We start from the raw sequence: 55,484 nt of genomic DNA on the forward strand, positions 1-55,484 counted from the left end.
GCGTGAAGCCCAGATACGACATCCTCTGCCGACGATCCTTGGTACCAAGCTTGGGGCTGAACGTAAAATAGCCGGCTACTGTAATTAGCAAGATGGGGACAATTGACTCGAGGAGCGCTTTATCGAGCATGCTGATCGACAACGCGCCTGTAACGCCCCCCGCGAACGACAAAGCGGCCATCGGCCAGCCAGTCCGCCACTGGATCATTCTCTTTCGGGCGAACGCCCACACTGCTGAAACACTTGCTGAAGAGGCCTGAAATTTATTGGTAGCCATTGCAGCCAATGGGTCGACACCTGCAATGAAAAAAGCTGGTAACGTGAGTAATCCTCCGCCTCCTGCTATCGCATCAAAAAAACCGGCGAGCAAGGCGACAGAGGCCAGCGCCAAGAGTATTGAAACTTCAATCTCCACTTTTCTTTTCCCCGCCTTAGCCGCGTACGATCAATGGGTCTTGTTGTAAAATCACAGGCCGGGCATCAGGTGAGTACCCAAATAGTCGAACCAGCATTCTGCGGTTGTCCTTGATGACGTCGCGGGCGTGAAGTGCCTGGCAATTATTGATCAATAGTGCAGAGTCGGGGCTTGGCAGGAAATCGTAGGGTTGCTCTTTGTCCAGCAAGTCTCGCAATGTTTGATAAGCCTGTCGTGTCGAATGGTTAGCTTCATCATGCAGTGAGTGCCTATAGCTGCTATATCGGAGGGTGAAATCGCCTCTAACATCGAACTGAAGAATCGAATTTGCGATCGTCGCCTGACTCTCATCCTTCACGAAGCAGTCGCTGAGGGTAAAGCAGAATGACTTGGAAGATAGCGCCAGTGCCTCAAGGCCGTTGAGATTTGAGATCGCATTGCGCACGGGTATGAGTTTGGTCGGTTCCTGTAATGGATTCCATCTTGCACTCAGGATCAATGCGCTTGGAGCAGGGGAATGCTCACCCTCGAACTGAACTGAGCAGTTGTAAGGAGGTTCAGTGTGTGGGCCCAGTTGAACGCCTGCATGGGAGCTCAGTTCGGCTTGATGCAGGTTGAGTTCATTCGGTAGCAATCGCACTCCGCCACCTTTGAAATTTCCAACAAGCCGTACTTGCATACCGCCATTGTCGATATCAAAAGCGAATGAGCGGTAGTCGACAAGGCTCAAAAGAATCTGGTTTCGTGAGGCCATATAGACGGTAACCGGATCGATCTTCAAAATATCAATGTCTGCCAGCTCGCTCGGTACAGGGCCCACGTTAGGAACTTTCATTGCAGCGAATTCAAGTGCTGCTGCTTTTCCGGAGGAAAATATTTCTAGCAAAGCAAGCTGTGCGTCATCCAGTGAATTCTTCAAGATTTTTGCCTGACAGGCAGATAGGGCAGCAGCTCCCGCGACATCTGGGCCGCCGACAGCGGCAGTTTGTCGTGAGCCGTGATCAAGTATGCTGGCTTGCATTTTACTAAATGTGAGATGAAGGATCTCGGTTCCGGCCTTAGCGTTTACCCCTTCCATTTTTATTCTCCTTGTATGTAGGTAAAGGTGACTCTTCTTGTTAGGGCGGAGACTATTTAGCCAGAGACCTTTTACCGATGATGTAAGGTGGAGCCCTTGCGAGCTGTAGGGAATGTCTATGGGTGTGGTAGGAATCGTCTTGGGTGGGTAGTGCTGTCAGCCTCAGGGTTGGACTTCCCCGCCCGGAAACCGCAAAATGACCCCTTTCCTTCATCAACCTCTCGGATCTGCTGACTCTATGCGTATGCGCCTAATGCTGTTGGGTGGTGGCAATGCCCTCGGGCAAGCGCTGATTCGTCTTGGGGCCGAGGAGGACATTGCTTTCCTGGCGCCGCGCCCTCCCGAGAATGGCTGGACGCCGGCCAACCTCACTCAGTTGCTCGACGATCACCGCCCCGACGCCTTGGTCAACCTGGCCTATTACTTCGACTGGTTCCAGGCCGAGTCGGTCAGCGAGCAACGCCTGGCTCAACAGGAGCGGGCAGTGGAGCGGCTGGCAGAGCTGTGCCAGCACCACCAGATCACCCTGGTGCAACCTTCCAGCTACCGGGTATTCGATGGTTCGCGGGCAACGGCCTACAGCGAAAAGGACGAGCCCGTGCCGCTGGGCCTGCGTGGCCAGGCCTTGTGGCGCATCGAGCAGAGTGTGCGCGCGACTTGTCCGCAGCACGTACTGCTGCGCTTCGGCTGGTTGCTCGACGAGAGCATCGACGGCTCGCTGGGCCGCTTCCTGACCCGTGCCGAGCAACCGCAGGAGCTGCTGCTGGCCGATGACCGGCGTGGCAACCCGACACCGGTCGACGATGCCGCACGGGTGATTCTGTCGGTGCTCAAGCAACTCGATTGCAGTGCGCCGCTGTGGGGCACTTACCATTACGCCGGCAACGAGGCGACCACGCCGCTGGCGCTGGGCCAGGCGATTCTTACCGAAGCAGGCCAACACCGCCAGCTGGCGGTGCAGGCGCCGACACCGCAGGCCCATGCCGCACGGCCGGATGCCAGCGAAGAGCCGCAGAACGCTGTACTGGCCTGCAAGAAAATCCTTCATACCTTCGGCATCAAGCCGCGCGCCTGGCGCGCCGGCCTGCCGCCTCTACTGGACCGGTTCTACCGCCATGGCTGACGCCCCCATCCTGATCACCGGCGGTGCCGGCTTCATTGGCTCCCACCTGTGCGATGCGTTGTTGGACAAAGGCTACGCCGTACGCATTCTCGACGACTTCTCCACCGGCCGGCGCAGCAACCTGCAGGTTGGCCACCCGCGTCTGGAACTGATCGAAGGCGATGTCGCCGACGCCGGGCTGGTCATGCAGGCCGCGGCAGGCTGCAGTGCCGTGGTGCACCTGGCGGCGGTGGCCTCGGTACAGGCCTCGGTCGAAGACCCGGTGCGTACCCACCAGAGCAACTTCATTGGCACCCTGAACGTGTGCGAAGCCATGCGCGTGCAGGGTCTGCGCCGGGTGTTGTTCGCCTCCAGTGCGGCGGTGTACGGCAACAATGGCGAAGGCGAGTCGATTGCCGAAGACACGCCCAAGGCGCCGCTGACCCCCTATGCCGTGGACAAGCTGGCCAGTGAGCAGTACCTGGACTTCTACCGCCGTCAGCATGGGCTGGAGCCGGTGGTGTTCCGCTTCTTCAACATTTTCGGGCCACGCCAGGACCCGTCCTCACCGTATTCCGGGGTAATCAGCATCTTCTGCGAGCGCGCAGTGCAGGGCTTGCCGATCACCCTCTTCGGCGATGGCGAGCAGACCCGCGACTTCCTCTACGTGGGCGACCTGGTGCAGGTGATGGTGCAGGCGCTGGAGCAGCCGCAGGTCGAGGAGGGGGCGGTGAACATCGGCCTCAACCAGGCTACCTCGCTGAACCAGTTGCTGGTGGCGCTTGAGAAGGTGGTGGGCAGCTTGCCGGCGATTACGCATGTGGCGGCGCGTGCCGGTGACATTCGCCATTCGCGGGCGGATAACCAGCGGTTGCTGGCGCGGTTCGAGTTTCCGCAGGCGACGTCGATGGTCGAGGGCCTGGCCAAGCTTCTCGGTAAACACTGAGCCCCTGGGGGCGCTTTGCGCCCCTTTCGCGACGCAAGGCCGCTCCCACAGGGACAGCGTGCAGCCAATTGACTTGCGCTCAGTGTGGGAGCGGCCTTGTGTCGCGATGGGCTGCGCAGCAGCCCCAAAAATCACCCATGCCGCACAACCCTGCGCAGGCAATCCTCGGCCCCGAGTACTCGCCCATCCAAAGCCCGCACCTGCAAAGTCTCAAGCGCCCGCCCCGTAACACCCTCCACCAATTCAGAACGCGCCTCCCCCGCTTCAAACAGGTATCGCTCCCCCCACTGCCTCAAGCCAACCACCACCGGAAACACCGACCGCCCTTTCTCGGTCAGCACATATTCCTTGTAGGCAGAGCCATCCGATGCCGGCTGCAGCGCCAGTAATCCGCTCTCCACCAGCAGCTTGAGCCGCGAGGCGAGGATGTTCTTCGCCAGCCCCAGGTTCTTCTGAAATTCGCTGAACCGCCGCAGGCCGTCAAAGGCATCGCGCAGGATCATCAGTGCCCAGCGATCACCCAGCACCTCCAGAGCACGGGCTACGGGGCACTGCGCATTGTTTTCATCGAGCATGGGTCAAACCTGTGTTGATTATCTGGTTGCAGATTAAAACCACATTTGCTAAATAGCCAGTATGTGGTTTCAAATCGAAACCAGATGGACGAGGCCGGCCTTATGACACCTTCGCTGACACGCTGGATATTCCTGTTGCTTGCCACCACCAGCGCCATGGCGGTGGCGACGGTTTACTTCGCCCAGCCTCTGCTCGAGTCGATGGCTGCCGACCTGGGGGTGGCGCAGCAGCAGATTGGCTGGGCGGTCGGCGCCACCCAGGCAGGCTACGCCCTCGGGCTACTGCTGATCGTGCCTCTGGGGGACTTGGTCGATCGCAAGCGCCTGTTGCTCGGGCAGTTGTTGTTCTCGGCGCTGGCGCTGGTCGGCGTGGGCATGGCGCCGAACTGGGCGATGTTACTGCTGGCCTTGGCCATTACCGGGCTGATGGCCGTCATGGTCCAGGTAATGGTGGCGCATGCGGCCAGCCTCGCCTCGCCTGGCGAGCAAGGGCAGGCCGTGGGCACCGTCACCAGTGGCATTGTGCTGGGGATTCTGTTGGCGCGGCTGGTGGCGGGCGGGCTAGCCGACCTGGCCGGTTGGCGAAGTGTTTATCTGGTTGCCGCAGGGCTGCTGATGTTACTGGCCGTGGTGCTGTGGCGCAGCCTGCCCAGCAGGCAGCCGTTGATGCACCGGCCTGCCTACCGGGCGTTGATCGTGTCCCCGTTCCGTTTGTATCGGGAAGACACGCTGCTGCGCCAGCGCGGGGTGTTTGGGGTATTGATCTTTGCCGCGTTCAGCGTGCTGTGGAGCGCCATGGTCATGCCCCTCAGTGCTGCGCCATTGGCTATGAGCCATACCGAAATTGGCCTGTTCGGCCTGGCAGGTGTTGCAGGTACTCTGGCGGCAGCGCGCGCCGGTCGCTTGGCCGACAGGGGGCTGGGAGAGCGCACCACCGGGTTGGCGCTGGCGCTGCTGACGCTGTCGTGGTTGCCCACCGCTTTTGTCGGGCAGTCCCTGATAGCCTTTGTGCTAGGCGTGCTGATGCTGGACTTTGCCGTGCAGGCGGTGCATGTCACCAACCAGAGCCTGTTACTGGCAGGGCGCGGCGCGATGGCCAGCCGCTTGATCGGTGCCTACATGTGCTGCTATTCGCTTGGCAGCGGGCTGGGGGCGGTGCTTGCGAGTTGGGTGCATGCCCATTGGGGGTGGGCTGCGGTGTGTGGGCTTGGCATGGCCTTCAGTGCGGCAGCGCTGGGCTACTGGCTCTGGCTGCAACGCGCGAGGGCGGCCGAAGCCGCCCTGCAGTGTTCAGGTCAGAACTTGTAGCCAAGGCCGACCATGTACACCCACGGGTCGACGTCGACGTCGACCTTGGTCTTGCTGTAACCCAGCGCGGTCGGGCCGTTGACGCTGGCCTTGGTGTCGATGTCGACATACCAGACCGAGGCGTTGACCAGCAGGTTGTCGGTCAGCATGTAATCCATACCCAGTTGGCCGGCGATACCTACCGAATCCTGCAGCTTGAGGTTGCTGAAGCCTTGTTGCTTGCGTGCGCTGCTCAGGTCTTCGTCAAAGAACAGGGTGTAGTTGATACCCACGCCGGCGTATGGCTGGAAGCGCGAATTCGGCTCCATCGGGTAGTACTGCAGCGACAGGGTCGGTGGCAGTTGCTTGATGTCGGCCAGTTTGCCGTCCAGCCCGCCGCCCAGGCCTTTTACGCCGACGGTGTGCTTGAACGGGGTGGCTGCCAGCAGTTCCAGGCCGATGTGGTCGGTGAGCATGTAGGCAAAGGTCAGGCCCAGCTGGGTGTCGCTGTCCAGGGTCGCTTTGGTGCCCGACACTTTGTTGCCGTCGAACTTCAGGTCGCCGCTGCTCTCGTTCGGGGCAGTGGTGATTGCGCCTGCGCGCAAGATCATGTCCCCCGCCTGATAGGCGTGGGCGGCAGGGGCGGCGAGCGCAAGGGCCACAAGCGAGGCGCCGAGCAAGGACTTGTTCATGGAAGCTCCCAAAGGACGTTATTAATCGAGTAGTCCAATGGTACGGAGGTGGTTAAACAGAAAGTTTGACCCAGCTCAAAGAAGCGTCTTCACGAATTCGAAACAGTTCTCATCTCAGCTCATAAACATAGATTTTCTCGGCTTCCATCTGATAGCCGGCGTCGGCCAGTTCGCTGCTGGAGGCTCTAACCTGCAGCTTTCCCTCGATCCAGTAGGGCTGGTAGAGGTCTTCGACACGCACGCCCATCTCGCTGAAAATGTGCACGATCTGATTCGACGGTGGCGGCGGCACATGGATGCACGCACCGTAATAAGGGACCAGCAGGAATTCGGTGGTGCGGCCTTCTTCGCTGACCTCCAGTGGCACGATGTAGCCAGGCAGCTTGACCTGTTGGCCGTCGAGCTCTTTTACAACCGGGGCGTCGGGGGCTTGCTGACGCGCGGGCGGGGCAGATTCGGCAGCCAGGGCGTTGCTGAGCTGTGACATGTCGTGCAGCGGCGCCAGTTGTGGCGGGATGACCGGGGCGCCTTCGGGGATCAGGGCGGGCCAGTCCAGCTCCTTGGGTTCGGCGGCCCAAAGAGGCATCGCCACCAGCAACAGCAGGGCCAGCAGCATGCGCATGGCCGGCCTCTTCGCGGGCATGCCTGCTCCCACAGGTCCTCTACAAGGCCTGAGGCTAGTGGAGAACCCTGTGGGAGCGGGCGTGCCCGCGAAGCAGGCGGTGAGGTGTCTGATCATTACGCGCACTCAGAGGTGTATGGACAGGCCATCGGCCAGCGACTGCCGATAAGCCCGCCACGCCGGCACGCTGCCCATCAGCAACGCAGCCCCCAGGATGATAGCCAGCAAGGTCCATTCATGTGCGCTCGGCAGAGCCAGTGGCAAATACAAACCATAGTTGGCCTGCACGTACCCCTGCGCCAGGACAATCCCCGCATACAGCAAGCCAAGCCCGGCCACGATCCCGACCGCTGCCAGTGACAGCGCTTCCAGTACCAGCAGCCCCGCGATATGCCACGGCCTGGCCCCGACCGACCGCAAGATCGCCATCTCCCGGCGGCGCTCGTTGAGGCTGGTGAGAATTGCCGTGAGCATGCCGATCAAGCCGGTCAGCACCACGAACAGCGAGACCACGAACAACGCTTGTTCCGCCGTGCCCATCAGGCTCCATAGCTCCTGTAGGGCCACGCCCGGGAGGATTGCCAGCAACGGCTCGCTGCGGTACTCGTTGATCTCGCGCTGCAGGCTGAAAGTCGCGATCTTGTTGTTAAGGCCCAGCATGAACGCGGTAATGGCTGCGGGTTGCAGGTCCATCGTGCGTGCCTGCTCGGCGCTGATGCGCCCAGCGCCACGGGCGGGTACGCCGTTGTGCCAGTCGATATGGATGGCCTGCATACCGCCCAGGCTGATATGCAGGGTGCGGTCGACCGGTGTGCCGGTGCGCTTGAGCACACCGACCACGGTGAATGGCTTGTCATCATGCTTGACCAGGCTGATGGCGGCCACGCCGTGGGCCAGCACCAGCTTGTCACCCTGCTTGTAGTGCAACGCCTCGGCCACTTCAGCGCCGAGCACCACCTCGAACGGGTCGCTGGCGAACTCACGCCCCTGGCTCAGTTCCAGATGCTGGCGGCGGCCGTACTGGTAATGGCTGAAGTAATCCGTCGTGGTGCCCATCACTCGGTAGCCGCGGTGCGAATCGCCCAGCGAGATCGGGATCGCCCATTTCACTCGCGGGTCCTGCGCATAGTGCTGGAAGCTTTCCCAACGGATGTTGTTGGTCGCGTTGCCAATGCGAAACACCGAATACAGCAGCAGGTTCACCGAACCGGAACGGGCGCCGACGATCAGGTCGGTGCCGCTGATGGTGCTGGCGAAGCTGTCGCGAGCTTCGGTGCGAACGCGCTCCACGGCCAACAGCAGGCACACCGAAAGGGCGATGGCAAAGGCGGTGAGAAAGGCGGTGAAGCGGCGGTTGGCCAGGCTGGCCAGGGCAAGGCGGAGCAGGTACATCAGGCCTCCCGGGTCTTGGCGGCGCGGTTGAGGTCGGCCAGGGAAAGGTGACGGTCGAACAGGGGCGCCAGGCTCTGGTCGTGGCTGACGAACAGCAAGCTGGTGCCGGCAGCGCGACACTCATCGAACAGCAGGCGGATGAACGCTTCGCGTGTGTCAGCATCCAGCGCCGAGGTCGGTTCGTCGGCAATCACCAGCTCCGGCTGACCGATCAGGGCGCGGGCAGCGGCGACGCGCTGCTGCTGGCCGATCGACAGGCTGTCGGCGCGGCGGGCGAGCAGGGCCGGGTCGTCCAGGCCCAGGTGGGCGAGCAGCGTGCTTGCGGCCTGGTCGACACTGCCGTGGCGCTGCTCGGCGCGTGCCTTGCGGCTGCGCGAGAAGCGGCAGGGCAGCTCGACGTTCTCACGTACCGAGAGGAATGGCAGCAGGTTGAACTGCTGGAAAATGTAGCCCGTGTGATCGACCCGAAAGCGATCACGGGCACCCTGGCCCAGCTTGCCGAGGTCCTGCCCGAGCAACTGGATGCTGCCCTGCGCCGGCACGTTCACCCCGCCCAACAGGCCCAGCAAAGTGGTTTTGCCACTGCCGCTGGGGCCCTTGAGAAACAGGGCTTCACCCGCGTTCAGGTGGAATGCCGGAATAGCCAGCAGCGGCGGCTGACCTGGCCAGGCGAACACCAGGTCATGCAGTTCGATCAGCGGCTGGTTCATTCAGAAGGCGACCACTGCCTTGGCAGGCGTGGTTTCCACGCCTTTCTGGCCGTTGGGGCCGATCAGTTGCACGTTGATTTTCTGGGTGGCCGGGAAGGCCTTGAACAGGGGCGTCAGGTCGAACTGTGTGAGTTTTTCGGGGTTGGCGCAGGTCAGTTGGTAATGGGCGCCGATGTCGCTGTGCGGGTGGCCATGCGCGTGTTCATCGTCATCGTCGTCAGCTTTCGCGGCGTCACCGAACAACGGGCTTTCCAGTTCCTGCTGTTCTTCCTTGCAGTGTGCTGCTGCAGAAAGGCCGAACAGCTTGAGGGGTTGTTCGAGTTGCTGGTGCACGGCAGCGACCTTGGCCTTGTCGGCATCACTGCTTGCGGCATGCTCGAAGCCCACCAGGTTCATCGCCGGGCTGTCCAGCTCCAGCTCAAGGGTGTTGCCATCGAGCACGACGTTGAGCTTGGCCACGCCATGCTCGTGGGCGCCGAGCGTACCATGGGCGTGATCATGATCATGGTCATCGTGGGCATGGGCCACGGCCAGTGGCAGCAAGGCGAAGGGCAGGGCGAGCAGCAGGCGACGCATGGACGACTCCGGAGCGGGCTGGAAGATTGAGTTATGTTATAACAACTTTTCTGCGCGCCGCCAGCCTGCGTGGCTAAGGTTTCATGTTGCGGTAGCATGGCTGCATTGACTTGGGCTCAAGGAACGCATCATGAGAATTCGTGGACAGATTGGTGACTGGCCGGTGGACCTGACCATCGAGCTGGCGCCTGAAGAGTGGGCGCAACTGGGTAAGCAAATCGAGGTGCCTGCAGTGGTTCAAGGTGCTGCGACGCTTACAGTGGCGGCACCGCGCCAGGATGACGGGCAATGGACCGCCGCGCGTGATGTGTTGCGCCTTGCCGGGCAGATGAGCGGGCCGGAGTTGCTGGACCGGCTGGAAGGGCTGGCGGGAAGCACGGCGGCAGGCAAACGGCTGCTGGTGCGCTTGCGGCACAGCAGTGAGGTGAAGGTGGAAAGTGGCGTGGATGCGCCGGTCTATCACTGGGTTGGGTGAATTGGTATTGCCTGTTCTGGCCTCTTCGCGAGCATGCCCGCCCCCACAGGATTTCACCGCACTTGGGAGCTGTGCACACCTGTGGGAGCGGGCATGCCCGCGAACGAGGGCGAAGCCCTCGCAAATGCCACCAGGTCAGAACATCGCCGCCGACAGCTTGCGGCGATAAACGCCAACCAGCGGATGATCCCCCCCCAGCAGCTCGAACACCTGCAGCAACGCCTTCTGCGGCAGCCCGTTCTCGTAGCCACGGTTACGCTGGAACAGCTTCAGCAGCCCATCCAGCGCCGCTTCGTACTGCTGGCGCGCCAGCTGCTGAATGCTCAGCTGATAGGCCGCCTCGTCATCCTGCGGATTCTGCGCCAGGCGGCTTTTCAGGTCTGCCACTTCTGGCAGGCTGGCGGCCTGGCGCAGGAAGGTCAGCTGGGCCTTGGCCCCGGCCAGTGCAGCCTTGTGCTCGTCGGTCTTGACCGCATCCAGCACCACCTGGGCCTCGCCCAGCTCGCCACGTTCGGCCAGGCAGCGGGCGTACAGGATCAGCGCCTCGGCGTTGCTGTTGTCCTCACCCAGCAGTGCCTGCAGCAACGCTTCGGCTTCGGCAAAGCGGCTTTCGGCAAACAGCGCCTTGGCCTGCTCCAGCGGCGAAGCGACGGGTGCAGCGGGCATCTGCACGTGCGGCTCGAGCATGGCGCGAATCGCCGATTCCGGCTGAGCCCCGGCAAAACCGTCCACCGGCTGGCCGTCCTTGAACAGCACGACGGTCGGCAGGCTGCGAATGCCGAACTGGGCAACCACCTGTTGCTCCACGTCGCAGTTGATCTTGGCCAGCAGCAGCTCGCCCTGGTAACCCTCGGCGATCTTGGCCAGCAACGGCATCAGTGCCTTGCAGGGCGCGCACCACTCGGCCCAGAAGTCCACCAGCACCGGCTTGTGGAAGGAGTTCTCGATTACCAGTTGCTGGAAGGTGGCATCGGTAGCGTCGAAAATGTAAGGCGTGTCTTGGGTCATCGCGACTCTCGCAAACTCGTGAATGGCACCACTATAAGGCGTCGCGGCTGGCGTGGTACAGGCTGACCCTGCGGAATTCGTGTGGCTCGGCCAGGTCCGGCAGGGTCAGCGCTTCGAGCACGCCCAGCTGTTGGTACAGCGGGTGGCAGAAGTTGCGTACGCGCGAGTCGGCCACCAGCGCTTGGCGGCCGCGGCCGAGGAAGGCGTCCAGCAGCGGCAGGTTGGCGCGGTCGTACAGCACATCGGCGACCAGGATCAGGTCGAAGCGGTCGTCCTCGGCAAAAAAGTCACTGCTGTAATTAAGCTCGACCCCATTCAGCGCGGCATTGGCGCGGCAGGCATCGAGGGCCAGCGGGTCGAGGTCGCAGGCCACCACTTCCAATGCACCGGCGCGCGCGGCGGCAATACCGGCGATACCTGAGCCGGCGCCAAAGTCCAGCACGCGCTTGCCGGCCACCCACTCCGGGCGCTCGGCCAGGTAGCGGGCCATGGCCAGGCCACTGGCCCAGCAAAAACTCCAGTAGGGCGGCTCTTCAAGGATGCGCCGGGTTTCTTCGCTGCTGAAGGCGCGGTCCATGTTCTGGTCGTCGATCAACCACAGCTTCAGGTCACAGCCGGGCAGCTCGCTGACGATCAGGCGCGCTTCGCCGATCAGGCCGCTGAGGGCCTGTTGCAGGGCCACGGGTACCACTTACGGCGCCTTCTCGAAACGCAGCGGGCCGGTGGCTTGGGTTTGGGCCTGGCTGATACGCACCGGTGGCAGGTGCATGATCAACTGGCCGGAGCTGCTGGCGCGGCCACGCAGCTCGACCCGCGCGCCGGCCGGGAACGCTTCGGGGTTGAAGCGCAGGTGGTAGGGCAGGGCCTGGCCGGTGCCGGTCAGGTTGCTGCTGGCCAGCAGGCGTTGCGGGCGGTCGCGTTCGTCGATGACCAGCAAGGCCAGTTCCACGTCGGCACCTGCCGGGATTTCCAGCAAGGTGCCGCTCAGTTCGCGCTGGTAGGCCGGCAGCGGGCCCAGTACTTCGGCCGGTTTGGCCGAGCGGGTTGGCGTGGGCGCCGGGGGCGTATCGGTTTTCGGCCTGTCGCTGCCGCAGGCAGCGAGCAGGGCGGCGCAGCACAGCACAACGAGCGCTCGGTAGTGCATGGGGTCGTCCTTCACGGGCAGATTTCCCATGGATGTTAACCCCTTTGGCTTGTCTTGCCAGTGCAATGCGCTACCATGGCCCTCCCTTTTTTTGTTGCCTGCCACCATGCACTGTCCCTTTTGCGGTGCCAACGACACCAAGGTCATTGACTCTCGCCTCGTTGCCGAGGGCGAGCAGGTGCGCCGCCGCCGCGAATGCGTGGCCTGTGGCGAGCGCTTCACCACCTTCGAAACCGCCGAACTGGTGCTGCCCCGGCTGATCAAGCAGGACGGCACGCGCCAGCCTTTCGACGAAGAAAAGCTGCGCGCCGGCATGCAGCGGGCGCTGGAAAAGCGCCCGGTCAGCGTCGAGCGCCTGGAAGCGGCGCTGGCGCACATCAAAAGCCGCTTGCGTGCCACTGGCGAGCGCGAAGTCAAATCGCTGGTGGTGGGAGAAATGGTCATGGCCGAGCTGCGCAAGCTCGACGAGGTGGCCTATATCCGCTTTGCCTCGGTGTACCGACGCTTCCAGGACCTCGACGAGTTCCGCGAAGAAATCGACCGCCTGGCCCGTGAGCCGGCTAAAGAGTGAACATGCCCAGCCAAGCCGCCATCCTTGACGCCCACTACATGGCCCGCGCGCTGCAGCTGGCGCGTAAGGGCGTGTACACCACCCACCCCAACCCGCGCGTAGGTTGCGTGATCGTACGCGATGGCGAAGTGGTGGGCGAAGGCTGGCATGTGCGTGCTGGCGAGCCACATGCCGAGGTGCATGCCCTGCGCCAGGCCGGTGAGCGTGCCCGTGGCGCCTGTGCATACGTTACCCTCGAGCCGTGCAGCCACCATGGCCGCACGCCGCCGTGCGCCGAAGCACTGGTGAAGGCTGGCGTAGCGCGGGTGGTGGCAGCCATGCAGGACCCTAACCCGCAAGTGGCAGGGCAGGGCCTGCGGCGCCTGGCCGAGGCTGGCATCGAAGTGGCCAGTGGCGTGCTCGAAGCCGAGGCCCGCGCGCTCAACCCAGGCTTTCTCAAGCGTATGGAACACGGCCTGCCGTTCGTGCGCGCCAAGCTGGCCATGAGCCTGGATGGCCGCACCGCGATGGCCAGCTGCGAAAGCCAGTGGATCACCGGCCCCGCTGCCCGTTCGGCGGTGCAGCGCCTGCGTGCCCGTGCCAGCGTGGTGCTGACCAGCGCTGCCAGTGTGCTGGCCGACAATGCGCGCATGACCGTACGTGGCGCCGAGCTGGGCCTGGACGCCGAAACCACCGCCTTGGCACTCAGCCGCACCCCGCTGCGAGTGCTGGTCGATGGCCGCCTGCGCCTGCCACTGGCTGCGCCGTTCTTCCTGGCCGGCCCGGCACTGGTGGTGACCGCTGTCGCAGATGACCCGCGCTATGCCGCTGCCGGCCACGAACTGCTCAGCTTGCCGGGCGACAATGGCCAGGTCGACCTTGCGGCGCTGTTGCAGGCCCTGGCCGCCCGCGGCGTCAACGAAATCCTGCTGGAAGCCGGTGCCGGCCTGGTCGGCGCCTTTGCCCGCCAAGGCCTGGTCGACGAGTATCAGCTGTTCGTCGCTGGCACCTTCCTCGGCTCCGACGCCCGCCCATTGCTGGAGTGGCCGCTGGACAAGATGAGCGAAGCGCCGCGATTGAAAATTACCGAAATGCGCGCAGTGGGCGATGACTGGCGGGTCACGGCCATCCCCCTGCCGGCGCCCGGCGTATAATGCCGGGCTTGCCCCGTGCAAACCGTTTTTGAGGAAGACCCCATGTTCACCGGCATCATCGAATCCATCGGCACCATCCGCAGCCTCACCCCCAAGGGGGGGGATGTGCGCGTCCACGTCGACACCGGCAAGCTTGACCTGGGCGACGTCAAGCTCGGCGACAGCATCGCCGTCAACGGTGTGTGCCTGACCGCTGTCGAACTGCCGGGCAATGGCTTCTGGGCCGATGTCAGCGTCGAAACCCTCAAACGCACCGCATTCATCGACCTCAAGAGCGGCAGCAAGGTCAACCTGGAAAAGGCCCTGACCCCCACCACCCGTCTGGGCGGGCACCTGGTCAGCGGCCATGTCGACGGCGTCGGCGAAATCATCTCGCGCAGCGATAACGCCCGCGCCATCCAGTTCCGTGTGCGTGCACCCAAGGAGCTGGCCAAGTACATCGCCCACAAGGGTTCGATCACCGTCGACGGCACCAGCCTGACGGTCAATGAGGTCAATGGCGCCGAGTTCGAGCTGACCATTGTCCCGCACACCCTGTCCGAAACCATCATGGCCGACTACCGCGCAGGGCGTCGGGTAAACCTTGAGGTCGACCTGCTGGCCCGTTACCTGGAGCGCTTGCTGCTGGGTGACAAGGCTGCCGAACCGAGCAAGGGCAGTGGCATTACCGAAAGCTTCCTGGCCGCCAACGGCTTCTTGAAATCCTGATTGAGAAGGGGGTGCCGCGTGGCGCTCAACAGCATCGAAGAACTGGTCGAAGACATCCGCCAGGGCAAAATGGTCATCCTCATGGATGACGAAGACCGCGAGAACGAAGGCGATATCATCATGGCGGCCGAATGCTGCCTGCCCGAACATATCAACTTCATGGCCAAGCACGCCCGTGGCCTGATCTGCATGCCGATGACCCGCGAGCGTTGCGAAACGCTGAAGCTGCCGCTGATGGCGCCGCGCAACGGCTCGGGCTTCGGCACCAAGTTCACCGTATCGATCGAAGCCGCCGAAGGCGTAACCACCGGCATCTCCGCCGCCGACCGAGCACGCACCGTGCAGGCCGCCGCTGCCAAGGACGCCAAGGCCGAAGACATCGTCAGCCCTGGCCACATCTTCCCGCTGATGGCCCAGCCCGGCGGTACCCTGGCCCGGGCCGGCCACACCGAAGCCGCCTGCGACCTCGCACGCATGGCCGGTTTCGAGCCAAGCGGCGTGATCTGCGAAGTGATGAACGACGACGGCACCATGTCGCGTCGCGCCGAGCTGGAAGTGTTCGCCGCCGAGCACGGCTTGAAGATCGGCACCATCGCCGACCTGATCCACTACCGCATGATCCACGAGCGCACCGTGCAGCGTGTTTCCGAGCAGCCGGTGGAGAGCGAGCTGGGCGAGTTCAACCTGGTCACCTACCGCGACGCGGTCGAAGGCGACGTGCACATGGCCCTGACCCTGGGCAAGATCTGCGCCGAAGAGCCTACCCTGGTGCGTGTGCACAACATGGACCCGCTGCGCGACCTGTTGCTGGTCAAGCAGCCAGGCCGCTGGAGCCTGCGTGCTGCCATGGCTGCCGTGGCCGAGGCTGGCAGTGGCGTGGTGCTGCTGCTGGGTCACCCGCTGGACGGCGACGTGTTGCTGGCCCACATCCGCGAAAGCGCGGGCGATGCACCCGCCAAGGCACCGACTACCTACAGCACCGTGGGTGCCGGTTCGCAGATCCTGCGCGACCTCGGTGTGCGCAAGATGCGCCTGATGAGTTCGCCGATGAAGTTCAACGCGATATCCGGATTCGATCTGGAAGTTGTAGAATACGTGCCCTCCGAGTGACTTGAGGCGGCATTGACGCCCTCTGCTCGAGTCCAGACCCCTGTCGAGGCCGCTTGTATGCGGCCTCGCTCTTGAAGATGAGAATATCGGAATGACCCTGAAGACCATCGAAGGTACCTTCATCGCCCCCAAAGGTCGCTATGCTTTGGTGGTTGGCCGCTTCAACAGCTTCGTCGTTGAAAGCCTGGTAAGCGGTGCCGTTGATGCCCTGGTACGCCACGGTGTCAGCGAAAGCGACATCACCATCATCCGTGCCCCGGGCGCATTTGAAATCCCGCTGGTAGCACAGAAGGTCGCCCAGCAAGGCGCCTACGACGCGATCATCGCCCTGGGCGCCGTGATCCGTGGCGGTACCCCGCACTTTGAATACGTGGCGGGCGAATGCACCAAGGGCCTGGCCCAGGTGTCCATGGAGTTCGGTGTTCCAGTGGCCTTCGGCGTACTGACCGTCGACTCCATCGAGCAAGCCATCGAGCGTTCCGGCACCAAGGCCGGCAACAAAGGTGCTGAAGCTGCCCTGTCCGCACTGGAAATGGTCAGCCTGCTGGCGCAGTTGGAGGCCAAGTGATTAGCGACGAAAGCGATCGTTTCAACCCGCGCGATCCAAAACCTGCGGATGCCGGCAAGCCCTCGAAGAGCGCCAAGCGCCGCGAAGCCCGCAAGCTCGCGACCCAGGCACTGTACCAGTGGCACATGGCGCAGCATTCGCTGAACGAGATCGAAGCGCAGTTCCGGGTGGATAACGATTTCACCGATGTCGACGGTGCCTATTTCCGTGAAATCCTGCATGGGGTTCCGGCAAGCAAGGGCGAAATCGACAAGGCCCTGGCGCCTTGCATGACCATGACGCTGGAAGAGCTCGACCCGGTCGAGCTGGCCGTGCTGCGTCTGTCCACCTGGGAGTTCATCAAGCGCGTCGACGTACCGTACCGCGTAGTGATCAACGAAGGTGTCGAGCTGGCCAAGGTCTTTGGTGCCACCGACGGCCACAAGTTCGTCAACGGCGTGCTGGACAAGCTGGCACCGTCGCTGCGTGAAGCCGAAGTCAAGGCGAACAAGCGCTGATTCTGGCGCTGCCGAGCCATGGGTGAGTTCGAGCTGATCAACCATTACTTCGCCGCCGCGCCTTGTGCGCAGGGCGGCGAAGGCGTGGCCCTGGGTATCGGCGACGATTGCGCCCTGCTGGCCCTTCCCCCCGGTGAGCAACTGGCGGTGTCGACCGACACCCTGGTCGCCGGGGTGCATTTTCCCGCTGTTTGCGATCCGCTGCTGCTTGGCCAGCGTTCGCTGGCCGTGGCCGCCAGTGACCTGGCCGCCATGGGTGCAACTGCGATCGGCTTCACCCTCGCCCTGACCTTGCCTGATGTTGGCCCTGACTGGCTGGCAGCCTATGCTGACGGCCTCAGCCGCATGGCCCACCGTTGCCGCATGAGCCTGATCGGGGGTGACACTACCCGAGGCCCGCTGAGCATAACCGTTACCGTGTTTGGCCGTGTACCGACAGGCCAGGCGTTGCGCCGTAGCGGTGCACGGCCAGGCGACCTGCTGTGCGTTGGCGGAGTGCTGGGCAAGGCGGCCGGCGCGCTGCCGCTGGTGCTGGGCGAGCGCGAGGCGCCTGCTGAACAGGCCGAGCCGCTGCTGGCCCATTACTGGTCGCCAATGCCGCAGCTCACCCTCGGAACGCTGCTGCGTGGTCGGGCCACGGCGGCGCTGGACATCTCTGACGGCCTGCTCGCTGATTGCGGGCACATCGCCAAGGCGTCCGGCGTTGCGCTGGAGGTGAACCTGGCCCAGGTGCCAGTGTCTCCTGCTGTAGAGGCTCTCCTCGGCCGCGAAGCAGCAGTGCAGGCAGCCCTCGCCGGTGGCGATGATTACGTGCTGGCCTTTACGCTGCCGCCTGAGGCGCTGGCGCCCTTGGCTGATCTTGGCGTGGTCGAGGTGCATACCATTGGTCGTGTGCTCGAAGGGCAGGGCGTCACCTTGCGCGACGTGCAGGGCCGGGACATCACCCCCGTTCAGCGGGGCTATCAACACTTTAGGGAGACACCGTGACCGATCACCCCAATCAGGTGCCTGCGGAGTTTGTTCCGCCTTCGGTCTGGCGCAACCCGTGGCACTTCATCGCTTTTGGCTTCGGTTCGGGTACCTTGCCCAAGGCCCCGGGTACCTGGGGTTCGCTGGTGGCCATACCGTTCATCCCGTTGTGGCAGATGCTGCCTGACTGGGGCTATTGGCTGTTGCTGGGCGTAAGCATGCTGTTTGGCTTCTGGTTGTGCGGCAAAGTCGCCAATGACTTGCGCGTACACGACCATGAAGGCATTGTCTGGGATGAGATTGTCGGCATGTGGATCACCCTCTGGCTGGTGCCGGAGGGCTGGCAGTGGTTGCTGGCAGGGTTTCTGATGTTCCGCTTCTTCGACATCCTCAAGCCATGGCCGATCCGCTGGATCGACCGCCATGTGCACGGGGGTGTCGGCATCATGCTCGACGATATCCTGGCCGGCGTGTTTGCCTGGCTGGGCATGCAGGTTCTGGTGTGGGCGGTTGCCTGAACAGGGAGCGCGTGAATGGCCATAAGGACGTTGCTGTTGGCAGTGCTGCTGAGTGTTGCCCCATGGGTGGCAGCTGCTGAAGGCGTGCCCAAGCAGATCCACCTGGTCAGTGAAGAATGGCTCGATTACACCAACGCTGACGGTACCGGGGTGGCCTGGGACGTACTGCGCAAGGTGTTCGAGCCGGCAGGGGTCCAGGTGGTGACCCAGAGCGCGCCCTACAGCCGTGCAGTCGGGCTGGTCAAACGCGGCGAAGCCGATGCCTGGGTGGGCTCGTACAAGCAAGAGAACGACGACAACCTGTACCCACGCTGGCACTTCGACGTCGACCACATCTACGCATTGGGGCTTGCCAGCAAACCTGTGCCCACTGCGCAGGACGTGGGCAAGTATCGCCTGGCCTGGGTGCGTGGCTACGATTACGGCAGCTACCTGCCAGATGTGCATGAATTCCGTGAAATTCAGCGCCGCGAAGGCATTCTGCCGATGCTCGAGCATGACCGGGTGGACTTCTACATTGATGCGCTGACCGAAGTCAATTACGTCCTCAGCCAGTCATCCCACCCCGAGCGCTTCCGCCTTAACCATGTGGCCGAATTACCGCTGTACCTGGCGTTTGCCCACAATGGCCAGGCCAAGGCCCTGAGTGACCTGTTCGACAAGCGCATGGACGAACTGGTGCGCAGCGGCGAGCTGAAGCCGATTTTCGAGCACTGGAAACAGCCGTACCCGTTCACTGCAGACAGCAAACCCCATTGAAGCAGGGGCGCTTCGCACTCCATCGCCGGCAAGCCAGCGCCCACAGGATCACCGCGGCTTCGGATCCTGTGAAGTACCTGTGGGAGCCGGCTTGCCGGCGATAAGGCCGGGCCTGGTGAACCTAAGCATCGAACTTTTCGATCTTAACCCGCGGTATTCAGCCCGCCCACAGCCTGCAACCGGCTGATACAATCGGCCCACGAGAAATTTCCAACTTATTCCAGGAGCACAACGTGCCCGTCGTCTTTGTTGCCGCCTCTAAACTCCCGACGCCATTCGCGACCTTCACCATGCACGGCTTCCTCGACGAAGCCACTGGCCGCGAGCACGTAGTGCTCAGCCTGGGTGACATTGCGGATGGCCAGCCGGTGCTGGGGCGCCTGCACTCCGAGTGCCTGACCGGCGACGCCCTGTTCAGCCAGCGCTGTGACTGCGGTTCGCAGCTGGAAGCCGCGCTGCAGGCGATCGCCCGTGAAGGCCGTGGGGTACTGCTGTACCTGCGTCAGGAAGGCCGTGGCATCGGCCTGTTGAACAAGATTCGCGCCTACGAGCTGCAGGATGGTGGCGCCGATACCGTCGAAGCCAATGAACGCCTGGGCTTTGCCGCCGACCAGCGCGACTACGCTATCTGCTTGCCGATGCTGGAGCACTTGGGCGTGAAAGCCCTGCGCCTGATGACCAATAACCCGCGCAAGGTCAAAGCCCTGACCGACATGAATATCGTGGTTGCCGAACGTGTGCCGCTGCACACCGGCCACAACCCGCACAACCGTTACTACTTGGCGACCAAGGCCGGTAAACTCGGCCACATGCTGGGCAATGAACACCAGGGCGAGGTGCCCCAGGCGTGACCCGCGCCGAGGTCAAGCGGCGCCTGGCACTGGCCTGGTGGCAGTACCTGGCTGTGGGCCTGGTGCCGCTGCCGGTCATGGCCTGGGCCTTTGGTGGTGGTGACGCGCTGATCCCGGTGCTGGCCATGCCACTGTTCATCGCCGGCGCGGCGACCATGTTCCTCAGCCTGCCGCGCTTCGGCGCTTACAAGCGCGCACTGATCGCCACCTCCAAGGTGCTCGGCACGGGCGAAGAGCCCGCTGCCTGGATCGAACTGGCGCGGGTGCGGCGCATGGCCATGCTGTACGCCTGCTTGCCGGCCTGGGTCGCCGCACTGTCTGTACTGGTCGGCCTGGAGGCGGTGCCGCAGATCCTGCTGGCGTTGTCCACCGTGGTGGTGCTGTATCTCTATCGCATTCCGCGCCAACTGGGCTGATGCGCTTTCTCCCTGGCCTGCTGGCGCTGTTCGCCTGTACCGCGCTGGCCGCTGACCCCTTGCGGGTGGTCAGCCTGGCGCCTTCGATGACTGAAATCATGCTTGAACTGCAGGCCGACGACCTGCTGGTCGGCGTGCTCGACGGTGGCGAACGGCCGGCAGCCCTGCGCGACCTGCCCTCGGTAGGGCGCCAAGGTCAACTGGACATGGAGCGCCTGCTCAGCCTGCGCCCTGACTTGCTGCTGCTCTGGCCGGGCAGCGTGCCACCTGCCCAGCGCGACCAGCTCAAGCGCCTGGGCATTGCCACCTTCAGTGCAGAGCCCCGTGACATCGACCAGTTGATCGCGCAGATCGAAGCCATCGCCGAGCGTATCGGCCGTGCCGGGCAAGGCCATCAATATGCCCAGGCCCTGCGGGAACGGCTGCGGCAGCTGCGCCAGCAGTACCGGCGTGACGAGCCCTTGCAGGTGTTCTACCAGGTGTGGGACCAGCCGTTGTACACCCTGGGTGGCCGACAGGTGGTGAGCGATGCCCTGGCCGTGTGCGGGGCGCGCAATGTGTTCGCCGACCTCAGCCAACCAGCGCCGCAGGTGAATGTGGAGTCTGTGCTGCTGCGAAATCCACAGGTCATCCTGGCGGGTGATCAAGCGCAACTGGCAAGCTGGAAGGCCTGGCCGCAACTGCGTGCGGTTGCCGATGGCGGTTTGCTGGTGATACCCGACAAAGGCATTGAGCGGCCCAGTGGGCAGATGATCGAAGCCACCGCCCGTTTGTGCGCAGTGCTCGCGGCTAAAGCGCCGGCGTCCAGGTAACGCTGAACAGCAGCGTACGGCCTTCTTCACGGTAGGGGTGATAGGCCCCCTCATAACTGTACAGGGCGCGGCTGTATGAGCGGTCCAGCAGGTTATCCAGCTTCGCTTCCAGTTTCAGTTCATCAGTGGCGGCCCAGCTACCGCGCAGACCGAGCACACCATAGCCGCCGATGCGGTTGCGGTTGGCCTCATCGTCGTAGCTGCCGCTGACCGCTTGCCAGCTTGCCCCCGCGGTGAAACGCCCGAGCTCACGGTCCAGATCCAGGCTTAACGTGCGGCGTGCACGGCGGGCGAGAGTGTGGCCGCTGTCACGGTCACGCGGGTCGATCAGTGCCAGGCCCAGCTGGCTGTGCCAGGCGCCCCACTGTTGCGCCAATGCCATTTCGAAACCGTTGATCTGTGCCGAGGCCACGTTGCGGGGTACCGAGTCCTGGCCAAACACGATCGCATCGCGCAGATCGGTGCGGTATAGCGAGGCTTCCAGGCGGCTGTGCGTCGTCAGTTGGCTGCGCCATTGCAGCTCGTAGCTTCTGGAGTGCTCGGGGTCCAGGTCCGGGTTGCTGAACTGGGGGTAATAGAGGTCGTTGAAGGTTGGCGCCCTAAAGCCCTCGCTGTAGGACAGCAGCACATCATTCTGTGCGTTCAACGGTACGCTCAGGCTGCCGCTCCAGGTGGTCTGGCCGCCGAACTGCTGGTTACGGTCATGGCGCACGCCCACCTCGGTTGAGAACTGCTCACCCTGGTAGCGGTGCTGGACGAAGACGGCGCGGTTCCAGCGGCTGTCCTCGGTAAAGTCGGTGCTGGCGTGCACGCGGTCTTCGTACCAGTCGCCACCCAGCAACACGCTGTGTCGCTCGCCCAGGGCCAGGTCGTTCTGCCAGGTGACCTGATCACGGTAGGTATTGAACACGAAGCGTTCGGCGCTGAGCTTGTCGCGCTTGTCGTCGCGGTTCTCGCTGTGGGCCAGTTCCAGCCGCGAATGCCAGGTATCGGCGAGTTGGGCATCGAAGTAGCTGCCCAGGCTGCTGACGCTGAAATCGGTGTACGGCTGTTGGCCGTAGCTTTCGAAGGTGACCGGGTCGAAGCCGCCGAACGGGTTGTCGTATTCGCTGCGGCCACGGCTGTCGAGCAGGTTCAGGCCGGCCTCGAAGCGTTCGCCAAAGGTGTGGCTCAGGCTCAGGTTGAATGCCTTGTTGCGGTAGGCGTCGTGGTCGCCATCGCTGGCGAAGGACGGCCCGGTCGAGTCGATGCCGGCCGTTTCATCCAGGCTGGCGCCAAGGTTGTAGCGGGTCGCGTCGCTGCCGCCAGAAAGCCCCAGGCTGCGCTGGAATGTCTGGTTGCTGCCGGCGGCCATGCGCAGGCGCGGCTGCAGGCCGGGGCCATTGCTGCGACGGGTGAAGATCTGGATTACCCCGCCAATGGCGTCGCTGCCGTACACCGCCGAGCGCGAGCCGCGCAGCACTTCCACCCGCTCGATCTGGTCGACGTTCAGAAACTGCAGGCCGCTGTCGCCAGAGGTAGCGTTGGCAATGCGCACCCCATCGACCAGCACCAGGCTTTGTGCCGCCTTGGTGCCGCGGATGAAGATGCCAGGCAGGCTGCCCCGGCCACCGGTTGGCGCCACTTGCACGCCGGGCACGCGGCTGAGCAGGTCGGTGACGCTGGCGGGTTGCAGGCGATCGATGTCAGTACGGGTGAAGACGGTGTTGGCAGCGCTGGTGGCGGTGCGCGACTCGACCTGGCGGCTGGCGCTGATCAGCACGTCGGGGAGCTTGAGGGCGTCGTCGCGCTCGGCGGCTAGCAGGAGTGTGGGGGCACAGAGTAGTGCGGCACAGGCGGATGGTTTCATGGGCAGCCCCAAAGTATTCGCGGGACAAGCCCGCTGCCACAGGATTGTCAATGTTCTCGAAAAGCGTGATGGACCTGTGGGAGCGGGCTTGCCCCGCGAATGGGCCGCAAAGCGGCCCCAGGGATTACAGGCCGAGCCTGGCCATGCGGGCTTTTACCGAAGCTTCGATCCCGGCCGCATCCAGCCCGCACTCAGCCAGCATCTGCGCAGGCTTGGCATGCTCGACGTAGATGTCGGGCAAGCCCAGGTGCAGCAGCGGCTTGAGCACTGCCTGGCTGGCAAGGAACTCGCCCACCGCTGCACCCGCGCCACCCATGATGGCGTTCTCTTCAATGGTTACCAGCAGCCCGTGGCTGCCAGCCAGTTCAAGCACCAAGGCTTCGTCCAGCGGCTTGACGAAGCGCATGTCGACCACCGTGGCGTTGATCTGCTCGGCCACCTGCATGGCCTCGGTCAGCTGCACGCCGAACACCAGCAGGGCGACTTTCTCGCCTTGGCGGCGAACCACGCCTTTGCCGATTTCCAGTGGGTCCAGATCGCCACTGATCGGCGCATTCGGGCCGGTACCGCGCGGATAGCGCACGGCTGCCGGGCCGTTGTACAGGTGTCCGGTGCTGAGCATCTTGCGCAGCTCGTTCTCGTCGCTCGGGGTCATCACCAGCATGCCCGGGATGCAGCGCAGGTAAGACAGGTCGTAGCTGCCTGCGTGGGTCGGGCCGTCTTCGCCAACCAGGCCGGCGCGGTCGATGGCGAACAGCACGTCGAGGTTCTGCACCGCTACATCGTGGATCAGCTGGTCGTAGGCACGCTGCAGGAAGGTGGAGTAGATCGCCACCACCGGCTTGCTCCCTTCGCAGGCCATGCCGGCTGCCAAGGTCACGGCATGTTGCTCGGCGATCGCCACGTCGAAGTAGCGCTCCGGGTAACGCTCGCTGAAGTCGACCAGGTCCGAGCCTTCCTTCATCGCCGGGGTAATACCCACAAGGCGGTTGTCGGCAGCGGCCATGTCGCACAGCCACTGGCCGAACACGGCGGAGTATTTCGGGCCGCTGACGGTCTTCGGCGCGGCAGGCTTGTCGGCCGGCTCCAGCTTGGTGATGGCGTGGTAGCCGATCGGATCGACCTCGGCCGGGGCGAAGCCCTTGCCCTTTTTGGTCACCACATGCAGGAACTGCGGGCCCTTCAGGTCACGCATGTTGCGCAGGGTGGCGATCATGGTCGGCAGGTCATGGCCGTCGATCGGGCCGATGTAGTTCCAGCCCAGCTCTTCGAACAGCGTACCCGGCACCAGCATGCCTTTGGCGTATTCCTCGGTGCGGCGGGCGATTTCCCAGGCGCCCGGCAGGCGCGACAGCACTTTCTTGCTGCCTTCGCGCATGCTCGCGTAGGTGCGGCTGGAGAGAATCTTGGCCAGGTAGTTGGACAGGCCGCCGACATTGCGCGAAATCGACATGTCGTTGTCGTTGAGGATCACCAGCATGTCGGCGTTGACTTCCTGGGCGTGGTTCAACGCCTCGAAGGCCATGCCGGCAGTCAGCGCACCGTCGCCGATCACCGCGATCGACTTGCGTGCGCTGTTCTGCAGACGGGCGGCAATGGCCATGCCCAATGCGGCGCTGATCGAGGTGCTGGAGTGGCCGACGCCAAAGGTGTCGTACTCGCTTTCGCTGCGGCGCGGGAAGGCGGCGATGCCGTCCTTCTGGCGCAGGCTGAGCATGCGGTTACGGCGCCCGGTGAGGATTTTGTGCGGGTAGGCCTGGTGGCCCACGTCCCACACCAGCCGGTCGTCCGGGGTGTCGAACACGTAGTGCAGGGCGATGGTCAGCTCGATCACGCCCAGACCGGCACCAAAATGCCCACCGGTCTGACCCACGGTGTAGAGCAGTTCCTGGCGCAGTTCGTCGGCCAGGGTCTCCAGGTCGGCTTCGGCCAACCGGCGCAGGCCGACAGGCGTGTCAGCGCGGTCGAGCAACGGCGTGACCGGGCGTTCGCGGGGGATCTCTTGAAACGTCGTGGGCATCAGGCGAGTCGTTATAGGTGTGTGAAGACGCGGCAGTTTACCCCATTGTAGGAAATACTGCCCATTCAGACGGGTGTCGCACGGGGCTGCTGTGCAGCCCATCGCCGGCAAGCCAGCTCCCACAGGAGCTTCACATATCACAGGCCGCTGAGGTACCTGTGGGAGCTGGCTTGCCGGCGATGGGGCGCGCAGCGGCCCCAATCAATCAGTTACGGCGTTCGACGATGTAGCGGGCCAAGGCCCGCAGCGGCTCGGCCGTTTCCCCGAACCCTTGTAGTGCGACCAGCGCCTGGTCGCGCAGTTCGGTTGCGTAGGCCTTGGCCGCTTCCAGGCCCAGCAGGGCCGGGTAGGTCGGTTTGTCACGTGCTATGTCGGCACCCTGGCGTTTGCCCAGGGTGGCGGTGTCGCTTTCCACATCGAGGATGTCGTCCTGCACCTGGAATGCCAGGCCAATGGCCTGTGCATACACCTGCAAGGCATCCAGCTGCGCCTGTTCGGCACGGGCACTGGCCAGGGCGCCGAGGCGTACGCTGGCCTCGATCAGTGCGCCGGTCTTGTGCCGGTGCATGAACTCCAGTGCCTGCTGGTCCAGCTTCAGGCCTACCGAACCGAGGTCGATGGCCTGGCCGCCGACCATGCCTGCCGGGCCGGCGGCCTTGGCCAGGGCCTGGACCATGGTCAGGCGTACGCTGTCGGCCTGCGGGCTGAGGCCCGGGTCGAGCAGGGCACTGAACGCCAGGCTCTGCAAACCGTCGCCCGCCAGGATGGCGCAGGCTTCGTCGAACGCTTTGTGGGTAGTGGGTTGGCCGCGACGCAGGTCGTCATCGTCCATGGCTGGCAGGTCGTCATGCACCAGCGAGTAGGCGTGGATCAGTTCGACCGCGCAGGCCGCGCCGTTGGCCTGTTCGGCCGGGGCGCCCAAGGCTTCGCAGGCCGCGTAGGCCAGCAGCGGGCGTACGCGCTTGCCGCCGTTCATCACGCTGTAGCGCATGGCGGCGTAAAGGCGTTCCAGCTCTTTGGACGGGGCAACGAACAGCCGTTCGAGGGCCGCGTCGACCCGCGCCTGGCAGCTGGCCTGGTAGGTGCCGATCATGCTTCCGGCTCCGCGTCGAAGGGCTGCGCGGCCAGTTCGCCGTCGCGTTCCAGCAGGATCTGCACCTTCTGTTCGGCCTGGGCCAGTGCACCCTGGCAATCACGGGTCAGGGCGATGCCTTGCTCGAAGGCGGCCAGCGACTCTTCCAGCGACAACTCGCCGTTCTCCAGGCGCTCGACCAGTGCTTGCAGGTCTGCGAGGGATTGCTCGAAATCGAGGGAGGCTTTTTTGCGGGCCATGGCGACTTTCTCGGTGGCATTCAGAACGGCGCGACACTAGCAGAGCGGGGCGGGGGGAGCAAACTTCCCGGGCAATGCGGTTGGATTTGCCGGCCTCTTCGCGGGTAAACCTCCACAGGTATTACACCGGTTCTGAACCCGGCGCGGACCCTGTGGGAGCGGGCAAACCCGCGAATAGCCTCAAGGCGGCCTATCAGGCCGGCTCTGCTTCCCGTTCCAGCATCGCCTCGCGGTACCGCGCCAGCTCCTCGATGGTCAGCACCGGCAAGTTGTACTGCCGCGCATAAACCGCCACCTGCTCGCCACGCGCCATGCTGCCATCGGGGTTCATCAGCTCGCACAGCACCGCCGCCGGGCGCAGGCCGGCCAGGCGCGCCAGGTCCACCGAGCCTTCGGTGTGCCCACGGCGGGTCAGCACCCCGCCATTGCGGGCGCGCAGCGGGAACACATGCCCCGGGCTGACGATATGGCGCTGTTCGGCGCTGGAGCGCAGTGCCGCGCCAATGGTGGTGATGCGGTCCTGGGCAGAAACCCCGGTGGTGATGCCTTCTGCCGCCTCGATGGTAACGGTGAAGCCGGTGCCGTGGCGGGCCTGGTTGTTCTGCACCATTGGCGCCAGTTGCAGTGCGTCGACGGTGGCTTCGTCCAGGCACAGGCAGACGATGCCGCTGCAGTCGCGAATCATCATGGCCATGGTCTGCAGCGTAATGTTTTCGGCAGCGGCAATGATGTCCGCTTCGTCCTCGCGGTCGTCATCGTCGAGCAACAATACAGGGCGCCCGGCCTGGAAGGCGGCGATGGCGGCGGAAACATTGGGGAACTTCGAGTGGTGCTGGGTGGACATGAAACGCTCCTCGTGAGTGATCGATGAACGTCTCGGGGCGAACAAAATGCGCGCGCAGGGGCGCCCGGATGGCCCCTGCCTGACGCCTTCTTTCATCCGGACTATGACCGTCGGCTCTGGAGTTGCACCAGATCTGCTGACCCCCGGCATGGCCGGGGCGCTCGCGGGCTCATCTTTCGATTTACCGCCGGTGGGGACTTGCACCCCGCCCTGAAGACCCGCCAAGCATACAGCACTGTGACGCCTGGCTGGCAACCCGGTGCACCTCGACTTTTGGCGCATGCATGTAGCCATTTACCACATCGTGCCAGTTTCCAGCCCATAGAGTGCAGGCTCTGTCTTACCTCACCCAGGAGCACCCATGACCACACTCTACCCCTACACTGCCGCCGATCTTGACAAGGTATTTGCTTCGCTTGAGCCGCTCTGGTTCGATAAAAAACGCTACGCCTCGGGCCTGGACAGCAACCCCAACCCCAGCATCTTGATCGTGGCCGGGGCCCAAGGCTCCGGCAAGACTTACCTGCTGGACAACCACTTGCTGCCAAGCGGGCGCTATGATGACTTTGTGCGACTGTACTTGCCCTCGTTTCGCGAACTGCATCCGCATTACGCGGCCATGCAGGAAAAGGGCGTGCTGCATGTCTACGAACACACCGAGCCATTCATCTGGGCCTTGTGTGAAAAGGTTTTCAACCATGCCTTTGATAATCGATACAACATCATCATGGAATGCGCGCTCGATGATCTTCGTTTCGCCGATTTCCCCGCGCAAGCCGTAAAGGCTGGTTATCGATTCGAAGTGCACCTGATTGCGTGCCAAAAGGAGTTCAGCCATTGGGCGACCCTCGACCGGGGCATCAAAAGCATCGGCGCAAACGAGCCCGAACGGTTCATGCCACTGTCGGTGATTGAGGGTTCGCAAGCCAATGCCCGGGCTATCCTGGACGCCTTCGAAAATGCCTGCATAAAAGTGCAAGACTCTGAAATCACGTTGTATCAACGCGGAATCGAGACGGGGATGGACAGCCAGGTGCTATGCTCCAGCCGCTGCGAAGCCGTTGATAACCTGACGCCTCAGCCAGATTTCAAGGGGAAGCCGTTCTTTACCGCTGCGCAGTTGAACCCGTCATTCGAAATTCGCCGAACCCCTGCGGCCAACGCGCCATGTTCCTATCCGCAATATTCCCAGGTTGTGCATACCGGCATGCTTGAGGAGGACACGCGACAGCAGATGGTCCGCTTGTGTTGCAAGACGCTCGATCGGGCACAGACGGAAATGCCGCGCGTGCCCGCAGACGTGTTCCACCAGTTGAGTATGTATGTGCTCAAGTACATCTACCCTTGAGCGGGGCCTAATGCGTCATCTGCTCCAAGACCAGGCGCAGTGAGGCTGGCAGCATGGCGCCATGCCCCAGTCCATTGAACCGTTCAAAGTGCACCTCCATCCCTGGCACTTCGGCCAGGGATGCCGCCAGCTCCCGCGCCGGCCGTTCCACATCGCCTTTCATCGGCCCCCGAGGGCTCGACGGCTCTTCATCGCCGCGCATCAGCAGCAACTGTCGTCGCTTGTTACCCAATCGCTGCTGTAGCCCCTGCGCCTCGCGAACGATCGCGCCGTCATGCCACCACAATGAAGGGCTGGCCGCCGCGTAATCACTGAAGGCTTCAGGCCGAGTGAACAGCGCATGCAACACTGCCAGCCCCCCATATGAATGCCCCCATAGCGTCTGGCGCTGCAGGTTGATAGGTGCCACCTTGGCCACCATCGGCCGCATGTGGCGGGTCAACAGATCGAAAAACACATCCACGCCACCGCTGGGCTGGCCGGTCAGCGGATCGCGCTGTTCTGTCAGCCCAGCAATCGCCGGGGTGTAGTCGTAGGTGCGGCTGGCCCGCTCGATGCGCTGCTCGGATTGGTACCCCACCGCCACCAACAGCGGCGCCTGGCCCTTGGCGAGCTTATTCAGCAGGTCGCTGTCCAGGGCGCCCAGGGCGGCATTGCCGTCGAGCATCCACAGCACCGGGTAGCCTGCGGCAGGTGCCGGGCGGTTCGGCGTGCCGATCCACAAACGGTAATGACGCTGGCCATCGGCCGAGTCAAGGTCGAGCTGGCTGAAGCGGTAGGCCAGGTCTTGACGTTGCAGCAGCGAGGTGTCCATCTTCTGGTTTCGCTCGGGCTGCGCCAGGGCCACGGGGGTTGCAAGGGCCAGTGCCAAAGCCAGCGTCAGGATCATCTTGCTCATCAGGCTTCTCGTCAGGGCGTTGCGAGGACCGCAAGGCTGAAACGCCAAGATGATAATCAGTCCTGATTGAGCGTAAAGCGCATTAACTTTCTAAACAGTCCCGTGCCCTCGGCAACGTCATGTGAAGGCACAGGCCAGGGTGGCCATTGCGGGCCCACAAGCGGCCACCCTGCAGTTCGATGGCGCGGCGAGCGATGGCCAGGCCAAGGCCGAACCCGGCGCCGCTGTCGGCCAGGCGCTGGTAGGGCTTGAAGATACGCTCAAGGTCGGCGTCAGGTACGCCGGGGCCCTGGTCGCTCAGGCGCAAGTGCCAGCAATCACCCTCACGCCAGCCATCCAGGCATACCCGGCCTTGGGCTGGCGAGTGGCGAATGGCATTGCGCATCAGGTTTTCAAGGGCTTGAGCCAGGCTGTCCAGATGGGCGTGCACCACACACTCGGTACCGAGCGAACACGACAGGCGCGCACGGTCCCAGCCACTTTCGAAGCAGACGTCCTGGCACAGTGCTTCCCATACCGAAGCTATCAATACCGGCTCGGTTGGCAAGCTGGGTTGTTCGGTATCCATCCAGGCCAGGTCCAGCGTGTCCTCCAGCAGTTTCTGCATGTCGTTGACTTCGCGGTCCAGGCGCTCGCGCAACTGCGGCGGCGGCAAGTCGCTGTCGTGGGCGATGCGCAACCGCGCCAGGGGCGTGCGCAATTCGTGAGACAGTGTGCGCAACAGCAGGCGCTGTTGCTCAAGGCTCTGGCGCAGGCGCCCGGCCATATGCTCAAAGGCCTGTGCCAGTTCACCCAGCTCGTCGCGGCGTTCCAGCAGGGGCAAGGCGGGGTGGTCAAGGTCGTCGGCACGCAGGGCGTCGGCGCGGTCGCGCAGGCGGTTCAGCGGTACTACCAGATGCCGATACAACGCCAGCCCCAGCAGCAGGGCGAGCAGTGCTGGGGCAACGCCGTGGGTGATCGCATGGGTCCATGGCGTAAGGCCGGTGGGCAACATACGTTCGGGCAGTTGCAGCACCAAGCGGCCGTGCTCGGGGTGTTGCGGGAATTCAATGCTGACGTAGGGCAGTTCATCCTGCAGGCGCCGGCTCATTGGCCAGTCCAGCTTGCGCATGAAGGTCAGGTGGCTGGCTTCCTTGGCGCTCAGCGGCGTGGTGCCGAGGCTTTGCAGGTGCGGCCCGATCACCGCCACCCACGTATCCTCGGCCTGCTCCAGTTGCCTGCGCCAGGCCTCGGCGCCGATTGCGCCGCCTTGGTTCCAGGCGTCCTCAGCTTGTTGCGCATAGCGCGCCAGGTAATCCTGGTCGGCCCGGGACAGAAAATAGGTGCTGCGTTCCACGGACAGGCCCCAGGTCCAGATCAGCCAGGTCAGCAGCAGGCAGAAGCTGACCTGCAGTACGGCCAGTTTCCACAGCAACGGGTGGCGCCGCATCAGGGCTGTTCCGTGTCGACCAGGATGTACCCCTGCCCGCGCACGGCCTGGATCTGCAGGTGCTGGGCACTGATATCGGCCAGTTTGCGGCGCAGGTTGCACACATGTACATCCAGGCCCCGGTCCAGGCGGGTATAGGCCCGATGCAGCACGGTCTGGTACAGGAACGGTTTGCTCAAGGCTTCATTGGGGTGCGCCCGCAGCGTGACCAGCAAGCGGAATTCGGAAGCGGTGAGGCCAGCGGCGTTGCCGTTGTGGATAACGTCCTGGTGGTCGTGGTCCAGCAGCACTTCGCCGACATCGGTACGCAGCACCATGCCGCGATCGAATGCCACGCGCCGCAGCAAGGCATCCACCCGTGCGTCCAGCTCCGCCAGGCTGAAGGGCTTGGGCAGGTAGTCGTCGGCACCACGGGTAAAGCCACTGATGCGGTCCTGCTCGGCCCCCAGCGCCGACATCAGCATGACCGGCACCGCCTGTTGTCGGCGCAGCTCACCGAGCAGGCTGAGGCCATCGATACCCGGCAGCATGATGTCCAGCAACACCAGGTCGAACGAAGATTGCCGGATTGCGTCCAGGGCCTGCGTGCCTGTGGCGCAGGCGTGCACCCGAAAACCGCGTTTGAGGAAATGGCATTCCAGGTCCTGACGCAGGCTTGCGTCGTCTTCGGCGAGGAGAAGTGAGGTGGGCACGGCGAGCCTTGAATGAGAACCTGTATCAGTTACGAATCATCCCATTGCCAGCAGGAGAGGGCAACGCCTGGGTGTGTTAAGAAGGTTAATCCTGCTGCGCCCCCGTTTACCCTCCGGTATCGTTCGCAAAAAGCAAATTGTTTCGTTTGCGAATTAATATCATTTGGGCGAAGGGTGTGTCATGAACGGTTTCAAAAGTGTGGGGGGCTCGCCATGGGCTCGGGGCTGGCTTGTACTGGGTTTGCTGGCGCCGTTTTCGCTGTCGGCACTGGCGGAAACGGTAGCGACCCAGGCAGCAGCCGAGGATAGCTCGCTCGACCTGCCGGCACTCACCATTGAAGGCAACCGCCTTTATGACATGCTGCCCTCCGAAGCGACCGGTGGCTACAGCGTCGATGCAGCGACCGTGGGCACCAAGACGCCAGCAGCGCTGAAGGACATCCCCCAGTCGATCACCGTGTACACCCAGGACTACGTCAAAGACCGCCAGTTCGTGCACCTGGATGACCTGGCCAAGTACACCGCCGGCCTGCGTACCTTGACCAACGACAGTGGCCGGTCGTCGATATACGCCCGTGGCTACGAGTACAGCGAGTTCAACATTGACGGCCTGCCGGCACCAATGGCCAGCATCTTCGGTACCGTGCCATCGTTGGCGGCGTTCGACCGTGTCGAAATCATGCGCGGCCCGGCCGGGCTGTTCAGCAGCACCAGTGAACTAGGTGGCATCGTCAACATGGTGCGCAAGCGCCCGACCGCCGAATTCCAGGGCCACGTCGAAGGCAGCTATGGCACGTGGGACACCAACCACGAAGAAATCGACCTGAGTGGGCCGCTGGATGACGCTGGTCGCGTGCGCGGGCGTTTCATCGCGTCCCGTGACGACACCAATGGTGAGGTCGACTACAACGCCAACACCAGCAACAGCTACTACGGTGCGCTGGATGTCGACCTTGACGACGCCACCACGCTATCGTTTGGCCTGATGCACGAAGTGAAAAACATCACGCCGCACAATGGCTACCCAGCAACGTTGTCCGGCGAGGTGCCCGACTTCAGCCATTCCCGTTTCCTGGGGGCTGACTGGAACTACTTCGATGGCAAGACCACCGACCTGGTGGCCGAGCTGACCCACCGCTTCGACAACGGCGGCTATGGCCGTGTCGCGGCGCGCGGCTCGCACCGTGACACCCACTACCTTTATGCCTTCACCGCGACCAATGCCAACACTGGTGCCAACTCCGAGCGCGCCAGCGCCCGCGACTTCACCCAGGACACCTACTCGCTGGACGCCAGCTACAGCCAGCCGTTCGAAACCCTCGGCCAGGTCAGCGAGTTTGTGGTCGGCACCGACTACAAGAACTACGACACCGAGTACCTCAACGGCACCACCAACCTGGGCGCCATCAACGTCAACACCTACTCGCCCAAGCAGTTCGCCAAACCGTCGCCCAACTACAGCACCGAGACCGGCATGCAGGAAGAGGAATACGGCCTGTATTCCAAGGTTACCTTCCGCCCGATCGAGCGCCTGGCGCTGATTGCCGGTGGCCGCTTCAGCTGGTACCGCGGTGATTTCTACACCACTACCCTGAGCAGCGGTGCCAGCACCAACGACAGCAAGCGCGTGGACGGCCACTTCACCCCGTATGGCGGCCTGGTCTACGACCTGACCGAGAACCATGCGCTGTACGCCAGTTACTCGCAGGTGTTCAAGCCGCAATCAGACACCGACAGCAACGGCCGGGTGTTGAAGCCACGTGAAGGCGAGCAGTACGAGCTCGGCCTCAAGAGCAGCTATTTTGGCGGCGACCTGAATACCCGTTTCTCGGTATTCCGGCTGACTGACAAGAACCGCGCCACCACCGAATATGACGAGGATGGTGTAGACACCAATTTCTCGATTGCCTCCGGCAAGACCCGCGTCAAAGGCGCGGAAGTGGAAGTGAGCGGCAAGCTGACGCCAAACTGGGAGTTGCTGGCCGGCTACACCTGGATGGAAACCGAAACCCTCAAGGGTGATGCCGAAACCACGTTCTTCATCATGCCGCGCAACCAGGCTTCGCTGTGGAGCAAGTACACCATCAGCCAAGGCCCGCTAACCGGCCTGGCCATTGGCGGCGGTGTATCGGCAATGAGCAGTTTCTACGCCGAGAATGGTGGCGTGCGTATCGATGCACCCGGCTATGCCACGGTGGACGCGATGCTGTCGTACCCGGTTACCTCGAAGCTGACGGCCACTTTCAACGTCAACAACCTGTTTGACCGGGACTACCTGTCGCGGGTGGGATCGACGTCGACGTTCAACTTCTATGGGCCCTCGCGCAGCATGATGGTTGGGGCGCGATACGATTTCTGATCGGCGTGTTTCGCCACGTCTGCGGTCCCTGTTGGAGCGGCCTTGTGCCGCGATGGGGCCAGCAAATGATGAGAAATTGTTGCTACACCACGTGTGCAATTTGTGAAGGCGCACTAGAGTGAACCCCAAGCGGAGCGCTTGCTGCGTAAGCAGAAGGTCTGCAAGGACGCTGGAACGTTGTTGAGATGGACGGCTGGTATTGAGGAGTAAGCCCCATGTAGACAATTCAATCGTTGGCGTCCTGGTATCCCTGTGAGGGGAATATGATTGAAGACCCATATATTCTGTTTACCCGCATTCCTGTTGTAGTAAATGAGCAAGGTGTTTTATTTACGGACCCGTTGTGGGTCAAAGATATAGAACTTCATTTGGGCTACATAGAGAATTTCGGAATGTGCTGCCCTGTTGAGAGAGGCCGTGATGTTGACGGGCTGCAGAGCATCGCTCATCTGGATATAAAATGGCTTTATGAGTTGCGCAAGGATCAGGGGTTCAGGTCGGTATTAAAGAACTTTATTCCGAACTTCCTAACTGTCATCAACGCCTGCAAGAAGGCCCAAATTGTTCATTCTGACGGGGCGGGCTGGGCGTTCCCTTTATCTTTCTACGTGTTGCCGCTCAAGCCGTTCTTCCGCTTTCAGTGGGTGGTTGTCATAGAATCTTCTTTCTGGATGCTGGCCCAAGGACAGCCGCGAACCCTCAGAGCAATCATCGAACACCATGTGCACACCCTTTTGCTGAAGCGCTGCGTAAAGCTGGCAAATGCCAGAATATTTACCCAGTCTTTTTACAAGGAATATTTCCTTGGGCGTGATAACAGCCGCACGTTGATCAACCCTGCCAGCTGGCTCGACAAAAAATTCATGGCAAGCCCCGAGGCAGTCAGAAAACGGTTCGAAGGCAGGCGCAACCGTACACTCAACGTGCTTTACCCCTCACGGCTTGTTCTTGATAAAGGTGTTCTGGTAGTCCTTGAAGCCATTAAGCAACTGCAAGTCGAGCACGTTGATCTCACCGTCACCATCATGGGTGAGGGTGATTTGAAAGCGCACTGTTTACGCGTTGCAGCTGAAAACCGTGGCAGCGTCGAGGTGCGGTTCCAGAGCGCCGTTGATTATGGCCGAGACTTTTTCAGCATCATTGCCCAGCATGACTGGCTTTTGGTGCCGACCTTGAAGCAGGAACAGCCCCGCATCATTTTTGACGCGTTCAGCCAAGGCGTTCCCGTCATCGGTTCTGACACAGCCGGGGTACTGGACATCACGAGCAAGCAAAACGCGCTGACGTTTGAAACCGGGAACCCGTCCAGCCTCGCAGCCTGTATTCGTCATGCTGCCCGGCATCCCGAACTGGCGTTGGAAATGGGGCTTGCGGGGCTGGAGTATGCGACCGGGAAAACACACTTGCAGATGCACCAGGTGCGCGAGGCATTCCTGAAGAGCAGTTTGACGCCCTCTGCAAGGCCGCGCGCCTGACATGGCCAATGATGGGCTATTCGTTCGGGCATTAAAAAGCCGGCTTGTGGCCGGCTTCTCGGGGACGCTTCCGACTAATTTATGGTAAGCCGCAATCGCCTTAACTGTGTGGCCATCAAGGGCCTGAAAGAGATGGCAGATGCCCGTGTGGGATATCGCCGAGCCCTCTGGACCGCGGCTTGCGCCGGTCGGGGCTTAATGTGCGGCGTAGCATACAAGGGCACGCGCAAGATGCCCAGCAAAAAATGGCACAGGTTGTTTCAGCCAGGCCGCTGCTGGCGGAAATGCGACCAGTGGAATACCCACCCGATAATCTCCAGGCCCTGCGCCTGGCGCTGGGCAGGGGTGTAGCGTTCGACGGCGTAATTGCGCCGGTCATGGCTGCGCAGGTACAGGGTGCCCTGTGGGCTGAGGCTGAGGTTGTTTACCCTCAGCGCGCCGTTATGCAGCAGCGCGTAGGTTTCGCCCTCAATGACCCGCGTCATGCCCAGGTCGACTGCCAAAGTGGCCCCCAGCGGCACCTGCGGAACCATGTTGTTTGCCGTCATGGCCAGGCAGATGGCGTTATCGGCGTGCACTCCCAATCTTTTCAGCGCTTTTGCGGGCAGGCGCAGGTGTTTGCTGGGCACCGGCGAAAGCAGGCCATTTTGCAGTTCGAAAAAGGGCACTTTTACCTGCCGGGCACGGTGTGCCGACAGTGGGCTGGGCGGGTTGGCCGGCGCCTGGCGTGGCGGGCAGTTGCGCTGGACCGGGTTTGGGTGTTTTGGCCCTTCGCCCGTGCGCAGCCAACGCCGATGCACACAGAACAGATCGGCCAGTTCGTCCAGGCGGGCCAGGGGCACGCCGCGTTTGAACCAGTTGTTGACGTGCTGCGGTGTGACGCTGCGCTGGGCGGCGAAAGCGGAAGCGGACAGGCCACATTCGTGGAGAAGGGCTTTAAGGCGGTCGCCGGAAGTGTTCATGGGGCGAGTGTAATGACGGGGCCCCCGCAAGGAAATGAACCAGTTGTTGACGAGGCTTGTAAGAAAAGTGCCTCGTTGTAGGGCGTTGGTGTAGGACTGCGTAGGACATTTTACCGATGAAGGCTTGTCGCCGATTCAGGCATAAAAAAACCCGCCGAAGCGGGTTTTTTTACAATCGGTATCAGCCCTTGTAGGCAGCAACCGATTTGGTAATCGCGGCACGGGCGGCGTCAGCGCCATCCCAGCCTTCGATCTTGACCCACTTGCCCTTCTCGAGATCTTTGTAGTTGGCAAAGAAGTGCTCGATCTGCTGAATCAGCAGGGCTGGCAGGTCAGTGTATTCCTTCACGTCGACGTACAGCTGCGACAGCTTGTCGTGAGGCACAGCGATGACCTTGGCGTCACCGCCGCCGTCGTCGGTCATGTTCAGCACGCCAACCGGACGAGCGCGGATAACCGAGCCTGGCGCTACCGGGTAAGGGGTAACCACCAGCACGTCCAGCGGGTCACCGTCGTCAGCCAGGGTGTTCGGGATGAAACCGTAGTTGGCTGGGTAGAACATCGGGGTGGCCATGAAACGGTCGACGAACAGGGTGTCGCTGTCCTTGTCGATCTCGTATTTGATCGGCGCGTGGTTGGCCGGGATTTCGATGGCGACGTAGATGTCGTTCGGCAGGTCTTTGCCCGCCGGAATCTTGCTGTAGCTCATTGGGCAGTGCCCCCGTGTTTGACCAAAAAAGTGGCGGCGATTATAGGCACATTCTGCCGGGGCATGCCACGCCTGGCCTGATGTGCGGCCCCGTCAGGCGTGGCTTTCGCCGTATGCGGGGTGTTCGGCCTGCAGCCGGTGCAGCCGCGCCAGCGGGTCTTGCCGGTAGAACTGCGACAACTGGCGGTAGACCAGTGGATAAGCCTGATGCAGCAGGTCGGGGGCACTAAAGAAGTATTCGCTGGTGACGGCAAAGAATTCCGCCGGGTTTTCCGCGGCATACGGGTCGATGGCGGTTTCGGCGTCGGGGTTGTTGTCCAGCTGGCGGTTGAGGTCGTCGTAGGCCTGCTGCATGGCCGTTGCCCATTCATCCACCGGCATGCCGCTGTGTAGCGGGGGCAGGCCGTTGGCATCGCCATTGAGCATGTCGAGCTTGTGCGCCAGCTCATGGATGACCAGGTTGTAGGCCTCCCAGCCACCACTGGCCAGCACGCCGTTCCAGGCCAGAATGATCGGCCCCTGTTGCCAGGCTTCGCCGCTGTGCTCGCCGTCCCACACATGCTCCACGCCACTGGCATCGCGGTGGCGCTGGGGGCTCTTGAAATCGTCGGGGTACAGGATGATTTCGTGGAAGCCCTGGTACCAGTTCAGCTCACCCAGGTGCAGCAGCGGCAACTGTGCCTGGGCGGCCAGCAACAGGCGCTGCTCGTCGTCGGGTTCGACACCTGGCAAGCAGGTGAGGTGCTTGTCGAGCAGGAACAGGATGCAGGCTTCACGCAGCCAGTGGTCTTCCTCGTCGCTGATGCCGTCCAGTATGGGCAGGCGCTCGCGCACGGCCTGCCACTGTTCGGGCTCGATGGGGTAGCGCGCCAGCGCGCGCTTGCGCCGCCAGGCGCTGAACGACCACATGCCTGCTGTTCTCTAAAAGGTCAGTGAGCCTTGGCCGCCCGGCCCAGGCGGCTGCGCAACAGGCCGAGGAGCATCGGCACCAGCGACAGGATGATGATGCCCACCACCATCAGCGACAGGTGCTGCTTGATGAATGGCACGTTGCCGAAGAAGTAGCCCAGGGTGACCAGGCCGCCGACCCACAGCAGCGACCCGGCAACGCTGAAGCCAAGGAAACGCGGGTAATGCATGTGGGCGATGCCGGCGACGAACGGTGCGAAGGTACGCAGGATAGGCAGGAAACGCGCCAGGGTCACAGTCTTGCCGCCATGGCGTTCATAGAACTCGTGGGTGCGCTGCAGGTAGTCGCGGCGGAAGATTTTCGAGTTGGGGTTGTTGAACAACCGCTCCCCGGCTGTTCGGCCGATGACGTAGTTGGTGCTGTCGCCCAGGATTGCGGCAGCCATCAACAGGCCAGCCAGCAGCACAGGGTCCATGCCACCACCTGCCGCTACGGCGCCGGCGATGAACAGCAGCGAGTCGCCCGGCAGGAATGGCATGACCACCAGCCCGGTTTCGCAGAAGATCACGGTGAATAGAATGGCGTAGATCCAGGGACCGTAATTGGTGACCAGCAGATCGAGGTAAGCATCGAGATGCAGGATAAGGTCCAACGGGTTGAAATCCATGTACAGCACCTGTGTTCTTGGGTGTAGGCAGGGTTACCTGAGGATGGGTAAATTTTCACACATGACAGGAGGGGCATTATACGGCGAAGTGAGGGGCATGCCCGGAGAGATTGTAGCGGGGGGTTACGGTGCAAGGCCTGGACAGTTGTATCGACTGTACCGGCCTCATCGCCGGCAAGCCAGTCCCCACAGGTCAACGACTGCCCTGAGGTAGTGGCCAACCTGTGGGCGCTGGCTTGCCGGCGATGAGGCCGGTACCGGCATGCGGGTCAATCCTGGCTGATTGGCAGGATGTAGCTTTTGAACTCGGTATCTTCACGAAACCCGATGGATTCGTAGGTCTTGTGCGCTACCTCATTGTCCGCACTGGTCGACACCCGCATGCGCACGGCGTTGGTTTCCTTGGCCATTTTCTTCGCTTCACGCATCAGGTGGTCGGCCACCAGCATGCGCCGCGAGTCTTCGGCCACGTAGATGTCGTTCAGAATCCATACCCGTTTCAACGACAGCGACGAGTAGCTGGGGTAGAGCTGGCAAAAACCCATCAGCTTGCTGTCGTCATCATCGGGAAGTGCCAGGTAGATCACCGATTCATCCCGCTTCAGGCGCTTTTCCAAAAAGCTGCGCGAGCTGTCGGGGTAGGGCAACTGCCCATAGAACTCCCGGTATTTGACGAACAATGGGGTGAGCAGGTCGAGGTGTTCCAGGGTTGCCTTGATGATGCGCATGTGCGGCCCTCAGAGTCCATTTGGGGAAACAGCGGAATGCCAGCAGCTTTCAAGGGCATCCTGCCCAATGCATGTCACAAGTGCAATCCGCCTTTCGTGACAGGTCTTTTACCCTTTACCCAGCAGGAAGTTGCCTTTCTGGCTGGCGCTGCCTTCATTCTCCAGGCTATGGACCTCGGCTTCGTCCTTCAGATTCACTCCTGAAAGCTGCCGCCGGCAGGCTTCACGCATCAAGTACAGCAGGCGGTGCGCCGCCATGCCATAGCTCAACCCCTCCAGGCGGATGTTGGAAATGCAGTTGCGGTAGGCATCGGTTAGGCCCACCTTCGGCGCGTAGGTGAAATACAGGCCAAGGCTGTCGGGTGAGCTCAGCCCCGGGCGCTCGCCGATCAGCATCACCGTCATCCGTGCGCCCAGCAGTTCACCGACCTCGTCGGCCACTGCCACGCGCCCCTGCTGGACCAGCACAACCGGGGCGCAGGTCCAGCCGTCGGCGGCGGCCTGTTCCTCGAAACGGTTCAGAAACGGCAGGGTGTGACGGTGCACGGCCAGCGCTGACAGGCCATCGGCGACCACAATGGCCAGATCGACGCCGCCGGGGTTGGCCTGGGTGTGCTGGCGCAGGGTGGCAATCGACGCATCGTTCAGTCGCCGGCCCAGGTCCGGGCGTTGCAGGTACTGATGGCGGTCACTGGCGGCGCTGTGCAGCACCAGGCTTTCGCGTCCGCGCTCACTCAGCTGGGTAGCCAGGCCGGCATGATCGAACGCCAGGTGCACGGCATCGCGGGCTTGGGCATGGGCGAACTGGAAGTCCAGCTGCGCCCCGGTCGGCAGGCTGGTGCCGGCGCGGCCCAGGGCGATGCGCGCCGGGGTCAGGTTGCGCAGGGCCAGCCAAGGGTTGTCGGGGGTAGGCGTGCGATGGTCCATGGTCATCCCTATGCAAGCTGTGCCAAGGCCTGGCGGAAAGCCAGGGGCAGGTTGTCACCGAAACGCACCCGGCCATCGGCCTGGGTGAAGATGCCGGTGCGGGCCAGCCATGCCTCGAACTCCGGCCCGGGCTTCAGGCCCAAGGTCTGGCGTGCGTACAGCGCGTCGTGGAACGAGGTGGTCTGGTAGTTGAGCATGATGTCGTCGGAGCCAGGGATGCCCATGATGAAGTTGATCCCGGCCACCCCCAGCAGGGTCAGCAGGGTGTCCATGTCGTCCTGGTCGGCTTCGGCGTGGTTGGTGTAGCAGATGTCGCAGCCCATCGGCACACCCAGCAGCTTGCCGCAGAAGTGGTCTTCAAGGCCGGCGCGGATGATCTGCTTGCCGTTGTACAGGTACTCCGGGCCGATGAAACCGACCACGGTGTTGACCAGAAACGGCTTGAAGTGGCGGGCCACGGCATAGGCACGGGTCTCGCAGGTTTGCTGGTCGACGCCATGGTGGGCGTTGGCCGACAGTGCGCTGCCCTGGCCAGTTTCGAAATACATCAGGTTTTGCCCAAGGGTGCCGCGTTTCAGCGACAGGCCCGCTTCGTACCCCTCCTGCAACACGTTCAGGTTGATGCCAAACCCGGCGTTGGCCGCCTCGGTGCCGGCAATGGACTGGAACACCAGGTCCAGCGGCACGCCGCGGTTGATCGCCTCGATCGAGGTGGTGACATGGGTGAGCACGCAGGCCTGGGTGGGGATGTCGTAGCGCTGGATGATGGCGTCGAGCATTTCCAGCAGGGCACAGATCGAGGCAATGCTGTCGGTGGCCGGGTTGATGCCGATCATCGCGTCGCCGTTACCGTACAGCAGCCCGTCGAGAATGCTGGCGGCGATACCGGCCGGCTCGTCGGTCGGGTGGTTGGGCTGCAGCCGGGTAGACAAGCGCCCGCGCAAGCCCATGGTGCCGCGGAACCGGGTGACTACGCGGATCTTCTGCGCCACCAGCACCAAGTCCTGCACGCGCATGATCTTCGACACCGCCGCCGCCATTTCCGGCGTCAGCCCTGGCGCCAGTGCGCGCAGGCTGTCTTCATCGGCCTCTTCGCTCAGCAGCCAGTCGCGCAGGCCGCCCACGGTCAGGTGGCTGACCGGGGCAAAGGCCTGGGCATCGTGGGTGTCGATGATCAGGCGGGTGACTTCATCCGCTTCGTAAGGAATCAGGGCTTCATTGAGAAAGTGGGTCAGCGGGATATTGGCCAGCGCCATCTGCGCAGCAACACGCTCGCCGTCGTTGCTGGCCGCCACGCCTGCCAGGTAGTCCCCCGAGCGTGCCGGGCTGGCCTTGGCCATCACGTCCTTGAGGCTGTCGAAGCGGTAGACCAGGTGGCCTGCCGTGTGTACGAAACTTGCCATACAAATCTCCAGAGCCGCGGGCTGCCCCGCGGCGGGTGGCGGCAATCAGTGCAAGCCCTCTTCGGCCTGCTGGATGGCGGCGAATTCCTCTTCCGGCGTGCCAGCGACCAGATGGTGGCGGCTGTAGAAAGCAAAGTAGGCAATCAATACCGCATAGATCACTGCGGCGCCAATCACCACACGCGGGTCAACCAGGAAACCGGCAACCACGGCGATGCAGGCCAGCACCAGTGCCACGCCTGACGTGAAGATGCCACCTGGGGTGCGGTACGGGCGCTCCATCTTCGGCCGGCGGATGCGCAGGGTGATGTGCGCGGCCATCATCAGCACATAGGACAGCGTAGCGCCGAATACCGCCACCAGGATCAGCAAGTCGCCCTGGCCGGTCAGCGACAGGGCAAAGCCGATGATGCCGGGGATGATCAGGGCCAGTACCGGGGCCTTGCTTTTGTTGGTTTCCGACAGTTTGCGCGGCAGGTAGCCTGCGCGGGACAGGGCAAAGATCTGCCGGGAATAGGCGTAGATGATCGAGAAGAAGCTGGCGATCAGCCCGGCCAGGCCCACCAGGTTGACGAAGCCACCCATCCAGGTGCTGCCGCCGTAAGCCTTGGACAGCGCTTCGACCAGCGGGTTGCCCGATGCTTTCAGCGCTTCGGAGCCTGCACCGCCAGGGCCGACCACCAGGATCAGCAGGGCGAAGGCCAGCAGTACCAGCATGGCGCCGATCAGGCCGCGCGGCAGGTCACGCTTGGGGTTCTTGGTTTCTTCGGCGGCCAGCGGCACGCCTTCGACGGCAAGGAAGAACCAGATGGCGTAAGGGATGGCCGCCCACACGCCGACATAGCCGAACGGCAGGAAGCTGCTGGCGCCTACTGCGTCCGTTTTGGCGATGTCGAACAGGTTGGCTGCATCAAAATGGGGCACCATGCTCACCAGGAACACCGCCAGGGCGATGGCGGCGATGGCGGTGATGATGAACATCAGCTTCAACGCCTCACCCACACCAAAGATGTGGATGCCGATGAACACGATGTAGAACGCCAGGTAGATCATCCACCCGCCGATGCCGAACAGTGACTGGCAATAGGCGCCGATGAACACGGCGATGGCTGCGGGCGCAATGGCGTATTCGATGAGGATTGCCGTGCCGGTCAGGAAGCCGCCCCACGGGCCGAAGGCGCTGCGGGCAAAGCCGTAGCCGCCGCCTGCGGTGGGGATCATCGACGACAGTTCGGCCAGCGAAAAGCACATGCACAGGTACATGGTGGCCATCAGCAAGGTGGCGAGGAACATGCCGCCCCAGCCACCCTGGGCCAGGCCGAAGTTCCAGCCGGCATAGTCGCCGGAGATGACATAGGCCACGCCCAGGCCCACCAGCAGTACCCAGCCGGCGGCGCCTTTTTTCAGTTCACGTTGCTGGAAATAGTCCGACCCAACTTTTTCGAAATCGACGGAAGAGCCTGCCGGCGAGCCGGCGGAATGATCGCTTGGCATAGATTCACCTGTTCTTTTTCTTGGTGGCCGGAAGGGTTCGGGCCGATGGTGATGTGTACTGCAGGAAGCGAGCCAGAGCGGTTGGTGCACGGTTGCCGCTCTGGGTTTTGTGTAGATCAGGTCCGGCCTCTTCGCGGGCTTGCCCGCTCCCACAGGTATTGCATCGGTTCTGGAAGCAACGGTGAACCTGTGGGAGCGGGCGAGCCTGCGAAGGCCGCGACGCGGTTTAGAAGAAGCCCAGCGGGTTGATGTCGTAGCTCACCAGCAGGTTCTTGGTCTGCTGATAGTGGTCGAGCATCATCTTGTGGGTCTCACGGCCAACGCCGGACTTCTTGTACCCGCCAAACGCCGCATGCGCCGGGTACAGGTGGTAGCAGTTGGTCCACACGCGGCCGGCCTTGATTCCGCGGCCCATGCGGTAGGCACGGTTGATGTCGCGGGTCCACACGCCGGCACCCAGGCCGAACTCCGTGTCGTTGGCAATCGCCAGTGCTTCGGCTTCGTCCTTGAAGGTGGTGACGCTGACCACCGGTCCGAAGATTTCTTCCTGGAACACGCGCATCTTGTTGTTGCCCTTGAGCAGGGTCGGCTGGATGTAATAACCGGTGGCCAGCGAGCCTTCCAGCTTCTCGACCTTGCCACCGGTCAGCAGCTCGGCGCCTTCGTCCTGGGCGATCTGCAGATACGAAAGAATCTTCTCGAACTGCTGCTGCGAGGCCTGGGCGCCGACCATGGTATCGGTGTCCAGCGGGTCGCCGCGCTTGATCTGCAGCACCTTTTTCATCACCACTTCCATGAACTGCGGGTAGATCGATTCTTGCACCAGGGCACGCGACGGGCAGGTGCAGACCTCGCCCTGGTTGAAGAATGCCAGCACCATGCCTTCGGCAGCCTTTTCGATGAAGCTCGGCTCCGCCTGCATGATGTCTTCGAAGTACACGTTCGGCGACTTGCCGCCCAGCTCGACGGTGGACGGAATGATGTTTTCGGCCGCGCATTTCATGATGTGCGAGCCAACCGGGGTAGAACCGGTGAAGGCGATCTTGGCGATGCGCTTGCTGGTCGCCAGCGCTTCACCCGCTTCGCGGCCATAGCCTTGCACCACGTTGAGCACGCCAGGTGGCAACAGGTCGCCGATCACTTCCAGCAGCACGGTGATGCCCAGTGGGGTCTGCTCGGCAGGCTTGAGCACCACGCAGTTACCGGCGGCCAGCGCAGGCGCCAGCTTCCAGGCCGCCATCAGGATCGGGAAGTTCCACGGAATGATCTGCCCGACGACGCCCAGCGGCTCGTGGATGTGATAGGCCACGGTGCCTTCGTTGATCTCGGCGGCGCCGCCTTCCTGGGCGCGGATGCAGCCTGCGAAGTAGCGGAAGTGGTCGACGGCCAGCGGAATGTCGGCGTTGAGGGTTTCGCGGATGGGCTTGCCGTTGTCCCAGGTTTCGGTAATGGCCAGCAGCTCAAGGTTCTGCTCGATGCGGTCGGCAATCTTCAGCAGCACGTTGGAACGGTCCTGCACCGACGTGCGACCCCAGGCATCGGCAGCGGCGTGGGCGGCGTCGAGCGCCTTGTCGATGTCTTCGGCAGTGGAGCGGGGGAATTCGGCGATCAGTTTGCCATTCACCGGGGACGTGTTCTCGAAATACTGTCCCTTGACCGGAGCTACGAACTCGCCACCGATGTAGTTGCCGTAGCGGCTCTTGAAGGAAACCTTCGCGCCGTCGGTACCGGGATGTGCGTAACGCATGGTGTGTCTCCTGGCTGTTATGTTTGTTGGGGAGTTGAGAAGCGTAGAGCAAAGGTTGGGCCAGCGTTTGGCACGCCAGGCAAATCAATGACTTGGGTCAGTTGCCTGGGCCAGGTTGACGGGCGCTGTACCAGCGCCGGTACGCAGTGGGGTGACACTTTGTGCCATTTGCGACACGTTGCCGCAGGGTGCATTGCAAAGCCATCCCGGGTGGAGGATGCTGATCAGACTCTCTATCTGCGGAGAACTACAACAATGCAGAGCAATCCTTTCAGTCGCCATGCCCAGCAAGTCCATACCGTTGCCCACGGTGGGGCCGGGGAGGGGGGCAGTGACCCGTCCATCGCCCGCTCATGGCTGCGCTGCCTCGAGGACTACCACCTTGACCCTGCTGTGATCGAGGCCCCGCTGGTGCTTGAGCACGGGCGCCTGCTGGAAAGCCGCGAGCGCCTGCACCAGGTGCTGCAAATTGCCGACCATGAGATGAACAGCCTTCACCAGCAGCTTTCCGGGGCTGGCCACGCGGTATTGCTGACCGACGCCCGCGGGGTAATCCTCAATTGCGTCAGCGCGCCCGCCGAGCGGCGCAGCTTCGAGCGTGCCGGGCTGTGGCTGGGCGCCGACTGGAGCGAAGCGCGCGAGGGCACCAACGGCATCGGCACCTGCCTGGTCGAGCGCCAGGCCCTGACCATCCACCAGAATGAGCACTTTCGGGGCCGCCATACCGGGCTGACCTGCTCGGCCAGCCCGGTGTTCGACCCCCATGGCGAACTGCTGGCGGTGCTTGATGTGTCGTCGGCCCGGCCTGATGTTTCCCGCCAGAGTCAGTTTCACACCATGGCATTGGTCAACCTCTCGGCGAAGATGATAGAAAGCTGCTATTTCGTGCGCCATTTCGAGCAGCAGTGGTTGCTGCGTTTCCACCTGCAGGCCGAATCGGTTGGCCTGTTCAGCGAAGGTTTGCTGGCGTTCGACGGTGACGGGCGCATCTGTGCGGCCAACCAGAGTGCGCTGAACCTGTTGGGGACCGTGCGCGGTGGCGTGCTGGGCAAACCCATGCAGCGCTTCTTTGCCTGCAGCCACGACGAGTTGTTCAACCGCGCCATGCCCGCTGGCAGTACGGTATGGCCGCTACACACCCGGGACGGCCGCCAGGTGTTCGCCAGCCTGCGCGGCCAGGCACGTACGCCGGTATGGTCAGTGCCCACCGCTTATCGCCAGCCCGTGCGCGAAGTGGAGCCGGCCATCTGCCTGCTCGACCCGGCATTACAAAACGACTTTCGCCGCTGCGTACGGGTGTTTGAGCGTGATGTGCCGTTGTTGCTGCGTGGCGAGACCGGTTGTGGCAAGGAGGCGTTTGCCCAGGCCGTGCACCAGGCCAGTGAGCGGCGCGGCAAGCCGTTTGTCGCCATCAACTGCGCATCGATCCCGGAGAGCCTGATCGAGAGCGAGCTGTTTGGGTACCGAGGTGGCAGCTTTACCGGCGCACGCAAAGAAGGCATGCGCGGCAAGCTGCTGCAGGCTGACGGCGGGACCTTGCTGCTGGACGAGATCGGCGACATGCCGCTGGCCCTGCAAACCCGCCTGCTGCGGGTGCTGGAGGAGCGCCAGGTGGTGCCGATCGGGGGTGAACCGCAGGCGGTTGATGTGCGCATTGTCAGCGCTACCCACCGCGACCTGCTGGAGCGGGTGGCACAGGGCAGTTTCCGCGAGGACCTGTATTACCGCCTGAATGGCCTGGAGGTGGCGTTGCCGGCGGTGCGCGATCGCAGTGACAAGGCGCAGTTGCTGGACTTCCTGCTGCGTCAGGAGGCGCAGGGGCATCGGGTCGAGCTGGAGCCCAGTGCGCGCCAGGCGCTGCTGGACTTCACCTGGCCGGGGAACGTGCGGCAGATGCGCAATGTACTGCGTACATTGGTAGCGCTTTGCGATAGCACCTTCATTGAGCTCTGCGACCTGCCCGCGACCTTCCGCAGTAATGCGGCCTCTGTGGGAGCGGGCTTGCCCCGCGAAGCAGGCAACGCGGTGGATGGCACCGGCCTTGCCGGTGTTCGCGGGGCAAGCCCGCTCCCACACGGGTTCAGCAATAGCCTTGGAGATCATGAGCAAAACAGTCTCTCCCACAAGAGCGCGCCAATGCGCCTTGAGACCGCTGAGTGCGAAGCTCTCCTGTCAGTACTAGAGGCAAAACACTGGCACCTGACCCGCGTCGCCGAGCACCTGGGCATCAGCCGCAATACCTTGTATCGAAAACTGCGCAAACACGGCATCACCCGGGTTGACTAAGCGAAACAGCGAGTGCGAATTGTCGCGCCCTGGGCTACCCTGCCTCGATGTTTTGCGAGGTCAACCATGCATATTCACATTCTCGGTATTTGCGGTACTTTCATGGGCTCGCTGGCGGTGCTGGCCAAGGAACTTGGCCATCGCGTCACCGGCTCCGACGCCAATGTCTATCCCCCGATGAGCACCCAGCTCGAAGCCCAGGGCATCGAGTTGACCCAAGGCTATGACCCCGCCCAGCTAGACCCGGCGCCAGACCTGGTGGTCATCGGCAATGCCATGTCCCGTGGCAACCCGGCGGTGGAGTACGTGCTGAACAAAGGCCTGCCCTATGTTTCCGGCCCGCAATGGCTGGCAGACCACGTGCTGCAGGGCCGCTGGGTACTGGCCGTTGCCGGCACCCACGGCAAGACCACCACCAGCAGCATGCTGGCCTGGGTGCTGGAACATGCCGGCATGAGCCCGGGCTTCCTGATTGGCGGTGTGCCGCAAAACTTCTCGGTGTCGGCGCGCCTGGGCGATACGCCGTTCTTCGTGGTCGAAGCGGACGAGTACGACAGCGCCTTCTTCGACAAACGCTCGAAATTTGTCCACTACCACCCACGTACCGCGATCCTCAACAACCTTGAGTTCGATCATGCGGACATTTTCCCGGACCTGGCCTCGATCGAGCGGCAGTTCCACCACCTGGTGCGCACCATCCCGGGCGAAGGCCTGGTCATTCACCCCACCACCGAGCAAGCGCTGGAGCGGGTGATCGGCACGGGTTGCTGGACCCCGGTGCAGACTACGGGCGAAGGCGGCCAGTGGCAGGCGCGCCTGCTCAGCGCCGACGGCTCGCGTTTCGAGGTACTGTTCGAGGGTGAGGTGCAGGGCGTGGTGGATTGGGCGCTGACTGGCCAGCACAACGTTGCCAACGCCCTGGCCACCTTGGCGGCGGCCCGCCATGTCGGCGTGGTCCCGGCCATGGGCATCGAGGGCCTGAGCGCCTTCAAGAGCGTCAAGCGGCGCATGGAAAAGGTTGCCGAAGTGCAGGGCGTGACCATCTACGATGACTTCGCCCACCACCCGACCGCCATCGCCACCACCCTCGACGGCCTGCGCAAGCGTGTTGGCGAGTCGCCTGTGATTGCCGTGATCGAGCCACGCTCCAACTCGATGAAGCTTGGCGCCCACCGTGACGGATTGCCGGAAAGCGTCAACGACGCCGACCAGGTGATCTGGTACGCCCCGGCCAACCTCGGCTGGGACTTGGCGGCCACCGCTGCGAAGTGCAAGGTACCGAGCGTGGTGGCCGACAGCCTCGACGCGATCATCGAGCGGGTCAAAGGCCAGGCACGCCCCGGCACCCACGTGGTGATCATGAGCAACGGCGGCTTCGGTGGCCTGCACGGCAAGCTGGCCGAGGCCCTGAAGTGAGCGGGCCGGAACGCATCACCCTGGCCATGACGGGCGCCTCGGGCGCCCAGTATGGCCTGCGGCTGCTCGATTGCCTGGTGCGCGAGGACCGCGAGGTGCACTTTCTGATCTCCAAGGCCGCGCAGCTGGTGATGGCCACCGAGACCGACGTGGTGCTACCGGCCAAGCCTCAGGCGATGCAGGCATTTCTTACCGAATATACCGGCGCCGCCGACGGGCAGATCCGTGTGTACGGCAAGGAAGACTGGATGTCGCCGGTGGCCTCAGGCTCCGGCGCCCCGGCGGCGATGGTGGTGGTACCTTGCTCTACGGGTACCCTGTCCTCGATCGCCACAGGTGCCTGCAACAATCTGATCGAACGTGCGGCAGACGTTACCCTCAAAGAGCGTCGCCAGCTGATTCTGGTACCCCGCGAAGCACCGTTTTCCACTATCCACCTGGAAAACATGCTCAAGCTGTCGCAAATGGGGGCGGTGATCCTGCCGGCGGCGCCGGGCTTCTATCACCAGCCGCAAACCATCGATGACCTGGTCGACTTTGTCGTGGCGCGCATCCTCAACCTGCTGGCCATTCCCCAGGACATGTTGCCGCGTTGGGGCGAGCATCATTTCGGGGTGGATGATTGAAGCGTGCGTTGCTAGGTGTGGCGGCGCTGGTGATGCTGGGCGGCTGCGCCACTGCGCGCACTCTGGATGCCGCCAAGCCAGGGGCACCGGTGGTGTATGCAGGTACCCGGCTGGATTTGTACGTCATCAATGGCGGGTGCTGCCCGCGGGACCACTACGGGGCTGATGCACCGGCCTATCCAGGCCTGGACCTGCCCGGCAGCATGCTGCTCGATACGCTGTTGTTGCCGTTGTCATTGCTGACTGCGGCCGGGGTAGGCTTTCAGGCCACCGGCGGGCTCTAGCCAGCGCCGTCCACCCTTGTGGGAGCGGCCTTGCGGCTCTATCGCGACACAAGGCCGCTCCTGCAACGGTCCAGTGCAGCTTTCAGGGGGTTTTGCCCAACTTGCGAAGCTCATCCGACTCCACAATCCGCACCCCGTCCTCTTCCTCCAGCGCCAGCCGCCACAAGGCTCGGGCTAGGGTACAAGCCTCGATCCCTCTGTACTTGCCGGGGATCAACCGGGAAAACGGCGAAGCCAGTTGTTCCGCGAGCCGTGGCTCAATCCGCTCGCCCAATAGCAAAGACGGCCGCACGATGGTCAGCTGCGGCCAGTCCTGGGCTTTGAGCGCTTCTTCCATCTCGCCCTTCACCCGGTTGTAGAAAATAGACGATTTCGGGTCGGCGCCCAGCGCACTGACCACCAGCAAATGCCGTGCGCCCATCTCCCGGGCACGCTTGCTGAACGCCACTACCATGTCCAGGTCCACTGCGCGGAAAGCCGATTCGGAGCCGGCCTGCTTCAGCGTGGTGCCCAGGCAGCAGTAGGCGATATCAACACGCCCGGCCAGCTGTGGAAGAAATACCGCCGGGTCGCCGACCGGGTTTTCCAGGTGCGGATGCCCGGCCAGCGGCCGGCGGGTAGGCGCCAGTACGCGGGTGATGGTGGGCTCGTTGAGCAGGCGGTCAAGCAGGTGCTCACCGGTCAGGCCGGTGGCACCGGCAAGCAGGACATGCTGAGGCGTCAAATACATGATGTCTCTCCCTTGTTACACACAAGTCTAGTGGCTGCCAGGCATTTTTGCCTGTCCTCCCACGTTGGCCTGTGCGGCGTTACGCAATGCTTCTTCGGCCTGTTGCCGGCGCAAGTGCTGCCAGTGTTCAAGTACTGCTGGCGGCGCCCACAGCTGGGGCTCCGAAGCCTCGAAGCCTTCCCTTTGTTCTCTTTCGGCAACGCTGGCGCGTGCCAGTTCAAACGCCTGTTTCAGGTCGTCGGTCTGGTTCAGTGCTTCTGCGAACAGGGCGTCACCAAAGTAGGTGAAATCGGCTTCTTCCGAGCACCCGAAGGACACGCGGTCGGCCCGAGCGGCGGTCATTATCACCGTGCGCTCATCCTTGAGCGGGGCAATGTAGCCGCCTGAATAGCACGCCGAGATGACGATTACCTTGTCGCGGTTTTTCAGCGGCGCCAGGGCGGTGGCCAGCTGGTCGGCAGTAAGGTCGGCCAGTTGCAGGCGCGGCTGGTCGAGCACCAACTGGTGGTCCTGGCTGCCGTGGCTGGTGAGGTAGATGAACACCAGGTCTTCGGGGCCGCTGCGTTCGGCCAGCGTGATGGCAGCACGGGTGAGGGTCTCGCGGGTGGCCATAGGTCGGGTGGCCATGTGGTCGCGGTGATTGACCAAGGTCACTTGGCCACGGGCGCCAAAGCGCACTTTGAGCATGTTGCTGACATAGTCGGCTTCTCGCAGAAACACGCTTTGCTGGCCATCGCCGGCCACTACCAGGCTGTAAAGCTGAATGGGCGGTGCCGAGCGCGGTACGCGCGCAAGCGCCTCTTCCAGCAGCCGGCCCTGGTTGAGCAGGGCCAGGTCGAGATGGTCGGGCAGCAGCTTGCCTTTCTGGTCGCGTACGCGAACGCCGTTGGCCCAGGTGCCACTTTCGACCTGGCCACTGGCAAGGGTCAGCCGCCCATGGCCGTGGTAGGCATCGTTCAGGAAGCCGCCGACATACGTGCTGCCGTCGGCCAGCTGCAGGCTGCCCTGGCCCGACAGGCGCCAGTCGATGAACTCGCCCTTGTAGTGGCTGCCGTCGCTGCCCAGCAGTTCGCCTTCGCCCACCAGCGAGCCATCCTTGAACTCGCCGATCCACACATCGCCATCGGCGCTTTCATAGCGGCCACGGCCTTCCAGGCGGTTGTCCTTGAACTCACCGATGTACTGCTCGCCGTCGACGCTGTCGTAAGTGCCGCTGCCTTGCAGCTGGCCGTTGACGAAGCGCCCGCTGAACTGGTTGCCGCTGGCATCGCTGCGTACGCCGGCGCCGTTGGGCTTGCCCTTGGCGAACAGGCCTTGATAGCGGCTGCCGTCGGCCAGCTCCAGCTCGCCCGCGCCTTCGTACAGGTCGTCCTTGAACTGGCCGCGGTAGGTCTGGTCGGCTTGCTTGAGCGTGCCTTCGCCGTCGCGGCGGCCGTGCTTGAAGGTGCCACTGTAGTGGCTGCCCGGGGTGGTCAGGTCGCCCAGCCCCTCGAACAGCCCCTCGGCAAACTGGCCACGGTAAACCTCGCCGTTCTGGCCATGCCATTCGCCCTGGCCATGCCATTGCCCGTCCTTGAAGCCGCCGGCGTACCAACTGCCGTTGGGGTAGTCGATACGGCCCTCGCCCTGCAACAGGCCGTCGACCACTTGCCCCCGGTAACGCCCCCCGTCAGGCAGGCGTGCGTCCGGCGCAAGCAGCGATTCGCCATCGCCACAGGCGGCGAGCAGCAGGACCAAGGTAATGGGGAGCAGTGGACGCATGGCGAGGACCGGGCAATAGGTTTGCCGAGTATGACGCAGAATAAGGGGCCGAGACAGATAGGGCACAAGCAGATGAGGCAACGGACCGGCGCGGCGAGATGGCTGTGGGGTGAATGTCGGGGGATCGAGGGTGGGCAGACAAGTGCATGCCTTGAGTTGTTCATCGCCTGTGAGATCGAGCGCCGCCCGCGCGGCGCTTCGCGGGGCAAGCCCGCTCCCACATCTGTGTCGGGCCAGTACTACCTGAACCTTTTCCGCGCGGCCCCTTGTTTGTTCCATTCGATATCGAAGGGTAAGCAGCTGCTCTTCATTAATCTCATGTCATACATCCAGGGGGCGCGCGCCTAGGGTGCAGGAGTGACTGGCCCGAAACAAATGTGGGAGCGGGCTTGCCCCGCGAAGCGCCGCGCGGGCGGCGCTCGATCTCACAGGCGATGAACGACTCAAGTCATACCCTTCAATGCCCCCGCAAAAAATCCACCATCCTGCGGTTCACTTCTTCAGCCGCCTCCATCTGCACCATGTGACCGGCGTCGGCTAGCACCAGCACCTCGGCCTCCAGGCCTTCGGCATGGCTGGCCGGGATGATCGCGTCCTTCCCGCCCCACACCACCAGCGCCGGATGCTGCCCCAGCACCCCACGCAGGTCGTGGCGCTGCCGGTTGCCGTCGGCGATGGCCGATGCCAGCTGGGCCAATGCGGTATCAACACCTTCCAGGCGCTTGAACTTGAGCATGTCCTCCAGCATTTGCCGGGTCACCAGCGCCGGGTCGGCAAACAATTGCACCATCTGCGGTTTAAGGGCGTTGCGGTTGGCGGCGGCGACAAAGCCTTGCAGGTACTGCCCGTTAATCGCTTCGCCCAGGCCGGCGCTGGCCACCAGGCTCAGGCTTGCCACCCGCTGCGGCGCCAGGCGCGCCACGTTGAGGCTTACCGCGCCGCCCATGGAGTGCCCGGCCAAGTGGGCCTTGGCGATGTCCAGGTGGTCGAGCAGCGCCAGCACGGTTTCGCTCAGCTCATCCAGGTCGCCACGTTGCAGTGCTTTGGCGGACTCGCCGTGCCCTGGCAGGTCCAGGGCGATCACGCGGCGTTCGGCGGCCAGCGTCGGATGGTTGAACAGCCAGTTGTTGAGGTCGCCACCAAAACCGTGCACCAGCACCAGCGGCGTGCCGCCTTCCCCCAGCTCGAACCAGCGCACCAGGCGGCCGCCTATTTCAGCCTTTTGTGGGGCCGGCCCCTGTGCCTGATCGCCCCCCCCTTCGGCGACGAACCCGGCCTGAAAGCGCTGCACCACCGCATCGATTTCCGCTTCTTCGGCTTCGCCTTCCACCACCACTGCCAGCAGCGCGCCGACCGGCAGGGTTTCATCCGGCCTGGCCACCTGGCGGCGCAGTACGCCACTGAACGGGGCTTCGACGCTGCTGCTGATTTTGTCAGTCTCGACGTCCAGCACCTCGTCGCCCTTGTTGATTTCGTCACCTTCCTGCTTGAGCCAGGTGTCCACCCGGCCTTCGGTCATCGACAGGCCCCACTTGGGCATGGTCAGGGTATGGATCTGGCTCATGCGGCACTCCTTGCGGCTTCTATCACCTTGCGCACGGCTGCTTCGATCTTCGCCGCGTCAGGGATGTACAGGTCTTCCAAGGCATCGGAGAACGGCACCGGGGTGTGCGGTGCGGTGACCATTTCGATCGGGCCCTTGAGTGCGCCGAAGGCCTTTTGCGCCACCAGCGCGCTGATGTCGGTGGCCATCGAGCAGCGCGGGTTGGCTTCGTCGATCACCACCAGGCGCCCGGTTTTTTCTACGCTTTCAAGAATGCTGTCCTCGTCCAGCGGGCTGGTGGTGCGCAGGTCCAGCACTTCGCAGTCGATGCCCTGGCGGGCCAGGTTGTTGGCTGCTTCAAGTGCCACGTGGACCATGCGGCCATAGGTGACCAGGGTCACGTCGTCACCATCGCGCAGGAAGTTGGCCTCGCCGAATGGCACGGTGTACACCTCTTCCGGCACCTCGCCCTGCATGCTGTACAACAACTTGTGCTCGCAGAAGATCACCGGGTCGTTGTCGCGGATAGCCTGGATCAACAGGCCCTTGGCATCGTAAGGCGAGGACGGGCACACCACTTTCAGGCCGGGGATGTGCGTCCACAGCGAGGTGAGCATCTGCGAGTGCTGGGCGGCCGCACGCAGGCCTGCGCCGTACATGGTGCGCATCACCAGCGGGGTGACCGCCTTGCCGCCGAACATATAGCGGAATTTGGCGGCCTGGTTGAGGATCTGGTCCAGGCAGCAGCCGGCAAAGTCCACGAACATCAGTTCGCACACCGGGCGCAGGCCTTGCGTGGCGGCACCGACGGCAGCGCCGACGTAGCCGATTTCCGACAGCGGTGCGTCCAGCACGCGGCCGGGGAACTGGTGGTACAAGCCCTTGGTCACGCCCAGCACGCCACCCCAGGCGTCATCTTCGCCGGGTGCACCGGCACCGCCGGCAACGTCTTCGCCAATGATGAACACGGTGTTGTCGCGGCGCATTTCCTGGGCCAGGGCTTCGTTGATGGCCTGCTGGTAGCTGATCTTTCTTGCCATGGTGGTTCTCCTGTTGTTCTTGTAATCCGCGGCTCAGGGGTAGCTGACGTAGACGTCGGTGAGCAGGTCGGCGGGCTGTGGCTTGGGATCGGACTTGGCGCGGCGCACGGCGTCTTCGATCAGGTCCTCGATGCGCCCGTCGATGACGTCCAGTTGCCCGGCAGTGAGCAGGCCAGCGCGGGTGGTCTTGTTACGGAACTGCATCAGGCAGTCGCGGGATTCGCGCAGGTTCTTCACTTCATCCGGGGCGCGGTAGGTTTGCGCATCGCCTTCGAAGTGGCCGTAGTAGCGGCTGAGCTTGACCTCGATCAGTGACGGCCCTTGCCCCGCACGGGCGCGCTCTATGGCGGCCCCGGCGGCCTCGTACACGGCAAAGAAGTCGAAGCCGTCGATGGTGACACCCGGCATGCCGAAGCCGGCGGCGCGGTCGGCAATGTGGTCGCAGGCGACGGACCAATTGGCGGCGGTGGCCTCGGCGTAGCCGTTGTTCTCGGCCACGAAGATGCACGGCAGGTTCATGATCGACGCCATGTTCATGGCTTCGAACACAGCACCCTCGTTGGAAGCGCCATCGCCGAAGAAGGCCACCGACACGTCATCACGGCCCTTGAGTTTGGCCGCCAATGCCGCCCCGGCCACCAGCGGTGCACCGGCGCCGACGATGCCGTTGGCACCGAGCATGCCCTTTTCCAGGTCGGCAATGTGCATCGAGCCGCCCTTGCCGCCGCACACGCCGGTTTTCTTGCCATAGATTTCGGCCATCATGCCGTACACATCCACGCCCTTGGCGATGCAATGGCCATGGCCGCGGTGGGTCGAGGCAATGCAGTCGCTGTCGCGCAGGTGGGCCATGACCCCGGCGGCGGAGGCTTCTTCGCCGGCATACAGGTGGACGAAGCCGGGGATCTCGCCCGTGGCAAACTCCACGTGCAGGCGTTCCTCGAAGGCGCGAATGGTGCGCATCACTTCATAGGCATGCAGCAGTTGTTCGGTACTGAGTTGATTGGACATCTTGTTGTTCTCCAGGGTTGTCTCAACGCGGGGTTGCAGGGTGCAGCCGATGGCCACGCG

57 protein-coding genes and 1 riboswitch (2 of these 58 running past the window's edge) are annotated in these 55,484 nt (G+C 63.1%); of the genes, 23 read left to right on the plus strand and 34 right to left on the minus strand.

What is annotated here, in order from left to right; genetic code table 11:
- Both LU684_RS18755 and LU684_RS18760 read right to left on the minus strand, forming a co-directional pair.
- Positions 1-415, minus strand: partial view of a TSUP family transporter gene (locus LU684_RS18755; protein ID WP_024717609.1) — the 5' portion only. Its footprint begins 380 nt before the window's first position; the window shows 415 of its 795 coding nt (coding positions 1-415); the start codon lies at positions 413-415; the stop codon falls past the left edge of the window.
- A gap of 16 nt (positions 416-431) precedes the next feature.
- Entirely contained in the window at positions 432-1,493 is a 1,062-nt protein-coding gene (locus tag LU684_RS18760; protein ID WP_232894898.1) for a hypothetical protein, read from the minus strand.
- 238 nt (positions 1,494-1,731) lie between these two features.
- Here LU684_RS18760 and LU684_RS18765 point away from each other — a divergent pair, with 238 nt between their 5' ends.
- Both LU684_RS18765 and LU684_RS18770 read left to right on the plus strand, forming a co-directional pair.
- Positions 1,732-2,616: a sugar nucleotide-binding protein gene (locus LU684_RS18765; protein ID WP_024717608.1), complete on the plus strand. Its 885-nt coding sequence runs from the start codon at positions 1,732-1,734 to the stop codon at positions 2,614-2,616.
- A complete protein-coding gene (locus LU684_RS18770; RefSeq protein WP_102668040.1) occupies positions 2,609-3,541 on the plus strand; it encodes an NAD-dependent epimerase/dehydratase family protein in 933 nt (310 codons plus the stop codon). The genes LU684_RS18765 and LU684_RS18770 overlap by 8 nt, the downstream gene beginning before the upstream one ends.
- A gap of 131 nt (positions 3,542-3,672) precedes the next feature.
- Here LU684_RS18770 and LU684_RS18775 read toward each other — a convergent pair whose 3' ends face one another.
- Complete coding sequence (locus tag LU684_RS18775; RefSeq protein ID WP_016484684.1) at positions 3,673-4,116, minus strand: winged helix-turn-helix transcriptional regulator; 444 nt, start codon at positions 4,114-4,116, stop codon at positions 3,673-3,675.
- Positions 4,117-4,218: 102 nt separating this feature from the next.
- Between LU684_RS18775 and LU684_RS18780 the strand changes: the two genes are divergently transcribed.
- On the plus strand, positions 4,219-5,424 hold the full coding sequence (locus LU684_RS18780; RefSeq protein ID WP_232894899.1) for an MFS transporter: 1,206 nt from the start codon (positions 4,219-4,221) through the stop codon (positions 5,422-5,424).
- Here the strand turns inward: LU684_RS18780 and LU684_RS18785 are convergent.
- The 5 genes from LU684_RS18785 to LU684_RS18805 form a co-directional block, all read right to left on the minus strand.
- Positions 5,412-6,095: an OmpW/AlkL family protein gene (locus LU684_RS18785; RefSeq protein WP_014589498.1), complete on the minus strand. Its 684-nt coding sequence runs from the start codon at positions 6,093-6,095 to the stop codon at positions 5,412-5,414. The genes LU684_RS18780 and LU684_RS18785 overlap by 13 nt on opposite strands.
- Before the next feature lie 109 nt (positions 6,096-6,204).
- Positions 6,205-6,717: a DUF3299 domain-containing protein gene (locus LU684_RS18790; RefSeq protein ID WP_060519277.1), complete on the minus strand. Its 513-nt coding sequence runs from the start codon at positions 6,715-6,717 to the stop codon at positions 6,205-6,207.
- A gap of 126 nt (positions 6,718-6,843) precedes the next feature.
- A complete protein-coding gene (locus LU684_RS18795) occupies positions 6,844-8,109 on the minus strand; it encodes an ABC transporter permease (protein WP_232894900.1) in 1,266 nt (421 codons plus the stop codon).
- On the minus strand, positions 8,109-8,819 hold the full coding sequence (locus LU684_RS18800) for an ABC transporter ATP-binding protein (protein ID WP_232894901.1): 711 nt from the start codon (positions 8,817-8,819) through the stop codon (positions 8,109-8,111). The genes LU684_RS18795 and LU684_RS18800 overlap by 1 nt, the downstream gene beginning before the upstream one ends.
- A complete protein-coding gene (locus tag LU684_RS18805; protein WP_102667955.1) occupies positions 8,820-9,395 on the minus strand; it encodes a DUF2796 domain-containing protein in 576 nt (191 codons plus the stop codon).
- 130 nt (positions 9,396-9,525) lie between these two features.
- Between LU684_RS18805 and LU684_RS18810 the strand changes: the two genes are divergently transcribed.
- Positions 9,526-9,870, plus strand: a complete 345-nt coding sequence (locus LU684_RS18810) for a hypothetical protein (RefSeq protein ID WP_191087225.1) — start codon at positions 9,526-9,528, stop codon at positions 9,868-9,870.
- Between the two features lie 135 nt (positions 9,871-10,005).
- Here LU684_RS18810 and trxA read toward each other — a convergent pair whose 3' ends face one another.
- From trxA to LU684_RS18825, 3 genes are read right to left on the minus strand one after another with little or no spacing between them, the layout of a single operon-like run.
- Positions 10,006-10,878: a thioredoxin gene (gene trxA / locus LU684_RS18815; RefSeq protein ID WP_016484692.1), complete on the minus strand. Its 873-nt coding sequence runs from the start codon at positions 10,876-10,878 to the stop codon at positions 10,006-10,008.
- A gap of 31 nt (positions 10,879-10,909) precedes the next feature.
- Positions 10,910-11,569, minus strand: coding sequence for a class I SAM-dependent methyltransferase (locus LU684_RS18820; RefSeq protein WP_096425518.1), 660 nt, complete (start codon positions 11,567-11,569; stop codon positions 10,910-10,912).
- Positions 11,570-12,022, minus strand: coding sequence for a YbaY family lipoprotein (locus LU684_RS18825; protein WP_016484694.1), 453 nt, complete (start codon positions 12,020-12,022; stop codon positions 11,570-11,572).
- A gap of 106 nt (positions 12,023-12,128) precedes the next feature.
- On the opposite strand from LU684_RS18825, the gene nrdR reads away from it, so the two are divergent.
- The 12 genes from nrdR to LU684_RS18885 all read left to right on the plus strand — a co-directional run bounded on the left by nrdR (position 12,129) and on the right by LU684_RS18885 (position 20,934).
- Positions 12,129-12,593, plus strand: coding sequence for a transcriptional regulator NrdR (gene nrdR / locus LU684_RS18830; RefSeq protein ID WP_003255402.1), 465 nt, complete (start codon positions 12,129-12,131; stop codon positions 12,591-12,593).
- 2 nt (positions 12,594-12,595) lie between these two features.
- The gene (gene ribD, locus LU684_RS18835; protein ID WP_232894902.1) at positions 12,596-13,726 is read left to right on the plus strand and encodes a bifunctional diaminohydroxyphosphoribosylaminopyrimidine deaminase/5-amino-6-(5-phosphoribosylamino)uracil reductase RibD; all 1,131 of its coding nucleotides are present in this window, start codon (positions 12,596-12,598) and stop codon (positions 13,724-13,726) included.
- A 42-nt stretch (positions 13,727-13,768) separates the two neighbouring features.
- On the plus strand, positions 13,769-14,434 hold the full coding sequence (locus LU684_RS18840; protein WP_016484696.1) for a riboflavin synthase: 666 nt from the start codon (positions 13,769-13,771) through the stop codon (positions 14,432-14,434).
- Between the two features lie 18 nt (positions 14,435-14,452).
- Positions 14,453-15,544 (plus strand): bifunctional 3,4-dihydroxy-2-butanone-4-phosphate synthase/GTP cyclohydrolase II, encoded by a 1,092-nt coding sequence (gene ribBA, locus LU684_RS18845; protein WP_016484697.1) that lies wholly within the window; start codon positions 14,453-14,455, stop codon positions 15,542-15,544.
- 91 nt (positions 15,545-15,635) lie between these two features.
- On the plus strand, positions 15,636-16,112 hold the full coding sequence (ribH, locus tag LU684_RS18850; protein ID WP_003255395.1) for a 6,7-dimethyl-8-ribityllumazine synthase: 477 nt from the start codon (positions 15,636-15,638) through the stop codon (positions 16,110-16,112).
- A complete protein-coding gene (gene nusB, locus LU684_RS18855) occupies positions 16,109-16,609 on the plus strand; it encodes a transcription antitermination factor NusB (RefSeq protein ID WP_016484698.1) in 501 nt (166 codons plus the stop codon). The genes ribH and nusB overlap by 4 nt, the downstream gene beginning before the upstream one ends.
- An 18-nt stretch (positions 16,610-16,627) precedes the next feature.
- Positions 16,628-17,596: a thiamine-phosphate kinase gene (gene thiL, locus LU684_RS18860; RefSeq protein WP_232894903.1), complete on the plus strand. Its 969-nt coding sequence runs from the start codon at positions 16,628-16,630 to the stop codon at positions 17,594-17,596.
- Positions 17,593-18,096 (plus strand): phosphatidylglycerophosphatase A family protein, encoded by a 504-nt coding sequence (locus LU684_RS18865; protein WP_003255391.1) that lies wholly within the window; start codon positions 17,593-17,595, stop codon positions 18,094-18,096. Before thiL ends, LU684_RS18865 begins: the two co-directional genes overlap by 4 nt.
- Positions 18,097-18,111: 15 nt before the next feature.
- On the plus strand, positions 18,112-18,855 hold the full coding sequence (locus tag LU684_RS18870) for a substrate-binding periplasmic protein (protein WP_016484700.1): 744 nt from the start codon (positions 18,112-18,114) through the stop codon (positions 18,853-18,855).
- Between the two features lie 233 nt (positions 18,856-19,088).
- Entirely contained in the window at positions 19,089-19,706 is a 618-nt protein-coding gene (ribA, locus tag LU684_RS18875) for a GTP cyclohydrolase II (RefSeq protein ID WP_016484701.1), read from the plus strand.
- The gene (locus tag LU684_RS18880) at positions 19,703-20,122 is read left to right on the plus strand and encodes a hypothetical protein (protein WP_016484702.1); all 420 of its coding nucleotides are present in this window, start codon (positions 19,703-19,705) and stop codon (positions 20,120-20,122) included. Before ribA ends, LU684_RS18880 begins: the two co-directional genes overlap by 4 nt.
- Positions 20,122-20,934: a cobalamin-binding protein gene (locus tag LU684_RS18885; RefSeq protein WP_232894904.1), complete on the plus strand. Its 813-nt coding sequence runs from the start codon at positions 20,122-20,124 to the stop codon at positions 20,932-20,934. The genes LU684_RS18880 and LU684_RS18885 overlap by 1 nt, the downstream gene beginning before the upstream one ends.
- Here LU684_RS18885 and LU684_RS18890 read toward each other — a convergent pair.
- The 5 genes from LU684_RS18890 to ribB form a co-directional block, all read right to left on the minus strand.
- On the minus strand, positions 20,912-22,783 hold the full coding sequence (locus LU684_RS18890) for a TonB-dependent receptor domain-containing protein (protein ID WP_232894905.1): 1,872 nt from the start codon (positions 22,781-22,783) through the stop codon (positions 20,912-20,914). The two genes, LU684_RS18885 and LU684_RS18890, sit on opposite strands and share 23 nt — an antisense overlap.
- Positions 22,784-22,907: 124 nt before the next feature.
- On the minus strand, positions 22,908-24,803 hold the full coding sequence (dxs, locus tag LU684_RS18895) for a 1-deoxy-D-xylulose-5-phosphate synthase (protein WP_016484705.1): 1,896 nt from the start codon (positions 24,801-24,803) through the stop codon (positions 22,908-22,910).
- A gap of 205 nt (positions 24,804-25,008) precedes the next feature.
- Positions 25,009-25,896 (minus strand): (2E,6E)-farnesyl diphosphate synthase, encoded by an 888-nt coding sequence (gene ispA, locus LU684_RS18900; protein WP_016484706.1) that lies wholly within the window; start codon positions 25,894-25,896, stop codon positions 25,009-25,011.
- Complete coding sequence (locus LU684_RS18905) at positions 25,893-26,135, minus strand: exodeoxyribonuclease VII small subunit (RefSeq protein WP_003255380.1); 243 nt, start codon at positions 26,133-26,135, stop codon at positions 25,893-25,895. The genes ispA and LU684_RS18905 overlap by 4 nt, the downstream gene beginning before the upstream one ends.
- A 193-nt stretch (positions 26,136-26,328) precedes the next feature.
- Positions 26,329-26,979, minus strand: a complete 651-nt coding sequence (ribB, locus tag LU684_RS18910) for a 3,4-dihydroxy-2-butanone-4-phosphate synthase (protein ID WP_016484707.1) — start codon at positions 26,977-26,979, stop codon at positions 26,329-26,331.
- 80 nt (positions 26,980-27,059) lie between these two features.
- Positions 27,060-27,201, minus strand: a riboswitch (FMN riboswitch).
- 139 nt (positions 27,202-27,340) lie between these two features.
- Between ribB and LU684_RS18915 the strand changes: the two genes are divergently transcribed.
- Positions 27,341-28,327, plus strand: a complete 987-nt coding sequence (locus LU684_RS18915) for a zeta toxin family protein (protein ID WP_197888312.1) — start codon at positions 27,341-27,343, stop codon at positions 28,325-28,327.
- 7 nt (positions 28,328-28,334) lie between these two features.
- Here LU684_RS18915 and LU684_RS18920 read toward each other — a convergent pair whose 3' ends face one another.
- The 3 genes from LU684_RS18920 to LU684_RS18930 form a co-directional block, all read right to left on the minus strand.
- Positions 28,335-29,225 carry an alpha/beta hydrolase gene (locus LU684_RS18920; RefSeq protein ID WP_070086742.1) on the minus strand — a complete coding sequence of 297 codons (891 nt, stop codon included), beginning with the start codon at positions 29,223-29,225 and terminating at the stop codon, positions 28,335-28,337.
- Between the two features lie 82 nt (positions 29,226-29,307).
- On the minus strand, positions 29,308-30,654 hold the full coding sequence (locus LU684_RS18925; protein WP_095116987.1) for a HAMP domain-containing sensor histidine kinase: 1,347 nt from the start codon (positions 30,652-30,654) through the stop codon (positions 29,308-29,310).
- Entirely contained in the window at positions 30,654-31,346 is a 693-nt protein-coding gene (locus LU684_RS18930) for a response regulator transcription factor (protein WP_232894906.1), read from the minus strand. Before LU684_RS18930 ends, LU684_RS18925 begins: the two co-directional genes overlap by 1 nt.
- Positions 31,347-31,527: 181 nt before the next feature.
- On the opposite strand from LU684_RS18930, the gene LU684_RS18935 reads away from it, so the two are divergent.
- Positions 31,528-33,705, plus strand: a complete 2,178-nt coding sequence (locus tag LU684_RS18935; RefSeq protein WP_016484712.1) for a TonB-dependent siderophore receptor — start codon at positions 31,528-31,530, stop codon at positions 33,703-33,705.
- Between the two features lie 263 nt (positions 33,706-33,968).
- The gene (locus LU684_RS18940) at positions 33,969-35,180 is read left to right on the plus strand and encodes a glycosyltransferase family 4 protein (RefSeq protein WP_232894907.1); all 1,212 of its coding nucleotides are present in this window, start codon (positions 33,969-33,971) and stop codon (positions 35,178-35,180) included.
- 260 nt (positions 35,181-35,440) lie between these two features.
- On the opposite strand, the gene LU684_RS18945 is transcribed toward LU684_RS18940, so the two are convergent.
- The 9 genes from LU684_RS18945 to exaC all read right to left on the minus strand — a co-directional run bounded on the left by LU684_RS18945 (position 35,441) and on the right by exaC (position 44,727).
- Entirely contained in the window at positions 35,441-36,142 is a 702-nt protein-coding gene (locus LU684_RS18945) for a LexA family transcriptional regulator (RefSeq protein ID WP_016484714.1), read from the minus strand.
- 181 nt (positions 36,143-36,323) lie between these two features.
- Entirely contained in the window at positions 36,324-36,851 is a 528-nt protein-coding gene (gene ppa, locus LU684_RS18950; RefSeq protein WP_016484715.1) for an inorganic diphosphatase, read from the minus strand.
- Between the two features lie 93 nt (positions 36,852-36,944).
- Positions 36,945-37,760: a zinc-dependent peptidase gene (locus tag LU684_RS18955; RefSeq protein WP_016484716.1), complete on the minus strand. Its 816-nt coding sequence runs from the start codon at positions 37,758-37,760 to the stop codon at positions 36,945-36,947.
- Between the two features lie 20 nt (positions 37,761-37,780).
- Positions 37,781-38,428 carry a DedA family protein gene (locus LU684_RS18960; protein ID WP_016484717.1) on the minus strand — a complete coding sequence of 216 codons (648 nt, stop codon included), beginning with the start codon at positions 38,426-38,428 and terminating at the stop codon, positions 37,781-37,783.
- A 269-nt stretch (positions 38,429-38,697) separates the two neighbouring features.
- The gene (locus LU684_RS18965; protein WP_016484718.1) at positions 38,698-39,156 is read right to left on the minus strand and encodes a GNAT family N-acetyltransferase; all 459 of its coding nucleotides are present in this window, start codon (positions 39,154-39,156) and stop codon (positions 38,698-38,700) included.
- Positions 39,157-39,264: 108 nt separating this feature from the next.
- Positions 39,265-40,083 (minus strand): ethanolamine ammonia-lyase subunit EutC, encoded by an 819-nt coding sequence (eutC, locus tag LU684_RS18970; RefSeq protein ID WP_024717604.1) that lies wholly within the window; start codon positions 40,081-40,083, stop codon positions 39,265-39,267.
- Between the two features lie 8 nt (positions 40,084-40,091).
- A complete protein-coding gene (locus LU684_RS18975; protein WP_102667952.1) occupies positions 40,092-41,486 on the minus strand; it encodes an ethanolamine ammonia-lyase subunit EutB in 1,395 nt (464 codons plus the stop codon).
- A gap of 45 nt (positions 41,487-41,531) precedes the next feature.
- A complete protein-coding gene (gene eat, locus LU684_RS18980; RefSeq protein WP_102667951.1) occupies positions 41,532-42,980 on the minus strand; it encodes an ethanolamine permease in 1,449 nt (482 codons plus the stop codon).
- 226 nt (positions 42,981-43,206) lie between these two features.
- Positions 43,207-44,727, minus strand: a complete 1,521-nt coding sequence (exaC, locus tag LU684_RS18985; RefSeq protein WP_016484722.1) for an acetaldehyde dehydrogenase ExaC — start codon at positions 44,725-44,727, stop codon at positions 43,207-43,209.
- A 255-nt stretch (positions 44,728-44,982) separates the two neighbouring features.
- Here exaC and LU684_RS18990 point away from each other — a divergent pair, with 255 nt between their 5' ends.
- From LU684_RS18990 to LU684_RS19005, 4 genes are all read left to right on the plus strand, one after another.
- On the plus strand, positions 44,983-47,013 hold the full coding sequence (locus LU684_RS18990) for a sigma-54-dependent Fis family transcriptional regulator (protein WP_232894908.1): 2,031 nt from the start codon (positions 44,983-44,985) through the stop codon (positions 47,011-47,013).
- Between the two features lie 66 nt (positions 47,014-47,079).
- Positions 47,080-48,429 (plus strand): UDP-N-acetylmuramate:L-alanyl-gamma-D-glutamyl-meso-diaminopimelate ligase, encoded by a 1,350-nt coding sequence (gene mpl, locus LU684_RS18995; RefSeq protein ID WP_210668726.1) that lies wholly within the window; start codon positions 47,080-47,082, stop codon positions 48,427-48,429.
- On the plus strand, positions 48,426-49,055 hold the full coding sequence (gene ubiX, locus LU684_RS19000; RefSeq protein WP_016484725.1) for a flavin prenyltransferase UbiX: 630 nt from the start codon (positions 48,426-48,428) through the stop codon (positions 49,053-49,055). The genes mpl and ubiX overlap by 4 nt, the downstream gene beginning before the upstream one ends.
- Positions 49,052-49,339 carry a YceK/YidQ family lipoprotein gene (locus tag LU684_RS19005; protein WP_016484726.1) on the plus strand — a complete coding sequence of 96 codons (288 nt, stop codon included), beginning with the start codon at positions 49,052-49,054 and terminating at the stop codon, positions 49,337-49,339. Before ubiX ends, LU684_RS19005 begins: the two co-directional genes overlap by 4 nt.
- A gap of 82 nt (positions 49,340-49,421) precedes the next feature.
- Here the strand turns inward: LU684_RS19005 and LU684_RS19010 are convergent, their stop codons facing one another.
- From LU684_RS19010 to LU684_RS19035, 6 genes are all read right to left on the minus strand, one after another.
- The gene (locus LU684_RS19010; RefSeq protein ID WP_016484727.1) at positions 49,422-50,069 is read right to left on the minus strand and encodes an oxidoreductase; all 648 of its coding nucleotides are present in this window, start codon (positions 50,067-50,069) and stop codon (positions 49,422-49,424) included.
- Positions 50,070-50,096: 27 nt separating this feature from the next.
- Entirely contained in the window at positions 50,097-51,830 is a 1,734-nt protein-coding gene (locus tag LU684_RS19015; RefSeq protein ID WP_232894909.1) for a C13 family peptidase, read from the minus strand.
- A 457-nt stretch (positions 51,831-52,287) separates the two neighbouring features.
- Positions 52,288-53,394, minus strand: coding sequence for an acetoin dehydrogenase dihydrolipoyllysine-residue acetyltransferase subunit (locus LU684_RS19020; protein ID WP_024717602.1), 1,107 nt, complete (start codon positions 53,392-53,394; stop codon positions 52,288-52,290).
- On the minus strand, positions 53,391-54,413 hold the full coding sequence (locus LU684_RS19025) for an alpha-ketoacid dehydrogenase subunit beta (RefSeq protein ID WP_013970705.1): 1,023 nt from the start codon (positions 54,411-54,413) through the stop codon (positions 53,391-53,393). The genes LU684_RS19020 and LU684_RS19025 overlap by 4 nt, the downstream gene beginning before the upstream one ends.
- Before the next feature lie 33 nt (positions 54,414-54,446).
- The gene (locus tag LU684_RS19030) at positions 54,447-55,424 is read right to left on the minus strand and encodes a thiamine pyrophosphate-dependent dehydrogenase E1 component subunit alpha (RefSeq protein ID WP_232894910.1); all 978 of its coding nucleotides are present in this window, start codon (positions 55,422-55,424) and stop codon (positions 54,447-54,449) included.
- 22 nt (positions 55,425-55,446) lie between these two features.
- Positions 55,447-55,484, minus strand: partial view of an ATP-NAD kinase family protein gene (locus LU684_RS19035; protein ID WP_016484732.1) — the end only. 1,018 nt of this gene lie beyond the right edge of the window; the window shows 38 of its 1,056 coding nt (coding positions 1,019-1,056); its start codon lies off the right edge, out of view; it ends in the stop codon at positions 55,447-55,449.

Source organism: Pseudomonas sp. NMI542_15 (genome assembly GCF_021283425.1).
Classification (GTDB): domain Bacteria; phylum Pseudomonadota; class Gammaproteobacteria; order Pseudomonadales; family Pseudomonadaceae; genus Aquipseudomonas; species Aquipseudomonas fortuita.

What these genes read in the sequence shown, in the direction of transcription:
- LU684_RS18775 (WP_016484684.1), bottom strand. Translation starts at nt 4,116, where the DNA reads ATGCTCGATGAAAACAATGCGCAGTGCCCCGTAGCCCGTGCTCTGGAG.
- ispA (WP_016484706.1), bottom strand. Translation starts at nt 25,896, where the DNA reads ATGATCGGCACCTACCAGGCCAGCTGCCAGGCGCGGGTCGACGCGGCC.
- LU684_RS18940 (WP_232894907.1), top strand. Translation starts at nt 33,969, where the DNA reads ATGATTGAAGACCCATATATTCTGTTTACCCGCATTCCTGTTGTAGTA.
- LU684_RS18870 (WP_016484700.1), top strand. Translation starts at nt 18,112, where the DNA reads ATGGCCATAAGGACGTTGCTGTTGGCAGTGCTGCTGAGTGTTGCCCCA.
- eat (WP_102667951.1), bottom strand. Translation starts at nt 42,980, where the DNA reads ATGCCAAGCGATCATTCCGCCGGCTCGCCGGCAGGCTCTTCCGTCGAT.
- LU684_RS18960 (WP_016484717.1), bottom strand. Translation starts at nt 38,428, where the DNA reads ATGGATTTCAACCCGTTGGACCTTATCCTGCATCTCGATGCTTACCTC.
- LU684_RS18760 (WP_232894898.1), bottom strand. Translation starts at nt 1,493, where the DNA reads ATGGAAGGGGTAAACGCTAAGGCCGGAACCGAGATCCTTCATCTCACA.
- LU684_RS19025 (WP_013970705.1), bottom strand. Translation starts at nt 54,413, where the DNA reads ATGGCAAGAAAGATCAGCTACCAGCAGGCCATCAACGAAGCCCTGGCC.
- LU684_RS18935 (WP_016484712.1), top strand. Translation starts at nt 31,528, where the DNA reads ATGAACGGTTTCAAAAGTGTGGGGGGCTCGCCATGGGCTCGGGGCTGG.
- LU684_RS18805 (WP_102667955.1), bottom strand. Translation starts at nt 9,395, where the DNA reads ATGCGTCGCCTGCTGCTCGCCCTGCCCTTCGCCTTGCTGCCACTGGCC.
- LU684_RS18945 (WP_016484714.1), bottom strand. Translation starts at nt 36,142, where the DNA reads ATGAACACTTCCGGCGACCGCCTTAAAGCCCTTCTCCACGAATGTGGC.
- ribB (WP_016484707.1), bottom strand. Translation starts at nt 26,979, where the DNA reads ATGTCCACCCAGCACCACTCGAAGTTCCCCAATGTTTCCGCCGCCATC.
- LU684_RS18785 (WP_014589498.1), bottom strand. Translation starts at nt 6,095, where the DNA reads ATGAACAAGTCCTTGCTCGGCGCCTCGCTTGTGGCCCTTGCGCTCGCC.
- LU684_RS18790 (WP_060519277.1), bottom strand. Translation starts at nt 6,717, where the DNA reads ATGCGCATGCTGCTGGCCCTGCTGTTGCTGGTGGCGATGCCTCTTTGG.
- LU684_RS19030 (WP_232894910.1), bottom strand. Translation starts at nt 55,424, where the DNA reads ATGTCCAATCAACTCAGTACCGAACAACTGCTGCATGCCTATGAAGTG.
- LU684_RS18810 (WP_191087225.1), top strand. Translation starts at nt 9,526, where the DNA reads ATGAGAATTCGTGGACAGATTGGTGACTGGCCGGTGGACCTGACCATC.
- LU684_RS18925 (WP_095116987.1), bottom strand. Translation starts at nt 30,654, where the DNA reads ATGCGGCGCCACCCGTTGCTGTGGAAACTGGCCGTACTGCAGGTCAGC.
- LU684_RS18905 (WP_003255380.1), bottom strand. Translation starts at nt 26,135, where the DNA reads ATGGCCCGCAAAAAAGCCTCCCTCGATTTCGAGCAATCCCTCGCAGAC.
- ppa (WP_016484715.1), bottom strand. Translation starts at nt 36,851, where the DNA reads ATGAGCTACAGCAAGATTCCGGCGGGCAAAGACCTGCCGAACGACATC.
- LU684_RS18915 (WP_197888312.1), top strand. Translation starts at nt 27,341, where the DNA reads ATGACCACACTCTACCCCTACACTGCCGCCGATCTTGACAAGGTATTT.
- nrdR (WP_003255402.1), top strand. Translation starts at nt 12,129, where the DNA reads ATGCACTGTCCCTTTTGCGGTGCCAACGACACCAAGGTCATTGACTCT.
- eutC (WP_024717604.1), bottom strand. Translation starts at nt 40,083, where the DNA reads ATGGACCATCGCACGCCTACCCCCGACAACCCTTGGCTGGCCCTGCGC.
- LU684_RS18920 (WP_070086742.1), bottom strand. Translation starts at nt 29,225, where the DNA reads ATGAGCAAGATGATCCTGACGCTGGCTTTGGCACTGGCCCTTGCAACC.
- LU684_RS19010 (WP_016484727.1), bottom strand. Translation starts at nt 50,069, where the DNA reads ATGTATTTGACGCCTCAGCATGTCCTGCTTGCCGGTGCCACCGGCCTG.
- LU684_RS18965 (WP_016484718.1), bottom strand. Translation starts at nt 39,156, where the DNA reads ATGCGCATCATCAAGGCAACCCTGGAACACCTCGACCTGCTCACCCCA.
- LU684_RS18890 (WP_232894905.1), bottom strand. Translation starts at nt 22,783, where the DNA reads ATGAAACCATCCGCCTGTGCCGCACTACTCTGTGCCCCCACACTCCTG.
- LU684_RS18885 (WP_232894904.1), top strand. Translation starts at nt 20,122, where the DNA reads ATGCGCTTTCTCCCTGGCCTGCTGGCGCTGTTCGCCTGTACCGCGCTG.
- LU684_RS18825 (WP_016484694.1), bottom strand. Translation starts at nt 12,022, where the DNA reads ATGCACTACCGAGCGCTCGTTGTGCTGTGCTGCGCCGCCCTGCTCGCT.
- trxA (WP_016484692.1), bottom strand. Translation starts at nt 10,878, where the DNA reads ATGACCCAAGACACGCCTTACATTTTCGACGCTACCGATGCCACCTTC.
- LU684_RS18795 (WP_232894900.1), bottom strand. Translation starts at nt 8,109, where the DNA reads ATGTACCTGCTCCGCCTTGCCCTGGCCAGCCTGGCCAACCGCCGCTTC.
- ribD (WP_232894902.1), top strand. Translation starts at nt 12,596, where the DNA reads ATGCCCAGCCAAGCCGCCATCCTTGACGCCCACTACATGGCCCGCGCG.
- LU684_RS18975 (WP_102667952.1), bottom strand. Translation starts at nt 41,486, where the DNA reads ATGGCAAGTTTCGTACACACGGCAGGCCACCTGGTCTACCGCTTCGAC.
- LU684_RS19020 (WP_024717602.1), bottom strand. Translation starts at nt 53,394, where the DNA reads ATGAGCCAGATCCATACCCTGACCATGCCCAAGTGGGGCCTGTCGATG.
- dxs (WP_016484705.1), bottom strand. Translation starts at nt 24,803, where the DNA reads ATGCCCACGACGTTTCAAGAGATCCCCCGCGAACGCCCGGTCACGCCG.
- LU684_RS18840 (WP_016484696.1), top strand. Translation starts at nt 13,769, where the DNA reads ATGTTCACCGGCATCATCGAATCCATCGGCACCATCCGCAGCCTCACC.
- mpl (WP_210668726.1), top strand. Translation starts at nt 47,080, where the DNA reads ATGCATATTCACATTCTCGGTATTTGCGGTACTTTCATGGGCTCGCTG.
- ribH (WP_003255395.1), top strand. Translation starts at nt 15,636, where the DNA reads ATGACCCTGAAGACCATCGAAGGTACCTTCATCGCCCCCAAAGGTCGC.
- LU684_RS18800 (WP_232894901.1), bottom strand. Translation starts at nt 8,819, where the DNA reads ATGAACCAGCCGCTGATCGAACTGCATGACCTGGTGTTCGCCTGGCCA.
- LU684_RS18990 (WP_232894908.1), top strand. Translation starts at nt 44,983, where the DNA reads ATGCAGAGCAATCCTTTCAGTCGCCATGCCCAGCAAGTCCATACCGTT.
- exaC (WP_016484722.1), bottom strand. Translation starts at nt 44,727, where the DNA reads ATGCGTTACGCACATCCCGGTACCGACGGCGCGAAGGTTTCCTTCAAG.
- LU684_RS18780 (WP_232894899.1), top strand. Translation starts at nt 4,219, where the DNA reads ATGACACCTTCGCTGACACGCTGGATATTCCTGTTGCTTGCCACCACC.
- thiL (WP_232894903.1), top strand. Translation starts at nt 16,628, where the DNA reads ATGGGTGAGTTCGAGCTGATCAACCATTACTTCGCCGCCGCGCCTTGT.
- LU684_RS18955 (WP_016484716.1), bottom strand. Translation starts at nt 37,760, where the DNA reads ATGTGGTCGTTCAGCGCCTGGCGGCGCAAGCGCGCGCTGGCGCGCTAC.
- LU684_RS19015 (WP_232894909.1), bottom strand. Translation starts at nt 51,830, where the DNA reads ATGCGTCCACTGCTCCCCATTACCTTGGTCCTGCTGCTCGCCGCCTGT.
- LU684_RS18770 (WP_102668040.1), top strand. Translation starts at nt 2,609, where the DNA reads ATGGCTGACGCCCCCATCCTGATCACCGGCGGTGCCGGCTTCATTGGC.
- LU684_RS18765 (WP_024717608.1), top strand. Translation starts at nt 1,732, where the DNA reads ATGCGTATGCGCCTAATGCTGTTGGGTGGTGGCAATGCCCTCGGGCAA.